Here is a 56,377-nt window from a genome sequence, read left to right on the forward strand (position 1 = left end):
TGCTCGTCCGTCATCGAGCGGTCCGGCTCGACAGGCAGTTCGTTCATGGACAGCGACTCCACGGCGGTCTCGGACATCAAGCGTCTCTTCCTTGATCATCAGATCCGCCGTTAGTTTTACAGTCCCGCGTGACCGGCTATCTGGGGTTTGTCCGAAGCCCGGGACGGGCTGGAGCGTAGGCAGCACAGTCCGTCCTCGCGTCCTCTGTGGTGGCCTTCGCAATGGAGGTGCTCAGTGGGTGGCGGGGTGTGCGTTGATGGGACTACTGGCTCTGGCTTCGGAGGCTATTGCAGGTTGGATGTTCGTGCGGGTGGGGGTGGTGAGGGCAGTGCGATGTTGCGGGTGTGGCAGTTGGGTTTGGGGGCGGCTTGGGGTGGCACGATCGTTTGTGGGTGCTGCGGTCGGGAGGGGCGGGCTTGGGGCGGGACGAGGTTCTTGGGGCGTTCGGGCGGTATCTGCGGTTTGAGCGGGATCTTTCGCCGCATACGGTGCGTGCCTATCTGAATGATGTCAGCAGCTTGCTCGATCAGCTGAGTGGTTCCATTGAGGACCTTGATATTGCGGTGTTGCGGGAGTGGCTGGCCGTACAGCATGACGCTGGGAAAGCGCGTGCGACCTTGGCGCGGCGGGCGGCCTGTGCACGGACTTTCACCGCCTACTGTCACCGGCAGGGGTGGTTGGACGCGGATCCCGGGTTGTTGTTGGGGAGTGCCAAGGCGCCACGGGACTTGCCGGCGGTGCTCGATCAGGAACAGGCGCAGGAAGTCCTGGATTCGGCCTCTGGCGTGGAGCCCAAGGAGCTTCGGGATCGGGCGATTCTTGAGCTGTTGTACGCCACCGGGGTCCGGGTGAGTGAGCTGTGCGGGCTCGACGTGGATGACGTGGATCGGGATCGCCACGTCGTTCGCGTCATGGGGAAGGGGCGTAAGGAGCGTTCAGTGCCGTTCGGGTTGCCTGCGCTCCGGGCGCTGGATAAGTGGTGCATCAACGGGCGGCCACTCTGGGTGCGGGCGGGGTCCGGGCCGGCGCTTTTTCTCGGGGTACGGGGAGGGCGCATCGACGCGGGGACGGTTCGGCGGGTGGTGCATGCGGCGTTGGCGCAGGTCGAGGGTGCTCCCGACATGGGGCCGCACGGGCTGCGGCACAGTGCGGCCACTCATCTGCTGGAGGGTGGGGCAGATCTGCGAAGTGTGCAGGAGCTCCTTGGGCATGCGTCCTTGAACAGCACACAGATTTATACCCATGTCTCCATCGAGCGGTTGCGGGCGGCGTACAAGCAGGCTCATCCCAGGGCGTGACTGACGCCATTGCGGTTGACCGGATGTTGCTGGCGGGAGCAAATCGACGGTCCGCAAGAGCCTGGTTCGGAGTCGCGGCTTTGGGATTTCAGCGGCGGACGGTGAGCGGGTGTGGCGTTGTCATGCTCTTGCCCTGCTGATTTCTGACGCGAACGGCACCGCCAGTGACGTAGATGACGCGGATGGTCGTCATGGCGCGGGCTTTACGGCGAGGGTGGGGTGAGCGGGCCTTTGCGGTGCTTGGTGCTGGCTCTGATTCCGCGGTTGCCCCAACTCCTTTTGCGATGCTGGCCGCTGTTTGGGCGGAGTTGCCGGCTGTTTGTAGTGCGGCCATGGTGGCGGCGGTGGTGCAGGCCGATGATCAGGAGAAGTGCGACGAGTATGGCGACGGGCAGTGAGATCGCAATGGGGGCGGCGGTGGTGGGTGAGGTGGACTTGCTCAGGCGGTAGTTGTTTGGCTGCGTGGTTTTGGGCGGTGGCGGGTTGGGGTGGTCGGTTTTGCTGCGTGTTCGAATTCGTGCGGGAGGGTGCGGTGGGGTGGTGCTGGGCGGCTTCTTCGTGAGAGTGATGGCTTGGGGTGGTGCGGGCCAGTAAGGGAGGAGGCGAATGGGGGCCTGGCCTAGGAGGAGAAGAGGGTTCAGGTAGCGGGAATCGCGCAGGAGGCCCCAGTGGAGGCAGGATTCCGGGCAGTGCGGGGTGGGGGTTTGGAGCAGGCCCAGTTCGGTGCCGGGGGTGACGGGCTGGCCTCGTTTCACGGTGGGGATGACCGGCAGGTACGTCGTCCGCAGGCCTCCCTCGTGGTCGATCGTCACCACGCCCTTTCCTCCCACCGGACCGGCGAAGCGGACCGTGCCGGCGCCCGCTGCCAGGACAGGCGTGGAGGGCGGTGCCGCCAGGTCGACGCCGCGATGGCCGGCCAGCCAGCGTTCTGGGGGTGGGGTGAAGCGTCGTAGGACGCGGGGGTGGCCGTCCAAGGGCCAGCGCCAGGCCGGAGGTGAGGCTCTGGCCGGGGGAGCGGTCAGGGCGATGAGGGCGGTTGCCAGGAGTGGGGCGACGAGCGCGGTGAGCAGGAGCAGGAGGAGGGGAGCGGCGGTGTGATGGAGGCGTGGAAGGCGGGTTCTGCTCGGCGTGGGAGGACGGTGGATGAGGGACGCCTGGGCGCTTGTGAAGTGAGAGTGCATGGCGGGAGTTTCCGCCAGGGCGCGGCGGGGGCGTGGCGGTGAACGGCGTTCTGTGGATGAAGGTGTCCACGGCTCGCTGTGCCTGTGGATGCGGGGCTCGTGGTTTGGTGCGCCGGCGGGCTTGAGGCTCGCTCGCGTCTGCTGCATCGGCGGGCCCGGGGTCTGTTAACGGACGCTGGGTCTGTTGGTGGAGGTGGGTCCGTGTCGGCTGCGCCTGTGGGTGCGGGGCTTGCGTGCGCGGAATTGTCGGAGGGAGGTGCTTGGATTTCTGTCGTGGCGGGCGGCGGATCTACGTTCTCGCGGCGCGGGGGTGGCCGGGTCGGTAGGGGCGGCGCCGGGGGCACACGGGTGTGAGTGGTCAGGGCCAGAGATGGCGTTTTGTGGACATGAGGTGGCGGGTCAGAGCGTTAGGGGCCGGGCTCGTGGCGGGGGCGGGTGTGAGGTGAGGGCGTTCGGGAGTGCGGGGGCGTAGGGGGGAGAGCCAGATCCAGAACGTCGTGAGGGCCATGCCGGCGGCGCAGAGCAGGATCACCGGGCGCAGGCCGATCTGGTCGGCGACGACACCGCCTGCCAGGCCGCCCAGCGCCAGGACGCCCTGGACGGCGAAGGTCATGGTGGCGTTGACGCGACCGCGCAGTTCCTGGGGGGTCTCGCGAAGGGTGATGACGCCCAGGCAGGTGGAGAAGGCGACCACAACGCCGCCCGTCATGAGACCGACGATGGTCATCGCGGTGACGTTCCACCAGAGGGGGCCGTTCAGCAGGCCGGCCGTCAGGACCTCGATGGGGAAGAAGATCACGGTGACGAGCAGGATGCGGTTCTCGCCGTAGCGTTTGGTCAGGCGGGTCGTGAGCCAGGCGCCCACCAGACCGCCAACGCCGCCCATCGCGATGAGGGCGCCGATCAGGCCCTTGGGGATGCCCAGGGTGTTGACCATGTACAGGATGTAGACGGCCACGTACGCCATCGCGAAGAAGTTGATCGTCACGCCGGCGCCGAGGAGGGCGCGCAGGGTGGGGTGGGTGAGGACGGAGCGAAGGCCCTCGGTCACGTCGCGCCACATGCCGCGGGAGGGGGCGGGCTCGTTCCGTTCTTCCGTACGGATGGAGCGGAGGAGCAGGGCGGAGGCCAGGAACGACATCGCCTCCGCGAGGACGGCCAGCGGTGCCGTGAAGAACTGGACGAGGAGACCAGCGAGGCTCGGGCCACCGACCGAGGCCACTGAGTGGCATGCCTGGAGACCGGCCATCGCCTCGACGCGCTGAGTGGTCGGGACCGTTCCGGCGATGTACGAGAAGTTCGCGGACTTGAACAGCACCGCCGTCGTGCCGATGACCAGAGCCACCACAAGGAGCCACGGGACGCTCAGCAGGCCGAGGAGCCAGGCCAGCGGGACTGACGCGGCGGCGGCGCAGGCCACGAGCTCGCAGGCGATCATCAGCGGCCGGTGGCGGACGAGACGGTCGACGATCGCGCCGGCTTGCAGGCCGAACAGGAGCGCCGGGAGCGGGGCGGCGGCGGTCAGCAGACCCATCTCGGTCGGGCTGGCGGTGAGCAGCGTGACGGCCGTCAGGGGGATGGCCAGTTTGGAAACCTCCGACCCCGTGATCGAGATCGTGCGCGAGGTCCAGAGGAGGCGGTAGTCGCGCTGCCTGCGCAGGGGCGGAGGTGCCGGTTCGGGGGAGGCAGGCGGGGTCTGAAGGGTTCGCTTCACAATTATGAAGGTATCCCTTCAGAGTTGTGAAAGCAATGTTTCAGAGTGGGGGAGTGGGCCGGGTACCTTGGGCGCATGACTGCGGACTTCGACGGGCTCAGCGACCCCAAAGCGATGAGGGCGCTGGCCCATCCCGCGCGGCTGCAGATCCTCAACCGGCTTGGAGTGGAGGAGAGCGCGACCGCCACCGAGGTGGCGGAGATCGCTGGCATCACGCCCAGCGCCGCGAGCTATCACCTGCGGATGCTGGCCAAGTACGGGTTCGTGGAGGATGCGCCGCCCAGGGGCGATGGGCGGGAGCGGCTGTGGCGAGCCGTCGGCAAGCAGTTGAGCGTGGGGCTGCTGCCCGAGGATCAGCCCGATGTGCGGGACGCCAAGGTGGCGCTGATGACGGCGTTTCGGCGGGAGGCGAACCGGGAGGCCGACCGGGCGCTGGCCAACGTCGAGACGGAGCCGGAGGAATGGCAGGACGCGACCGTGTTCCACCGGACGCGGGTGAAGGTCACCGCCGAGGAACTGGCGCGGCTCTACAAGACGATCCAGGAGTTGATCGAGCCGTATGCCGTACGGAGGCGGGAGGAGACCGGGGTGCCGGACGGGGCGAGGGTCGCCGAGGTGCAGCTCAACCTGTTCCCCGTGATCACGAGGCCGATTCCCGGGCTGCCGACCGAGGATCATGGGGTCACGCAACGCGTCGCTGCGGCGGAACGGGCGGCGGGGGAAGCAGGGGAAGCGGGGGGAGGGGGCTCGTAGGGATGAGGCGTCTCCGCGCGGGGCCGAGGGTCCCGTGCGGGGCCGGGTCCGTGCGAGGCCGGGTCCCGTGCGAGGCCGAGAGTCCTGTGCGAGGCCGGGAGTCCTGTGCGGAGCCGGGAGTCGTGTGCGAGGCCGGGAGTCCTGTGCGGAGCCGGGAGTCGTGTGCGAGGCCGGGAGTCCTGTGCGGAGCCGAGAGTCCCGTATGGAGCCCAGGTCCCGTGCGGAGCCCAGGGAGGGTTTCCGGGATGTTCAGGAAAGCCCGGGGTGGCGCAGGGGACTCGCGGGGGCAGGAGAGGGCCTGCCCGGGCTCCCCAGAAGTACGGGGAGAGGGGCTTGCTGGAAGTAGGGGGAGAGGGGTTTCTCTGGAGATGCGGGGAGAGGGGCTTCCGAGGGCGGGCGTTTGACCTCTGGCGGTCAGGCGGGGGCGGTGTGCAAGGTAGACTTTTCGGTGGCCTGTAGCCACAGGCCGACTTCGCATGCCCCATTGCGGACCGCCCCATCGGTCCGGGCCCAGTGCCCGGCTGGAGCGGGTTCGGGGCATCAGGGCGGCAGACAACGCGCTGCCGCGGCACAACCGAGAACCGCGCCCATCCGCAGGGCGCCCAGACCTGGAGGACCAGCAGATGGCCCCCGTCGTCACCATGCGACAGCTGCTCGAGAGCGGCGTTCACTTCGGTCACCAGACCCGGCGCTGGAACCCGAAGATGAAGCGCTTCATCTTCACCGAGCGCAACGGCATCTACATCATCGACCTGCAGAAGTCGCTCTCCTACATCGACCGCGCCTACGACTTCGTCAAGGAGACGGTCGCCCACGGCGGCACGATCCTGTTCATCGGCACGAAGAAGCAGGCTCAGGAGGCCATTTCCGAGCAGGCCGCCCGCGTCGGCATGCCGTACGTCAACCAGCGTTGGCTGGGCGGCATGCTCACCAACTTCTCCACCGTGCACAAGCGGCTGCAGCGTCTGAAGGAGCTCGAAGAGCTCGACTTCGACAACGTCGCCGCCTCGGGGCTCACCAAGAAGGAGCTCCTCATGCGCCGTCGCGAGAAGGACAAGCTCGAGCGCACGCTCGGCGGCATCCGTGACATGGGCCGCGTGCCCAGCGCGGTGTGGGTCGTCGACACCAAGAAGGAGCACATCGCGATCAGCGAGGCCAAGAAGCTTGGCATCCCTGTCGTCGCGATCCTCGACACCAACTGCGACCCCGACGAGGTCGACTACCCGATCCCGGGCAACGACGACGCCATCCGCGCCGTCGGCCTGCTGACCAGGGTCGTCGCCGACGGTGTCGCCGCCGGTCTCATGGCCCGCTCCGGCGCCGCTCGCGGCGACGAGAAGCCCGCTGCCGCCGAGCCGCTGGCCGAGTGGGAGCGTGAGCTCATCGAGCAGGGCACCGGCGCCGCCGAGGCTCCGGCTGCTGAGGCTCCTGCCGCCGAGGCTCCGGCTGCTGAGGCGCCCGCCGCTGAGGCTCCGGCCGCTGAGGCCGGCGCCGAGGCGAGCGCTCCGGCCGCCCCGGCTGCCGAGGGCGACGCCGAGCAGCAGGCCTGACCCGCACGTAACGTACGGGCACAGGCGCGGGCCGGCTGGCACGGGTGTGGATGGTGACGGTCGCCACCGCCGCTTCGGGGGTGGTGCGGCCGTCGCCTCTCGCTCGGGCGAAGGCTCCGGTCCGGGGTCTCGGGCGAGGGCTCGGGCTTCGGGCTCAGGCCGGGGGTGAGGGCTCGGGCTTCGGGTTCAGGCCGGGGGTGAGGGCTCGGGCTTCGGGTTCGCGAGGGCTTGGGCTTGCGGGTCCGGGCTTGAGGGCTTCCCGGTTCTGGCCGGGGTGCGGGCATGATGGCTTGGGCCAGGGGTGAAACCCGGGCCCGGGTCAGCTGACATCTGAATCACGGTGCACCACTGACTGGCGGTCCGCTGAACGGCGAGCCAGGAGCTGCTGGTCCTGCGCAGGCGGCCGGATGGTCGGCTGGGTTACGGATCGGTCGGCCACCCGGGTCGCGGGGCCGCGAGGCCGGCAGAGGTACGGGTTGTCGCCTGGCTTTCGGGCTGAGATCCCAGCGGGAGCTCACAGCCGATGGTTCTGGCCGGAGCTAGCTGCCGGAGTTTCTGGCCGAGGTCTCCGACCGGAGCTTGCAGCTAGTGATTCTGGTCGGGGTCTCCGACCGGGAGCTTGCGGCTGGTGGTTTCTGGTTGGGCTCTCGGGCCGGGGCTTGCGGCTGGTGGTTTCTGGTTGGGCTCTCCGGCCGGGGCTTGTGGCTGGTGGTTTCTGGTTGGGGTTTCGGGTTGAGGCTTCTCAGCTGGAGCTTCCGACCGGAGCTTCGCAGCCGAAGGCTCCCGGTGGGGGACTGGGCGGTACGGCGGGGCGAGGCTGGGCAGTATGGCAGCGAAGCAGCCGTGGCCAGCCCGGGCCTGGTGCCGTAAGACCCGGCGCCCACCAGCCTCGGCGGCCACCAGCCACGGTGAGTGAGACCGGAGGCTCGGACCGGACGCCGGAGCAGCCCGCCAGAACGGCGAGCCGGACCGGCGAACGGCCCGGCACACCGGACCGGCGTACCGCTCGGCACGCCGGACCAGTGCGCCGGACCAAGGACGCCGGAGCAGCGTGAAGGCTCCTGAACGGCCCGTACGGCACGCGCCCGCCGTACCGACGACAAAGGGCGGACGGACCGATCCCGGACCGTCCGACCACGATGACGACCACGATGACGACGACGAAATCCCACGAGGAAAAAGAGCAATGGCTTCCGTGAACATGGCCGACGTCAAGCGGCTTCGCGAGATCACCGCTGCCGGCATGATGGACTGCAAGAAGGCGCTCGAGGAGGCCGAGGGCGACTTCGACCGCGCCGTCGAGCTGCTGCGCCTCAAGGGCGCCAAGGACGTGGGCAAGCGTGAGGCCCGCACCGCCTCCAACGGCCTGGTCGCGCTCAAGCAGGACGGCGACTCGGTCGCCGCGCTGCTGGAGCTCAACTGCGAGACCGACTTCGTGGCCAAGGGCGAGCGCTTCCAGGACCTGGCGTCCCAGGTCGTGGCGCACATCCTGGAGACCAAGCCGGCCGACGTGGCCACGCTGCTGGAGTCCTCCTTCGGTGGCAAGCCCGTCAAGCAGCACCTGGACGAGGCCAACGCCGCGCTGGGCGAGAAGATCGAGATCCGCCGTTACCAGGTTCTCGAGGGCGGCTACATCGGCGCCTACATGCACAAGACCGACCCGGCGCTGCCGCCGGCCGTCGGCGTGCTGGTGCAGCTCGACAAGCCGAACGCCGAGGTCGCCAAGGACATCGCCCAGCACGCCGCGGCGATGGCCCCGCAGTACCTCAAGGCCGACTCCGTGCCGTCCGAGGTCGTCGAGAAGGAGCGCAAGCTCTTCGAGGAGATGACCCGCGAGGAGGGCAAGCCCGAGGCCGCGATCGGCAAGATCGTCGAGGGCCGCCTCAACGGCTGGTACCGGGACTTCACGCTGCTCCAGCAGGCGTTCGTGAAGGACAACAAGAAGAGCGTCGGCAAGTACGCCGAGGAGAACGGCGTCGAGGTCCTGGCCTTTGTCCGTTTCAAGGTCGGTCAGGCTTAGGCTTAGGCAAGCCACCATCAGGCACGCCGAGAAGCCAGGATCGATCCACCGAATGAAGGAGGCCGCCGCCGTGCAGGACCACCGGGAGTCAGCCCACGAATCCACACGGACGGCGGCCGACTCATCTCCACATCCGCCCACCAGCCATCTGAGGTGGAAGCGGGTGATGCTGAAGCTGTCGGGCGAGGCGTTCGCCGGCAGCGAGCCGCTGGGCATCGACCCGACGATCGTCGACCATCTCGCCGACTCGATCGCCGAGGCGGTCAAGGAGGGCGTGCAGGTCGCCGTCGTGGTCGGCGGCGGCAACATGTTCCGCGGCGCCACCCTGTCGCAGGGTGGCATCGACCGTGCCCGCGCCGACTACATGGGCATGCTGGGCACGGTCATCAACTGCCTGGCCCTGCAGGACTTCCTGGAGCGCAGGGGCGTCGAGACCCGCGTGCAGACCGCCATCACGATGCAGCAGGTGGCCGAGCCGTTCCTGCCGCGCCGCGCGATCCGGCACCTGGAGAAGGGCCGCGTCGTGATCTTCGGCGCCGGGCTCGGCTCGCCCTACTTCTCCACCGACACCGCCGCGTCACAGCGCGCCCTGGAGATCGGCGCCGAGGCGCTGCTGAAGGGCACGCAGGTGGACGGCATCTACGACTCCGACCCGCGCAAGAACCCGGACGCGGTCCGGTTCGACCACCTCGACTACGGCGAGGTGCTGCTGCGTGACCTCGCGGTCATGGACGCCACCGCGATCAGCCTGTGCAAGGACAACGACCTGCCGATCGTGGTCTTCGACCTGATGGGCGAGGGCAACATCCTGCGTGCGGTACGCGGTGAGAAAATCGGCACGCTGGTGAGTCCCGCGGGGAAATGACGGAGCGAGCCCGACACCGCCAGCCAGAAGACGACAGGGAGCCGCTGTGATCGACGAAACCCTCCTCGAAGCCGAGGAAAAGATGGACAAGGCCGTCTCGGTCGCGAAGGAGGACTTCGCGACCATCCGGACGGGCCGGGTCACGCCTGCGATGTTCAACAAGATCAGCGCCGAGTACTACGGCACGCCGACGCCGATCCAGCAGCTGGCGTCGTTCCATGTGCCCGAGGCGCGCATGGTGCTGATCCAGCCCTACGACAAGAGCTCGATGGGCGCGATCGAGAAGGCCATCCGTGACTCCGACCTCGGTGTCAACCCCACCGACGACGGCCAGGTCATCCGCGTGACGTTCCCCGAGCTGTCGGAGGAGCGCCGCAAGGAGTACATCAAGGTCGCCAGGAACAAGGGCGAGCACGCGAAGGTCTCCATCCGCAACATCCGCCGCACCGCCAAGGACGCCCTCGACAAGCTGGTCAAGGACGGCGAGGCGGGCGAGGACGAGGTCCGGCGCGCCGAGAAGGAGCTGGACGACCTGACGCAGAAGCACGTCGCCAAGATCGACGAGCTGCTCAAGCACAAGGAAGCCGAGCTGCTCGAAGTCTGAGCGGCGCGTCCCGGCCCGGATCGCCCCCCGGCGACCCGTACGGCGGCCGCCTCCGGGTGGTCCGCCGGGTCAGCGGGTCTTGCCCTACGGCCCTCGCCCCCCGGCGAGGGCCGTGGCCCTATGGAGAGTTGCAGTGGAAGAACGTACGGCCGGCACCAGCCCGAGCGGCGGCAGCCGTACCGGGAGGAATCTGCCCGCCGCGATCGCCGTGGGCGTGATCCTGGGGGCGCTCGTCCTCGGGACGATCTACACGATCAAGGAGCTGTTCCTCCTGGTCGTCGTCGGCGCCGTCGGCGTCGGCGTGCTGGAGCTGGTCAAGGCCTTCGCGCTGCGCGAGATCAAGGTCCCGGCCGCGCCGGTGCTGGCGGGGCTCGTGGCGATGCAGGCGGGCGCCTACTGGGGCGGGCCGGTGTGGATGCTGGCGGGCTTCGCGGTGTTCGCGTTCGTGCTGCTTACCTGGCGGATGTTCAGCGACGGCACCGACGGCTACGTACGTGACGCGACGGCGTCGGTGTTCACGCTCTTCTACCCCGCGATGCTGGCCGCGTTCGTGCCGCTGCTGCTGCGGGAGGAGGACGGCGCCCACCGGGTGCTGATCTTCATCGCGGTGACCGTGGCCAGCGACATCGGCGGCTACGCGGCGGGCGTGCTGTTCGGCCGGCACCGGATGACGGTCATCAGCCCGAAGAAGACCTGGGAGGGTTTCGCCGGGTCGCTCGTGGCGTGCACGGCGGTCGGGGGCTGGCTGGTGACCTGGCTGCTCGGCGGGGCGCTCTGGCAGGGCGCGCTGATCGGGGCCCTGGGGGCGCTGCTGGCGACGATGGGCGACCTGATCGAGTCGATGATCAAGCGGGATCTCGGCATCAAGGACCTGGGCACGATCCTGCCGGGGCACGGCGGGCTGATGGACCGGCTGGACTCGCTGGTCACGACGCTGGTGCCGGTCTGGCTGCTGCTGACGCTGTTCTTCTGATCACCTCGTCACTGGTGGGTGTCCAGGGTTTCGGCGGTGACGGGCGTCAGCCAGAGCCACCGGACCGCCTCGCCACCGAACGCGAATCCCGACATGTCAGGCATGTGCGGGGCGTCGGCCAGCATCAGCACCCCTGAATACCGAGGCCCCAGCGGGAACGTCTCCGGCTCGTGATACCACCTGGCGGTGTGGGCGTGCCCCAGCCAGGTGACCGAGTGCCATGGATACTGCGCCAGCCACACCAGCAGCAGCGCCGCGTCCCTCGGGTCGTCGCGGGTGGCCACGGCCAGCTCGATCCTGGCGTACGCGCCGGGCTTGTCGATCCACTGCTCGACCGTCGGCATGCGCTGGCAGCTCATCCCGACCGTGGACAGCACGGTGTAGCCGCGTTTGTCGTGGGGTGGCCGCTCGGTGATGCCGACCGTGGGCAGCCGCTCGCCGCTCGCGTCCCAGTAGCGTCCGGCGGGGCCGAGCACCCGGTCCAGGTGCCCCATCACGAACTGCTGGAACGACGGCCACGACCCCTCGCTGTGCCGCCAGCGCCAGTATGAGCGGGCGTTGGCGATCCGGGGTTCGAGCCCCTCCAGCGCCTCCGACAGCGCCCACGCGAACGGCGACTCGCCCACCGCGTCGCGAGCGTAGCCGGGCATGCCGCGGCTCATGTCGGCCCAGCCGGGGATGACCGCGAGCAGCTCGTCGTCCTCGTACAGCGCGACGCCGTCGCCCTCCTCGAACCACAGCGCGCTGAGCTGCCCCAGCGGGCGGCGGCCCTCCGGGCGGAGCGTGTTGGGCCGGGGCATGAGCGGCGGCAGGCCCGAGTTGATCCGGGCGAGGTCCACGACCGCCGGGGCGGGCCGGTGGTTGGCCAGCCAGACGGCGCCGTGGACGGTGCCGTCGGGCGAGCACAGGTAAGCTACCGAGGCGTCCTCGTCCCGTTCGACGACGAGCGTGCGGCTTCCGTACGGGTTGCCGACGGCGAGAACCACCTCGGCGCCACCCTCCCCGGACGCCGACCGAAAAATCGCCATACGTGTGCACTGTAGATCGGGCGGAGACCATGACGCGAGCCGTACCCTGACCAGGAATGCCACCTCCGTCCCCAACGTTGATTACCCTGGTCCTCATACCCGAAGCAAAGGCAGCAACGTGTCCCAGCCCCCAGGTCAGCTCACCTTCGTCGCGCCGCGACGGGCCAAGCCCGCCCGGCACCTGGCCGACCTGCCGATGCCCGAACGGCGGGCCGCGGTGACCGAGCTGGGCGAGAAGGCGTTCCGCGCCGACCAGCTCTCGCGCCACTACTTCGAACGGCTCACGACGGACGTCTCGGCGATGACCGACCTGCCCGCCGCCGCCCGCGAGAAGCTGTCCGCGCTGCTGCCGACCCTGCTCACCCCGGTGCGCGAGCTGGCCACCGACGGCGGCACCACCCGCAAGACGCTGTGGCGGCTGTTCGACGGGGCGCTGGTCGAGTCGGTGCTCATGCGCTATCCCGACCGGGTCACGATGTGCGTGTCCTCGCAGGCCGGCTGCGGCATGAACTGCCCGTTCTGCGCCACCGGACAGGCGGGCCTGACCCGCAACATGTCCACCGCCGAGATCGTCGAGCAGGTCGTGGCGGGCGCGCGGGCGCTGGCGGCCGGCGAGGTGCCGGGCGGTCCTGGGCGGGTCAGCAACGTCGTGTTCATGGGCATGGGCGAGCCGCTGGCCAACTACAAGCAGGTGATCGGCGCGGTCCGGCGGCTGGTCGAGCCGGCGCCGCACGGGCTCGGCATCTCGGCGCGCGGCGTCACGGTCTCCACCGTCGGCCTGGTGCCGGCCATCGGCAAGCTCGCCGACGAGGGGCTGCCGGTCACGCTGGCGCTGTCGCTGCACGCGCCCGACGACGAGCTGCGTGACACGCTGGTGCCGATCAACACCCGGTGGAAGGTGGCCGAGGTGCTGGACGCCGCGTGGGCGTACGCGGCGAAGACCAAGCGGCGCGTCTCCATCGAGTACGCCCTGATCAAGGACATCAACGACCAGGAGTGGCGGGCCGACCTGCTCGGCAAGCTGGTCAAGAACAAACTGGTGCACGTCAACCTGATCCCGCTCAACCCGACGCCGGGCTCCAAGTGGACGGCGTCGCGGCCGGAGGACGAGCGGGCGTTCGTGCGGCGGCTGGAGTTCCACGGCGTGCCGGTGACCGTGCGCGACACGCGCGGGCGGGAGATCGACGGCGCCTGCGGCCAGCTCGCCGCGGCCGAATAGCCCCGCACACCCCGGTCAGTGCCTCAGGCGGCGCCAGGCGTACAACGTCAGGGCGAGCAGGCACCACGCGAGCGAGACGGCGGCCAGCTCGGGAAAGCGGGCGACCAGGTCGCCGTCGTTGGCCGCCCGCATCCACACCACCAGCGGCACCGACAGCCACCACGCCGGCGAGGCGCTGAGCAGCAGCATCAGCAGGAACCCGAGGACCAGTCCCATGATCGACAGGGCGGGCGAGCGGACCACGGCCCGGCTGGTGAGCGCGCCCAGCGCGGTGCCGGTCAGCGCCGCGAGGGCGTGCATCGCCACGCCGGCGGTGAGCACGCCGGGCGAGGGCCGCGCGCTCGTGCCGAGCAGCAGCGCCGCGGCCAGTCCCGCGGCGGCGAGCGCCCCGCAGGTCACCAGCGCCGCCACGAGGCCCGCCACCAGCTCCCTGCCCCGCCCGCCCACCGTCACCGCCGACAGCTCCCGCTGCCGGTCGGGCTCGGTGTCCAGCAGGCTCCTGGCGGACCAGGCCAGCACGGGGACGATCAGTACGGCGGCGTCGGCCAGCACGCCCGCCTCCTCGCCGCGCGGCGCCCGGGTGCTGTGCAGGATCGCCAGCAGGGCGAGGGTCAGCAGCAGGCTCTGGAAGACGCGGTGCGAGCGGACGTAGGCGGCCAGCCGGAACACGGTGAGCGCGATCATCGGGCGGACTCCTCGATCTCGCGGGCCGGGTAGCCCTCGCCGCGCATCCGGGCGAGGAAGCGGGGCAGCTCGCCGGCGGGCACCTGTACGGCCACGGTGACCAGCTCGTCAGAAACGGGCACCGGCGAGGAGGGCTCGTGGAGCCGGCCGTCGGTGACCGTCCAGTGCCGGAGCGCCGGTAACGCGCGCAGGCCGCCTTGGTGGTCGCTGACGACGACGATGCCGCCCCGCCCGGCCACTTCCGTCGCGAGGTCCGGCAGCACCGCGCGGGTGGCGGCGTCCAGCCCGGCGAACGGCTCGTCCATGATCAGCAGCCCGGGGTCGGCCATCAGCGCCTGCGCCAGCCCCACCTTGTGCCCGCCGCCCTTCGACAGCTCGCCCAGCGGGGTGTCCAGCAGGTGCTCCATGTGCAGCCGTTCGGCCCAGGGCTCCCACCGGGCCCCGCCGCGCTTCCCAGAGCCGCGCGTCCGGGAGCCGCGCATCCGGCTGACGTGCCGCAGGTACGCCGCCACCGTGAACGGCTGCCCCGTCGGGAACCGGTCCGGCGCGAACCCGACCACCGCCGGCCGCCCGCCGATCGTCCCCTGAGTGGGCCGGTACAGCCCGGCCAGCAGCCGCAGCAGGGTGGACTTGCCCGCGCCGTTCACCCCGGTCAGCTCGACGATGTCGCCGGGCGCGAGCTCGGCGTCGGCCCCTTGGATGACGAAGGGGTCACGTCGCCGGTAGCGGAAAGAGACCTTGGACAGTCGCATGGTGGTGTAACGGTATATGTCGGGGTGCCTGACCAAGATAAAGAACAGCACAATGGAGGCACCCCCAGCACGATTCAGAGGAGCGTGAGCTTGAACCGCTTTCCGCGCGTCATGGGCATGCGTTCAGGCTATGACCCGGCCGAGGTCGACGCCCTGATCGGCCGCATCGAGGCGACCCTGGGCCGGGGTCCCCGCACGTACGAGCCGATCACCGCCGACGAGGTGCGCGCGGCCACGTTCCGCGCCAAACGCGGCGGCTACCAGGAGACGGCGGTCGACTTCGCCCTGGAGGCGTTCGTGGTGGCGCTGGAGACGCAGGCGAAGTGGCCGGTCCGGCTGGCGCTCGCCGAGCCGACCGGCGAGCTGCTGCGCGAGGAGTGGTTCGAGACGCAGGCGGCCCGGGTCGAGCGGGTGGCCTTCCGCTCGGGCCGCATGGGCACCGGCTACAACGAGGACGAGGTCGACGCCTTCCTCGACCGCATCGTGGCCACCTTACGCGGCACGACCGACTTCCCGGTGACGGCGAAGGAGGTGCGCGAGGCGCGGTTCTCGGCCGTGCTGGTGCGCTCGGGCTACCTCATGGCGGACGTCGACTCCTTCCTCGCGGGCATCGCCGACGTCCTGGAGCAGCGACAGGTCTGAACGTCAGGCGCTCTCCACAGCGGTGAGCAGCCCGCGCAGGTCGGGGAGCTCGCGCTGGACGACGCCGCCGTCGGGGGCGCGCTCGCCGAGCCGGTTGATCCAGATCCGGCGGACGCCGAGCCGGTGGGCGGGCACCAGGTCGTGAAAGTAGCTCTGCGCCACGTGCACCCACGCGGCCGGCTCGTGGACGCGCCGGAACGTGGTGAAGTGCGTCAGGGACGGCTTGTAGTCGCGGACGTCCTCGGCGGTCACCACCGCGTCGAACGGCACCGGCAGCCGCCGCAGCGTCTCCGCGATCAGGTCGCGGTCGCAGTTGGTGAGCAGCGCCAGGTTCCAGCCGGCCGCGCGCACGGCCGACAGCTCGGCGCCGACCTCGGGGAAGACCGGCCAGTACGGGATCGTGGCGGCGAGCACCGCGGCGTCGTCGTCGCCCAGCTCGACGCGCTCGTCGGCGCAGGCCCGGCGCAGCGTCTCGGCCAGCACGTGGCGGTAGCGGAGCGCCGGCGACTCGGTCTGCACCGCGTGCTCGTGCCGGTTGTACGCCTCCAGCAGCCGCTCACCCCGCCCGGGAGCGATCAGCTCGGCGCTGGTGCGCAGGCCGTGCCGCCAGTCGACGAGCGTGCCGAAACAGTCGAACGTCACCCATCTCATAGGACACATAATGGGCGACATGACCCTGTCCGTACGACCCATCGGGCCCGCCGACGTGGAGAGCGTGTCGGCGGTGCTGCGGGAGAGCTGGGGCGGCACCACGCTCGTCGCCATGGGCCGGGGCGAGCTGGTGGACGCCGCCGCCCAGCCCGGTTTCGTCGCCGAGCTCGACGGCGAGCCGGCCGGCGTCATCACCTACAGGGAGCGGGACGGCGCCGTGGAGATCCTCACGATCGACGCCCTGCTGCCCGGCAAGGGGGTGGGCCGGGCGCTGCTCGACGCGGTGCGGGCCGCGGCCGCCGAGCGGGGCGCCACCCGGCTGTGGCTGATCACCACCAACGACAACACCAGGGCCCTGCGCTTCTACCAGCGGTACGGCTTCGACCTCGTGGCCCTGCACCGCGACGGCGTGGAGCGGGCGAGGAGGCTGAAGCCCTCCATCCCGCGCGAGGCCGACGGCATCCCCATCAGACACGAGCTGGAGCTGGAGCTCCTGCTCTAGGCGCCCTGCGGAGGGGCATGAGCGGGAGGACCGGGAGGAGCCGGCGGGGCCGGTGGCTCGTCGGTGTGCTCCTCGTGGCGGTGCACCAGCGCCACGATCACCGAGGTGACCGGCGCGGCGAGGAACGCCCCGACGATCCCGGCGACCACGCTGCCCACCGCGATCGCCACCAGGATGACCGCGCCGGGCAGTTCGAGCGCCTTGCCGTAGATCTGCGGCGCGAGCACGTGCCCTTCGAGCTGCTGCACCGCGATGGTCACCGCGACCACGATGAGCGCCACCAGCCAGCCCTTGGCCACCAGCGCCACCACGGCCGCGAGCAGCCCGGCCAGGAACGCCCCCACCACCGGCAGGAACGCCCCGATGAACGTCAGCACCGCGAGCGGCAGCGCCATCGGCACGCCGAGGATCCACAGCGCGATGCCGATGAAGAACCCGTCCACCGCGCCCACGATCGCGATGCCGCGGACGTAGCGGCCGATCACCGAGAAGATCAGCCGGCCGCCCCACATCAGCCGCCCCCTGGTCCTGGCGGGGGCGAGGTTCACCAGCCAGCGGAACAGGTGGTCGCCGCTGTGCACGAAGTACACCGACAGGATCACCGCCAGCACCGCGCCGACCACGATCTCGCCGGCCGTCCTGACCCCGGCCAGCGCGCCGGTGGTGATCGTCTTGCTCTGGCCGGACAGCCAGTCGGTGGCCTGCATGAGGAGCCGCTGGTCGTTGATGCCGAACCCGGCGAGAAAGGTGTGCAGGTCGTTGAGCACCTTGCCGACGCTGGCCTGCATCTCCGACACGCTCTCCGCCGTGGGCGGCACGAGCAGCGCGATGAACGCCGCCGCCATCACCAGCGCCGTGAGGAAGACGACCGTGGTGGCGAGGGCCCGGTTGAAGCCGTGCCGCCAGAGCCGGCGGGCGGCCGGCGCGAGCAGCGCCGTCAGGAACACGCCGATCACGACCGAGATCGCGACCGTCGCCACCTTGGTGAGGCAGAAGCCGGCCACGGCGATCACGCCGGCCCATCCCAGCAAGCGCCACGGCCTCATCCACTGCTCCCTGATCTGGCCCCCTCAACAGCCCGGAGAGGGGGCCTACCCGGCACGGTGCCGGGCAATCATCGGGGAATCAGGAAGGGCCGAGGTGGAGGTGCTGCCCGCGCTTGGCAGCGGCGTACTCGTCCCGGATCTCCTCGGGCGGGCCGACCTGCGCCACGGGCACGTCCCACCACGCCTCCGACGAGGGCACGTCGTCGGCCAGCCGGTCGGTCCGTACGTAGATCACCGTCGTCGTCTCGCCCGCCCGCGCCGCGTCGAGCGCCTTGCGCAGGTCGGCGACCGTCTCGGCGCGGATCACGGACGCGCCCAGGCTGGCCGCGTTGGCGGCGAGGTCGACCGGGAGCGGGCCGCCGTCGCGGGCGGTGTAGGCGGTGCCGAGCCGCCGCGCGCCGACGCTCTCCGACAGCCGCCCGATGGAGGCGAAGCCGGAGTTGTCCACGAGCACCACGGTCAGCTTGACGCCCTCGGCCACGGCGGTGACCAGCTCCTGCGCCATCATCAGGTACGACCCGTCGCCGACCAGCACGAACACCTCGCGCTCCGGCGCCGCCAGCTTCACGCCGAGCCCGCCGGCGATCTCGTACCCCATGCACGAGTAGCCGTACTCGACGTGGTAGCTGCCTGGACCGCTCGGCCGCCAGAGCTTGTGCAGGTCGCCCGGCATCGAACCGGCCGCGCACACCACCACGCCGTCCTCGCCCGCGGCGGCGTTGACCGCGCCGATCACCGCGGCCTGCGACGGCGGCGTGCCCTCCAGCGCGTACGCCGCGTCCACGGCCGCGTCCCACGCCCGGATCAGCTCGCCCGCCCGCTCGCCGAGCGCGGCCGGGGCGCGCCAGCTCCCCAGCGCGCCGGCCAGGTCCGCCAGGCCCTCGCGGGCGTCGGCGACGAGCTGGAGTCCCGACAGCTTGGCCGCGTCGAAGCCGGTGACGTTGACGTTGACGAAGGCCGCGTCCGGGGCGAAGAGGGTGCGCGAGGCGGTGGTGAAGTCGCTGTAGCGGGTGCCGACGCCGATGATCACGTCGGCCTCGCGGGCCAGCGCGTTGGCCGCCGTGGTGCCGGTCGCGCCGACCGCGCCGAGGGCGAGCGGGTGCCCGTGCGGGAGCGCTCCCTTGCCGGCCTGCGTCTCGGCCACCGGGACGCCGAACCGCTCGGCGAAGGCCCGCAGCTCGTCCGCGGCCTCGCTGTGGAGCACGCCGCCGCCCGCCACGATCAGCGGCCGCTCGGCCGCGCGCAGGCGTTCGGCGGCCCGCGCCAGGGTGGCCCGCTCGGGGCGGGGGCGCGGCACGTGCCAGACCCGGCGGGCGAACAGCTCGTCGGGCCAGTCGTACGCCTCGGCCTGCACGTCCTGGGGCAGCGCGAGCGTCACCGCGCCGGTCTCGGCCGGGTCGGTGAGCACCCGCATGGCCGCGAGCAGCGCGGACGGGAGCTGTTCCGGCCGGTTGACCCGGTCCCAGTAGCGGGAGACCGGCCTGAGGCAGTCGTTGACCGACACGTCGTAGGAGCGCTGGTCCTCCAGCTCCTGCAGCAGGGGGCTCGCCACCCGGGTGGAGAAGATGTCGCCGGGCAGCAGCAGCACCGGGAGCCGGTTGATGGTGGCGCCCGCCGCGCCGGTGACCATGTTGGTCGCGCCGGGCCCGATCGAGGTGGTGCAGGCCAGCGTGGCCAGCCGGTTGCTCGCGCGGGCGTAGCCGGCCGCCGTGTGCACCATGGCCTGCTCGTTGCGGCTCAGGAGGTAGGGCAACTCGTGATCGTCCGCGAGTGCCTGGCCGATCCCCGCCACGTTGCCGTGGCCGAAGATGCCGACGCAGCCGGCGAAGAAGCGGCGCTCCACGCCGTCACGCTCGCTCCACTGCCGCGCCAGGAACCGCACGACGGCCTGCGCGACGGTCAACCGGGTCATGACGTCCTCCCGAAGGGCAGTCTGGGGTCGATGCGCTGCCCCTCCCACGAGGAGCGGATCCAGGCGTGGCGCGGGTCGTCGCAGAACGCCATCGAACGCTCCTCGTCCGGCCCGGCCAGCACGTTCAGGTAGTAGAGGTCGTAGCCGGGCGCGGCCATGGACGGGCCGTGGTAGCCGTGGGGGACCAGGACGACGTCGCCGGAGGACACCTCGGCGAGGGTGTCGATCCGCCCTCCTTCCGAGGAGTAGACCCGCTGGTAGCCGAGGCCCTGGTCGGCGACCTCGAAGTAGTAGATCTCCTCCAGCACGGCCTCGCCGGGGTTGGGGGTGTCGTGCTTGTGCGGCGGGTACGACGACCAGTTGCCCGACGGCGTCAGCACCTCCACCGCCATGAGCTTGTGGCAGTCGAAGACGCCGGGCGCGCAGAAGTTGTTGACCTGGCGGCTGGCCTGGCCCGCGCCGCGCAGCTCGACCGGCACCTCGGCCGCCGCGACGTACCGGGCGGGAAAGGCCTCGGTGGCGCGGGCGGAGGGCAGCGCGATCCGCCCCGCCCCCTCGATGGTGACCTCCGTGCCGATCGGCACGTACGCGAAGTCGGACGGCCCGTCGAAGACCGACGGCCGTCCCGCCAGCTCGAACCTGTCGCCGGGCAGGCGCACCGAGCACGAGCCCGCCAGCGGGAGGACCAGCAGCTCCTCCTCGCCGGTGGAGAACGTCACCGGGGCGTCGGTCAGGTCGAGGATCCGCAGCCCGGAGTAGGTCCAGCCGGCCTGGGACGGAGTCACCTCCACCGACCAGGGGCCGTTCGCGGTCTTGCCGTACGGAAGATGGGTCATGCGCGTGCCTCTCGCACCAGGGCCGCGGCGCCGTCCACGGCGGCGGCCACGTCGTCGTCCGGAGGGTAGAGCAGGGCCCGGCCGACCACGAGCCCGCGCACGCCGGGCAGGCGCAGCGCGCGGTCCCAGTCGGCGAGGGCGGCGTCGATGTCCGGGGGATCGCCGCCGAGCAGCAGGGCGGGCAGCGTGGTGGCGGCCATCACCCGCTCCATCTCGGCGATCGCGGGGATCTTCAGCCAGGTGTAGGCCGAGGTCGTGCCGAGGGCCTGGGCGATGCTGATCGACTTGATCACCGCCTCGGGGGACAGGTCGTTGCGCAGGGCTCCCGACTCGGTGCGCACCGACCAGAACGGCTCCACCATGGCCACCAGCCGCCGCCTGGCCAGCTCGCTCACCGCGCGGGCGCAGGACTCCAGGGTGTTGACGGTGCCGTGGTCGGCCGGGTCGATGCGGCAGAGCATCTTGCCGCCGTCCAGCCGCATGGCGTCGATGGAGCCGGCGTCGAAGCCGGTGAAGCGGTCGTCCAGCTCGAACACCGAGCCCTGGAGGCCGCCCCGGTTCATCGAGCCGAAGGCCAGCTTGCCTTCGAGCGCGCCCAGCAGCAGCAGGTCCTCCAGCACGTCGGGGGCGGCCAGGATGCCGTCCACGCCGGGCCGCGACAGCGCGGTGCGCAGCCGGTCGAGCAGGTCGGCGCGGCTCGCCATGGCCAGCGGGCGGTCGCGGACGGCCAGCGCGCCGCGGGCCGGATGGTCGGCGGCGATGATGAGCAGGCGCTCGTCGTCGCCGGGCAGCCCGCGCCGCTGCCTGCGGGCCGCGGCCTCGGCGATCTCCTCGGGGCGGGTGGCGCGGATGCGGGTGAGCTGCTCGTACCCGGTGACGGGGGGCCCGTTGAAAGCGGATAGCGTGATGTCGCTCACGAGGTCACCCCGTTCAGCAGTTCCTCCACCTCGGCGGTCGTGGGCATGGCGTCGGCGCAGGCCAGCCGGGCGGCCACGAAGGCGCCCGCGGCGTTGGCGAAGCGGATGACGCGCTCCAGCGGCCAGCCGTTCAGCAGTCCGAGGCAGAGCGCGCCGCCGAAGGCGTCTCCCGCGCCGATGCCGTTGACCACGCTCACCTCGACCGGCTTGACCAGGCAGCTCTCCTCGCGGGTGCGGGCGTAGACCCCTTCGGGGCCGAGCTTCACGATCGCGACCCGCGCCCCGGCGGCCAGCAGCGCCTCGGCCGCGGCCTCGGGCTCGCGCACGCCGACCGCGGTCTCGACCTCCTCCAGGTTGCCGACGGCGACGTTCGCATGCGGCAGCATGCGCGCCGCCATGGCGCGGGCGGCCTCCTGGGAAGGCCACAGCGAGGCCCGGTAGTCGAGGTCGAACACCGTCCAGCCGTCGTTGCGGGCGGCCAGCGCGGCGGCGTGCGCCTCGGCGCTCGGCTCCTTGCTGAGCCCGGTCAGCGAGAACCAGAACATCCGGGCCGCGCCGATCGCCTCCAGGTCGAGGGAGCCGGCGGTGAGGCGCAGGTCGGGTGGATGCTCGCCGCGGTAGAAGTAGATGGGGAAGTGGTCGGGCGGGAAGATCTCGCAGAACGTGACCGGCGTCGGCGCCTCGGGGTAGGTGGCCACATACCTGTCGTCCACGCCGAACCCGCGGATCGCCCGCCGTACGTACTCACCGAAGGGATCGTCGCCCACACCGGTGATCACCGCGGAGCGCAGCCCGTGGCGGGCGGCCGCGACGGCCACGTTGGTCGGGCTGCCGCCGAGGAACTTGCCGAAGGTCTCGACGTCGGCCAGCCCGACGCCGGTCTGCAGCGGGTAGACGTCGACGCCGCAGCGGCCGATCGTGATCAGGTCGTACAACGCACCTCCTGAAGGGGAGCTTACCTTCGACACTATGGCATATTGTCAGGACATACAGATGTCCGCCACGTTACTAGCCCTGCTTCCGGATGCAAGGGTAGGAAGGCCGACATATCTCTGAAACATGGCAAGAGCTTTACGTCATCTGCATGTCATGACATATTGGCTTTCGGCCCACCTCCTCAAGGAACGTGTCGGAGGGTTTGCATGGCAATGCGGAAGTTCGCTGTGGTCATAGCCGCGGCCGGCCTCGGGCTCGCCGCCTGCGGCCAGTCCTCGGGTGGCGGCAGCGGCGACACCATAGAGTTGACGATCGCCCAGAACGCCATCGCCGGCGGCAAGAACGCGGCGGCGGCGAAGTTCGTGGCCGACTGGGTGATCCCCAAGTTCGAGGCCGCCCAGAAGGCCAAGGGGAAGGACGTCAAGGTCAAGTTCGTCCCCAGCGGCGTCGACGACGAGCAGTACAAGACCAAGCTCTCCCTCGACCTCAAGTCGGGCAAGGGCGCGGACGTGATCGACATCGACGGCATCTGGGCCGGCGAGTTCGCCCAGGCCGGCTACATCAAGCCGCTGGCCGACGTGGTGGGCCCCGAGGCCGAGAGCTGGGACGGCTGGGCGCAGATCCCCGAGTCGGTGCAGGGGCTGGCTACGTACGAGGGCAAGAAGTACGCCCTCCCGGTCGGCACTGACGGCCGCGTCCTCTACTTCAACAAGACGCTGTTCCAGAAGGCGGGCCTGCCCGCCGACTGGCAGCCGAAGAGCTGGCAGGAGATCCTCGACGCCGGCACCAAGCTCAAGTCCTCCGGCGTGCCGGTGCCGATCCAGATCAACGCCGGCACCGCGATGGGCGAGGCCACCTCGATGCAGGGCGTGCTGCCGCTGCTCGCCGGCGCGGGCGGCCAGGTCGAGCAGGACGGCAAGTGGACCGGCGCCGCGCAGCCGCTCAAGGACGCGCTCGGCCTCTACCAGAAGATCTACGGCGGCGGCCTCGGCGACCCCAAGCTCCAGCAGGAGGCCAAGGGCCGCGACAAGTCGTTCCAGCAGTTCGCCGAGGGCAAGGTCGGCATCCTCATGGAGGGCGACTACTTCTGGCGCGGGGTGGTCAACCCCGCCACCGGCGTCGCTCCCATGAAGGACCGCGACCAGAACGTCGGCTACGCGCTGATCCCCGCCATCGAGCCCGGCAAGGGCATCCGCGGCCAGGACTTCGTCAGCATGTCCGGCGGCGCGCTGCGCACGGTCAACCCCAACAGCAAGCACCCGAAGGAAGCCTTCGAACTGCTGGCCTTCACGCTCTCCCCTGAGGCGCTGAAGGAGGAGACCAAGGACGGCAACGTGCGCATCACCCCGCGCACCGACGTCAACAAGGAGATCCTGGCCGGGCAGCCGCTGCTGACGTTCATCTCGGAGAAGGTGCTTCCGCTGACGGCCTACCGGCCGCCGGTCGCGGTCTACCCGCAGGTGTCGGTCGCGCTCCAGGAGGCCACCGCCGCGGTCGTCGGCGGCACCACGCCCGACCAGGCGGCGGCCGACTACCAGAAGAAGCTCGAAGGAATCGTCGGTGGCGCAGGCAATATCGCCTCCTGAGGTCATCGAGGGCGACCCGTCAGGCCGCCGCGGCGGATACAGCTCCGACGCGGCGGGCCTCGGCCGGCTCCGCGCGGGGGCCTTCGTGGCCCCCGCACTCCTGCTGATCGCGGCGTTCCTCGTCTTCCCCGCGCTCTGGGTGCTCTACCTGGGGCTGACCAACTACCGCCTGACCGGCGCCGCGGCGGCCGAGCCGCAGTTCGTGGGGCTGGACAACTTCCTGGACGCGGTCGCCAACCCGACGTTCTGGAACTCCACCTGGCTCACCGTGCAGTTCGTGCTCGGCTCGGCCGTCATCGGCCAGGTCGTGCTCGGCTTCACCATCGCCTGGGCGCTGCGCGACCGGCGCGGGCCGCTCAAGCGGCTGGTCGAGGGCCTGGTCATCCTGGCCTGGATCCTGCCCAGCGCCGTGGTGTCGTTCCTGTGGGTGGCGCTGCTCGACCGCGACGGCGGCACGCTCAACGCGCTGCTCGGCATCCCCGGATTCGCCTGGCTGCTCGACCACCCGATGTTGTCGATCATCATCTTCAACACCTGGCGCGGCACGGCGTTCTCGATGATGTTGTACGGCGCAGCCCTCGGCAACGTCCCGCCCTCGCACCTGGAGAGCGCCCGCCTCGCCGGGGCCTCCGGCTGGCAGCAGCTCCGCGACGTGGTCTTCCCGCACATCCGCGGCCACATCCTGACGAACCTGCTGCTGATCAGCCTGTGGACGTTCAACGACTTCAGCCCGTTCCTGCTCACGGCGGGCGGACCCGACGGCCGGTCCGAGGTGCTGGCCGTGCACGTCTACAAGGTCGCGCTGCAGAGCGGCGAGCTGGGCTACGGGGCCGCGGTCTCCACGATCATCCTGCTCATCAACCTGGTCGTGGCGGTGTTCTACCTGCGGCTGCTGAGGAGCAAGAAATGACGCCCCGCTTCGTCCTCGGCCGGATCGGCTTCTACACGCTGATCGCGGTGCTGCTGGCGTTCTTCACGATCCCGCTGCTGTGGCTGGTGACCGCGCCGTTCACCTCCGACCCCACCTACGAGGTGCGGATGCCGGACTTCACCTGGGAGAACTTCCAGGCGGTCCTGGAGCATCCGTACGCGCTGCCGTCGCTGTGGAACTCGCTGGTGCTGTCGGTGGGGACGGCGCTGCTGGTCGTGGTGATGGCGGCGCTGGCGGCGTACGCGCTGAGCCGGGTGCGGCTGCCGGGGCGCGACGCGCTGCTGTACGCGCTGCTGCTGCTGTCGTCGATCATCACCGGGACCGCGGCCATGGTGCCGCTGTTCCAGCTCGCCGTGGAGCTCAACCTCATCGACTCGCAGCTCGGGCTGATCCTCATCCTGACCGGCGGGCTGCTGCCGGCGGCGATCTTCATGCTCAAGGACTTCATGGACTCCACGCCGAAGTCGTACGAGGAGTCCGCCCGGGTCTTCGGGGCCTCGCCGCTGCAGATCGTGCGGCACGTGGTCGTCCCCTTGGTACGGCCGGGGCTGGCGACCATCGCCGTGTGGTCGATCGCCAACGTGTGGGGGAACTTCCTCATGCCGTACCTGCTGCTGAGTGACGTGGAGAAGCAGCCGGCGGCGGTGATCACGTACACGCTGTACACCGAGGGCGGGCAGGCCAACCTGCGCATGCTGTCCACGTTCGGGCTGCTCTACTCGGTCCCCGTGGTGCTCATGTACCTGTTCGTCAGCAAGAAATACGGCTTCCGCTTCCACGGAGGGATCAAGCGCTAATGGCCGCCATCGAACTACGCGGGCTGACGAAGGTCTACCCGGGCGGAGTGAAAGCGCTCGACGCGCTCGACCTGGTCATCCCCGACGGTGAGTTCTTCGCGCTGCTCGGGCCCTCCGGTTGCGGCAAGACCACGCTGCTGCGCACGATCGCCGGGCTGGAGGCCGCCTCCGGCGGGTCCGTCCTGATCGGCGAGCGCGACGTCACCGGCACCCAGCCGGGCGGGCGCGACGTGGCCATGGTCTTCCAGGACTACGCGCTGTTCCCGCACATGGACGTCACCGACAACATCGCCTACCCGCTGCGGATCAAGAAGGTCGACAAGGCCACGCGCCGCGACAAGGCCGCCGAGGTCGGGGCGCGGCTCGGGCTGGAGCACCTGATGGACCGGCGGCCTGGCCAGCTCTCCGGCGGCCAGCAGCAGCGCGTCGCGCTGGCGCGGGTCATGGCCACGCAGGCGCAGGCGTTCCTGTTCGACGAGCCGCTGTCCAACCTGGACGCCCGGCTGCGGCTGGAGGCGCGTACGTTCCTGAAGAAGCTGCAGCGCGAGCTCGGCGTCACCACCGTCTTCGTCACCCACGACCAGGCCGAGGCGCTCGCCATGGCCGACCGGATGGCCGTCATGGAAGCGGGGCACATCCGGCAGATCGGCACGCCGGCCGAGGTGTTCCGGCGGCCGGCCAACACGTTCGTGGCCGGTTTCATCGGCTCCACTCCGATGAACCTGCTCGACGGGCTGGTCCGAGGTGACACGCTGGAGGTGGCAGGCTGCAAGGTGGCCGTCCCCGCCCTGGCGGAGGGCCGGCTGAGCGACGGAGAGAAGATCGTGTACGGCGTCCGCCCCGAGTACATGACCTACTCGGACGAGCCCGCGGAGGGCGGAATGGGCGGGAAGGTGGCCATCGTGGAGAACCTCGGCGCCTCCCACCTGGTGACGCTCGACGTCAACGACGTGATCGTGCAGGCCGTCGTGCCCGAGGGCAGCGAGCCCGCCGTCGGCGACGACGGCTACGCCGTGCCCCGGCGCGACCGCGCGCTGGTCTACCGGGACGGGGAGCTGGTGTCATGAGAGGCCACTGGAGTCTGGACGATCGGCTGGAGCGGATCCTGCGCGAGGTGCCCTTCGAGGTCCCGCCCGGCACCGCGGCCGTCACCGTCCGGCTGTCGTACGACCGCGCGCAGGGCGTGCTCGACCTGGGCTGCGGCGCCCCCGGCGGCTTCCGTGGCTGGTCGGGCGGCGCGCGCGACACGTACACGATCACCCCCTCGTGGGCCACCCCCGGCTACCTGCCCGGCGAGCCCGAGCCGGGCACCTGGCACGTGTGGCTGCGGCTGCACCGCATCCCGCCGCAGGGCCTCGACTTCACCCTGGAGATCGAGACCTCCGGCACGGTCCCGCCCGAGCCGGCCGCCGAGGAGCCGCCGCACGGCGAGCGCCCGCCGCGGCGCGACATCCCCGCCGTGGACGGCCTGCGGTGGCACGCCGGCGACTTCCACGCCCACACCGTGCACAGCGACGGCGCGCTCAGCATCGCCGAGCTGGCCGAGCTGGCCCACGGGCGCGGGCTCGACTTCCTGGCCGTCACCGACCACAACACCGTGAGCCACCACCCCTGGCTGGCCAAGGCCGGCCGCGGCATCACGCTCATCCCCGGCCAGGAGGTCACCACCGACCGCGGCCACGCCAACGTCTTCGGCGACGTCGGCTGGGTCGACTTCCGCGAGCCCGCCGACTCCTGGGCCGAGCACGCCGAACGGGCCGGCGGCATCATGTCGGTCAACCACCCGCTCGGCGGCGACTGCGCCTGGCTGCTGCCGCTCGACCGGCGCACCCGGCACGCCGAGGTGTGGCACTCGGGCTGGTGGGACCGCCGCTGGGGCGCCCCGATCGCCTGGGCGCAGTCCTGGCGCGACGACGTGATCGCCATCGGCGGCAGCGACTTCCACCGCCCCGGCTCCGACGGGCTGCCCGGCGAGCCCACGACCTGGGTGCTGGCCGAGGACCCCGGCACCGTGCTCGACGGGGTGCGTGCCGGGCGCGTGGCGATCTCCGCGGGTCCTGACGGGCCGCTGCTGCTGCGGCTGGGCGACGAACTGCTGGCGCTGGACGCCGACGGGCTGGTCCTGGTCCGGCCCTCCGGCGAGCGTCAGGTGATCCGCGGTGACCGGGTGCTGGTGCGCGGCATGGACGGGCCGCACCGGCTGGAGACGTACGAGAACGAGGTGATGGGGCTGTGTCACTAGTCAAGGTCGCGAACGCGCCGGTGAGCTTCGGGGTGTTCGAGCTGAGCGACGCGCCGCCGCCGCTCGGGCCGGACACCATGGTCCAGGCGCTGGCCGAGGCCGGGTACGAAGGCATCGACTCGGGCCCGATCGGCTACCTGGGCACCGGCTCCGAGCTGGCCGACCGGCTCGCCGGCAACGGGATGCTGCTCGCGGGCGGCTGGGTCGACCTGCGTTACGGCGACGCCGAGGCGTACGCGCGGCAACTGCCCGCGCTGGAGGCCGCGCTGGACGTCTTCGCCGCCGCGCCCCCCGCGCCCGACGGCTTCGCGCCCCGGCCCACGCTGGCCTGCTCGGGCTCGGCGGAGCGGTTCGCGCGGCCCGGCGGGAGCGTTCCAGGGCTCGCGGCGGGGCAGTGGCCGGCCTACGCCGCCCGCGTCCAGGAGGCCACCGACCGCTGCCGCGAGCGCGGCCTCGAACCCGTCTTCCACCACCACCTCGGCACCTACGTCGAGACGCCCGACGACGTCGAGCGGCTGCTGGAGCTGACCGACGTCCAGCTCTGCCTGGACACCGGCCACCTGCTGCTGGCCGGCGGCGACCCCGTGACCGCGCTGCGCGCCTGGGCCGGCCGGGTCGGTCACGTGCACATCAAGGACGGCGACACCAAGATCCTGGCCGCCGCCCTCGCCGACGGCGTCGACCTGCGCGAGCTCATGGGCCGCGGCGGCTTCGCGCCGCTCGGCGAGGGCGAGCTCGACCTGCCCGGCGTCGTGCGCACGCTGACCGAGATCGGCTACTCGGGCTGGGTCGTCATCGAGCAGGACACCCTGCCGGGCCGGCGCACCGTCGAGCAGAACATCGCCGACCAGGCCGCCAACCGCCGCAAGCTGAAGGAACTGGGACTGTGAGAATCGCGCTCATCGGATGCGGCGCCGTCACGCAGGCGGTGTACGTGCCGCTGCTGTCCAGGCGCCGCGACCTGTTCGAGGTGACCGCCGTCTGCGACCTGTCGCGCACGCTGGCCGACGCCGTCGGCGACCGGCTCGGCGCCCCCGGCCGCCACACCGCGCTGGAGGACATGCTCGACGCCGGCGGCTTCGAGGCCGTGCTCGTGCTCGCCTCGGGCTCCCACGGCGAGACCGTGCGCCGCGCGCTCGCCGCCGGCTACGCCGTGCTGTGCGAGAAGCCGCTCGCGCTCACCCGCGCCGAGGTGGCCGCGCTGCCCGAGGGGCGGCTCATGGTCGGCTACATGAAGCAGTACGACCCCGCCGTGCGCCGGGCCGAGGAACTGCTGGCCGAGCTGGGCGGCCCCGCGGCGATCCGCGCCGTCGAGGTGACCGTGCTGCACCCGAGCGGGGAGTCGCAGCTCGCCTTCGCCAACCTCACCCAGGCCCGCGACGTGGACGCCGGGCTCCTCGACTCGCTGCGGGCCGCCGAGCGCGAGCTGACGATCCGCGCGGTGGGCGAGTCCGAGCCGGTGCGCAGCCTGTACGGCATCTCCCTCGGCTCGATCTGCCACGACCTGTCGCTGCTGCGCAGGTTCACCGGCTCGCCGGCCGAGATCTCGCACGTCGAGACCTGGGGGCCCGCGCCCGGCTCGGTGGAGATCTCCGGCGCGCTGCCCGTACGGGGGCGTTTCTCCATCCGCTGGCACTACCTGGAGGACTACCCCGCCTACCGGGAGACGGTGGCCATCCACCACGACACCGGCACGCTGGAGCTGGTCTTCCCCGCGCCCTACCTGATGAACGCCCCCACCACGCTCACCGTCGTGTCGGGGGCCGAGAGCCGCAACGAGTACCGCGACGTCACCGAGGCGTTCGAGGTGCAGCTCGCCGCCTTCCACGCCTTCGTCAGCGATGGCAAGCCGCCGCTCACCGACGCCGGCGGCGCGCTGGAGGACATCGTCACCGCGCAGCGCATCGCCGCGCGTTACGCCGAGCAGCATGGTCTGCCGATCGGAGGAGAGGCCGCGTGAGCGCGGAGATCGTGCCTACGGAGATCGTCGTCGTCCCGCACACCCACTGGGATCGCGAGTGGTACGAGCCGTTCCAGCGTTTCCGGCTGCGCCTGGTGGCGCTGCTGGACGAGGTGCTCGACACGATGGAGCGCGAGCCCGGCTACCACTTCACCCTCGACGGCCAGCTCGCCTGCGTGGACGACTACCTGGAGGTGCGGCCGGAGAACCGCGACAGGATCGCCGCCCTCGTCGAGTCGGGACGGCTGGCGATCGGGCCGTGGCAGATCCTGCTGGACGAGTTCCTGTGCTCGGGCGAGAACATCGTCCGCAACCTCGAACTCGGCATGGACCGGGCCGACAAGCTGGGCGGCGCGATGCCGGTGGGCTACCTGCCCGACATGTTCGGGCACACCGCCCAGATGCCGCAGATCCTGCGTAAGGCCGGGCTGCTGCACGCGTGCGTCTACCGGGGCGTGCCGTCCGCCGTCACCACCGACGCCTTCGCCTGGGTCGCCCCCGACGGCACCGCCATCCGCACCCAGTACCTCCCGGCCGGCGGCTACGGCAACGGCGCCCACCTGTTCCACGACCCCGACGGGCTGGCCGAGCGGGCGGCGACGTTCGTCACCACCATGCGGCGCTGGCACGGGCCCGAGGGGTCGCTGCTGGCGATGTACGGCACCGACCACTCTGCGCCGGTGCGCGGCCTGCCCGAGATGGTGGCCGCGATCGGGGCCCGCATGGACACCCTGTCCGGCTATGTCGGGGCGTACTCCGGCGACGTGACGGGCCTGCCCGCCGTGCCCGGCGAGCTCCGCTCCCACGCCCGCGCCAACATCCTGCCCGGCGTCATCTCCATCCGCCCCCACATCAAGCAGGCCATGGGCCGCGCCGAGCGCATGGTCGAGCGCTACGCCGAGCCGTTCGCCGCGCTCTGGGGCGGCGAGTGGCCCGGCCGCTTCCTCGACATGGCCTGGTGGCGGCTCGTGGACGCCAGCGGCCACGACTCGGTGACCGGCTGCGGCGTGGACGAGACCGCCCAGCAGGTGGCCGCCCGCATCGCCGAGGCCGAACACCTCGGCCAGGCCGTACGCGACATGGTGACCGCCCGCCTCGCCGCCACCGTGCCGGCGGAGGGCATCCTCGTGGTCAACCCCACCCCCGCCGCCCGCACCGGCGTCGTGCTCCTGGACGTCGCCGGCCTCGACCCCCTGGTGGACCCCTCCGGCGCGGTCGTCCCGGTCCAGCCCCTGGAGTACGCCCCCACGCTGCTGCTCGACGAGGAGATGGACCCCGCCACGGCCCTCACCTTCGTCCACGGCACCGAGCTGTACGGCCAGCACATCACCGGCTGGTCCGTCGAGGACGGCGTGCTCACCTTCACCGTGGCCCGCACCACCACGCTCGCCTTCGACGTCGCCGAGCTGCGCGACGCCCTCGACGGCGTCACCCGCGTCCGCATCGTCGCCGAGACCCGCCGCACGGTCGCCGCCCAGGTCCAGGTCCCGCCGCTCGGCCACACCAGCGTGCGCACGGTGCCGCACGCCCAGCTGTTCACCGCGCCCGCTCCCACGGAGGACGACGAGACCGCCACCCACGACCCGGCGTGCTGGCTCGCCTCCGACGTCAGCCCCCTCCCGGCGCGCGCCGACGAGGACTTCCTCGACAACGGGCTGGTCCGCGTCACCTTCGCCGCCGACGGCACGCTCACGCTCGTCGGCGCGGACGGCACCACCATCACGGGCGCGGGCCGCATCGTGGACGGCGGCGACGTCGGCGACACCTACAACTACGCGCCGCCCGCCCACGACCTGCTCGTCTCCGAGCCGGTCGCGGTCGAGACCGAGCTCATCCACTCGGGGCCGCTGGTGGCGGTGGTGGAGGTGCGGAGGACGTACGAGTGGCCGGCCGCCGGCGACGGCATCGCCGAGACCCCCGAGCTCCCGGCCAGGTCGCGGACCACCCGCACGGAGCGGACCGTCGTCACCACCCGGGTCGAGCTCCGCTCCGGCGAGCCCTTCGTCCGGCTCCGGCTCGACTTCGACAACCGCTGCGACGACCACCGCGTCCGCTTCCACGTGCCCCTGCCGGAGCCGGCCACGGAGTCCCACGCCGAGGGCCAGTTCGCGGTCGTCACCCGCGGCCTGACCGCCGAGGCCGGCTGCGGCGAGACCCCGCTGCCCACCTTCCCCGCCTCCTCCTGGGTGGCCGCGGGCGGCGCCGCCGTGCTGCTGGAGCACGTCACCGAGTACGAGCTGACCGGCGACGGCGAGCTCGCCCTGACCCTGCTCCGCTCGGTCGGCTACCTCTCGCGCAACCGCAACGCCCTCCGCCCCGAGCCCGCAGGCCCCCAGCTCCCGACCCCGGCCGCGCAGTCGCGCGGGCTGCGCTCGGTCAACCTCGCCCTGATGCCGTGCGCGTCCTGGCGGCAGGCGCCGCCCGCCGCCGAGGTCTTCCGCCACGACCTGGTCACCGTCGCGGGCGCCGGCGACCCGTCACTGCCGCTGCCTGCGGCGGCGTACGGGCTGTCGGTGACGGGCGAAGGCGTGACCATGACGTCGCTGCGGATGCGCGACGACTGGCACGAGCTGCGCGTCGTCGCCCTCACCCCGGACGCCACCGAGGCGGTCGTCGCGGGCGGCCTCACCGAGGCCCGCCACGCCGACCTCCGCGGCCGCCCCGGAGGCTCCCTGCCGGTGACCGGCGGCGAGCTCCGCCTCCCCCTGAAGCCCTGGGAGATCGCCACCATCCAGTTCCGCAAACTCTGAGTAATGAATCGAACGCGCGTAGTAATGTTCGCGGCATGGTCACGTCGCAACACGAAGGTCTGACCAAGGTCGCGACCTTCGATCCGGATCACACCCGACATATGCTGCTCGCGCTGTTCGACCTGCCCATCCCGAAGTCGGGCGAGGGCCGCCTCGCCTCGCCCGACCTCTCGGAGGCCGACCCGGCGGTGTGCCGCGCCGACGGCGCCCTGCTCTACGGAGACGGGGAGGACAAGTTCGGCATCATCGTCGAGACGCAGCGCGCCCCCGACAAGGAGAAGCCCTACTCCTGGCTGGAGTACATCGCGAACTTCCGCTCCCGCGAGAAATGCCCGGTGTGCTTAATCGTCATCTGCCCCAAGCGCAACGTCGCGCGATGGGCGCTGCGGGTCATCGAGACCGGGCATCCCGGCCTCGAACTGACGCCCCTGGTCGTCCACTCGGGCAACACGCCCATCATCACGGACGTCGAGCGCGCCAGGGAGAACATCGGGCTGGCGGTCATGTCCGCCGTCATCCAGAGCGAGGATCCCCGCTTCAACGCCGTCATCTCCGCAGTCGAGAAGGCACTGGACGACCTCGATCCGAAAATCGCCGAGCGGTACGCTCGCTACATCACTGTGTCACTGGAAGGTGACGCACAGAAAGAGTGGGAAAAAAGGATGAAGGCGATGACGTATCCGTACATGGGCGAGTACGCCGAGAGCCTGTTCGCCAGGGGGAAGCTCGAGGGGAAGGCCGAGGGGAAGGTCGAGGGGAAGGCCGAGGGCGAGGCGAATGCCATCATCCTGATTCTTCAGGGACGCGGAATTCCGGTGCCCGACAAGATGCGGGGGCAGATCCTCGCCTGCACCGACGAGGACACCCTCGACGCCTGGGTGCTGCGGGCGCTCACCATCGAGTCAGCGGAGGACCTCTTTGACTGACCCGCGTGTCCTAGCCGAAGAGGCCGAGTTGGCGGGCGGCGCGGAGGGCGAGCCAGACCTCGGCGAAGGCGCCGCTTGACGAGAGGTCGCGGCCGGTGAGCGCGGCGAAGCGGCGCAGCCGGTAGGACAGCGTGTTGGGGTGGATGTGCAGGGCCGCGGCGGCGTCGTCCGTGTGCCGGTTGTGCTCCATCCACACCCGTACGGTCGCCAGCAGCCGCGAGTCGTGGGCGGCGTCGTAGGCCACCACCTCGCTGAGCACGTGGTCCACCAGGGCGCGCAGGGTCGCCGGGTCGTCGGGGAGCCAGCGCCCCGTGGTGTCCTCGCCGTAGTGGACCAGGGGCTTGCCGGATTCGGCGGCGTGCGAGGCGGCCCAGACGGCCTCGCGGTGCGGCAGGCGCAGTGACGCGCCGGCCGGGAACGGGCGGCTCGCCCCGGCGCGGGCGTCCGGGACGGTGGCGACGGCGGGGCCGGCCGCGGGCGGCCCCAGCACATAGTGGTCCTCGCCCCGGCGCAGCATCAGATGGGGCAGCTCGTCCAGGGCGCGGCGCAGTGCGTCGTCGGGTGCGTCGCGGACGACCAGCAGGACCAGGTCGGCGTCGAGGCCGAGGCGGGTCAGGCGGCGGCGGGCGGCCGGCGGGTCCAGCACGTCCTGGAGCAGCTCGGCCAGCGTCTCGGCGCCCTCGCGGCGGAGCGTCTCGCGTTCGTTGCGGGCCATCGCCACCTGCAGCGCCGCCACCGTGGCGATGTGCTGGACGACGGCGAGCCCGGCCGGGCGGGCGCCCTCGCGTTCGAAGGCGACGAGGAAACCGGCGGGTCCGCCCGGGGCGGAGACCGGCAGGGCGAAGCCGCCGGGGATGGTGGGCGGCGCGTCAGGCTCGGCGGGCAGGACGTCCAGGCTGGGCGGCACCGGCACCCCCTTGAGCAGCGGCCGGCCCTGCGGCGTGCACAGGTGGACGTCGTAGCCGGACAACCGTTCGAGGCGTTTGAAGAGGGTCGCGGTGTCGAGGTCCTCGGCGGCGAGCCAGCGCAAAGCGCCGAAGACCTGGAGCTGCGCGCCCAGGCGGTGGTTCGCGTCCTCCTGCAGCGCCGCCGCCACCTCCTGCGAGATCGCGATGAACGGCACCGCCAGCGGCACCTCCAGCACCGGGATGCCCCGCTCCTCGGCCGCCTCGAAGAAGGCCGGATGCAGCGGCGGCACGTGGAGCCCGGCGGACAGAGCAAGGGCGGAGACGCCGGCGTCGTCGAGGCGGCGCAGGTAGGCGCGCTGCCGGGCGGCCGAGCGGGGCAGGCCGAGCCCGGTCGTCAGGATGACCTCGGCGCCGAGCAGCCAGGGCGTCGGGTCGTCGAGCTCGCTGACGTGTGCCCAGGACACCGACCGGGACAGCCCCGCCTCGCCGGCCAGCAGCCGGAGCTGCAGGGCGGGCGAGCGGAGGAGGTCCTCGACGGTGATCTTGTGGTCCGGACGTTCCGGGACCGGGCGTTTGTGTTCCGGCACAACACACACCGTATTACTTCGTGCCCACTACAATTGCCGCAGGTCAGAGGCATGACGAACACTGTCGGCATGACTATCGGCCCCGTCGACTCCTCCCGGGTCCCGCGATTCGCCGGGCCCGCCACCTTCGCCCGCCTGCCCCGCCTCGACCAGGTGGAGCGGGCCGACGTCGCGGTCGTGGGCGTGCCGTTCGACAGCGGCGTGTCCTACCGGCCGGGGGCCAGGTTCGGTCCCGCCGCCGTCCGGGAGGCGTCCCGGCTGCTGCGGCCGTACCACCCGGGGCTCGACGTGTCGCCGTTCGAGCGGGTGCAGGTGGCCGACGCCGGTGACATCGCGGCGAACCCGTTCGACATCGGCGCGGCCATCGAGGCGATCGAGGAGGCGGCGGGCTCGATCGACGCCCGGCTCGTCACCATCGGCGGCGACCACACCATCGCGCTGCCGCTGCTGCGGGCCGCCGCGCGGAAGCACGGCCCGCTCGCGGTGCTGCACTTCGACGCGCACCTCGACACCTGGGACACCTACTTCGGGGCGGAGTACACGCACGGCACGCCGTTCCGGCGGGCGGTGGAGGAGGGGCTGGTCGACACCGAGGCGCTGAGCCACGTCGGCACCCGCGGCCCCCTGTACGGCAAGAAGGACCTGGAGGACGACCGGCGGCTCGGGTTCGGCATCCTGACCGCCGCCGACGTGCTGCGGCGCGGCCTGGACGAGGTGATCGACGTGCTGCGGCAGCGCATCGGCGGGCGCCCGCTGTACGTCTCGGTCGACATCGACGTGCTCGACCCCGCCCACGCCCCCGGCACCGGCACCCCGGAGGCCGGCGGGCTCACCAGCCGCGAGCTGCTGGAGATCCTGCGCGGACTCGCCGGTTGCGACCTGATCGGGGCCGACGTCGTCGAGGTGGCCCCGGCCTACGACCACGCGGAGATCACTTCGGTCGCCGCCTCCCACGTGGCCTACGACCTCGTCAGCTTGCTGGCGTTGCGGCAGGAGAAGCAGACATGAGCAACACCCTCACCGAGATCGAGACCTACGGGGTCGAGCGCATCCCGGACGCCGACCGGACGGCGCGCCCGCTCGACCTGTTCCGGGTGGCCTTCGGCGGCGCGAACACGTTCGCGACCTGCGTGCTCGGGGCCTTCCCCATCCTGTTCGGCCTGTCGTTCTGGCAGGGGCTGGCCGCGACCGTGCTCGGGCTGGTGGTGGGGTCGATGATCCTGGCGCCGCTGTCGCTGTTCGGGCCGCTCAACGGCACCAACAACGCCGTGTCGTCCTCGGCCCACCTGGGCGTGCACGGGCGGGTCGTGGGCTCGTTCCTGTCGCTGCTGACCGCGATCGCGTTCTTCTCGATCTCGGTGTGGTCGTCGGGGGACGCGCTCGTGGGCGGCGCGCACCGGCTGGTCGGGCTGCCGGACGTGGACGTGTCGTACGCGGTCGCGTACGGCATCTTCGCCGCCCTCGTCCTGGTCGTCTGCGTGTACGGCTTCCGCTTCATGCTGTTCGTCAACAAGATCGCGGTGGCGGCGGCGTCGCTGCTGTTCGTGCTGGGGATCTTCGCCTTCGCCGGCGACTTCGACCCGTCCTACCCGGGCACGCTCGCGGCCGGTGACCCGCTGTTCTGGCCGTCGTTCATCGGCGCGGCGCTCATCGTGCTGTCGAACCCGGTCTCCTTCGGCGCCTTCCTCGGCGACTGGTCGCGGTACATCCCGGCGGACACGCCGCGCAAGAAGGTGATGACGGCGGCGTTCATGTCGCAGATCGCCACGATCCTGCCGTTCTTCTTCGGCCTGTCCACCGCCTCGATCATCGCGTCCAAGGCGGCGCAGTACGTGGACCCGGCCGCACCCAACTACGTCGGCGGCCTGCTGGCGATCTCGCCCGCCTGGTACTTCGTCCCGGTCTGCCTGATCGCGCTCATCGGCGGCATGTCCACGGGCAGCACCTCCCTCTACGGCACCGGCCTGGACTTCTCCAGCGTGTTCCCGCGGTTCAGCCGCGTGCAGGCCACGGTCTTCATCGGTACGCTGTCGATCGTGTTCATCTTCGTCGGCCGCTTCGCCGCGAACCTGACGCAGAGCATCTCGACGTTCGCCACGCTCATCATCACCTGCACCGCCCCGTGGATGGTGATCATGATGCTCGGCTACGTCACGCGGCGCGGCTGGTACGACGCCGACGCCCTGCAGGTCTTCAACCGCCGTCAGCGCGGCGGCCGCTACTGGTTCACCCACGGCTGGAACTGGCGGGGCATGTCCGCCTGGCTGGCCTCGGCGGCGCTGGCGCTGTCGTTCGTCAACCTGCCGGGGCAGTTCGTCGGCCCGCTCGGCGAGCTGGCCGGCGGCGTGGACATCTCGCTGCCCGTCGGGCTGGCCGTCGCCGCGCTGCTCTACCTGGCGCTGCTGACCGCCTTCCCCGAGCCGCGCGAGGTCTACGGGCCGCGTGGCCCGCGTCTGGTCCGCTCGGCCGACACCCCGGTGCCGCCGATCATCGACGCGCGGCCGGCGGCGACGGAGCCGGTTGCCCCATGACGGAACTCGTCGACCTGTCGGTGCCGGTCGAGACCGGGATGCCCGTCTATCCGGGCGACCCCGAGGTCTCGATCGGCCCGGCGCTCACCATGGCCCGCGACGGCGTCAACGTGCTGTCCGTCCACATGGGCTCCCAGTCCGGCACCCACGTGGACGCGCCGTACCACTTCGGCGACGGGCTCCCCAGGCTGGACGACCTGCCGCTCGACCGGTTCGCCGGCCCGGCGACGGTGGTGGACGCCCGGGGCCTCGCGCCCCGGTCGGGCATCGGCGCGGCGGCCTTCCGAGAGGTGCGCGCGGGCACGGTCGTGCTGGTCGCCACCGGCTGGTCGGCGCACTGGGGGAGCGCCGCCTACCTGGAGCACCCCTACCTGTCGGAGGAGGCGGCGGAGCTGCTGGTGGAGCGGGGCGTCCGTACGGTCGGGATCGACGCGCTGAGCGTGGACCCCACGCCGGCCGCCGACTTCGCCGCCCACCGGGTGCTGTGCGGCGCGCACGCGGTCATCGCCGAGAACCTGACCGGCCTCGACAGCCTGCTCCAGGCGCAGGAGAGCGGCCGGTCGATCGAGGTGTCACTGTTCCCGATCAGGCTGGCCGGCGCGGACGGCGCTCCCGTCCGCGCGGTGGCCCGCCTGGGTCAGCGCGTGCCCCAGGAGTAGGACTGCTTGCGCAGCTTCAGGTACACGAACGACTCCGTGGCCCGCACGGCGGGGATGGCGCGGATCTTGCTGAGGATCTCCAGCAGGTGACCGTCGCCCTCGCACACCACCTCGACGATGACGTCGAACGAGCCCGCGGTGAGCACGACGTAGTCGATCTCCTCGATCGCGGCCAGCTCGTCGGCGACCGAGTCCAGGTCGCCCTCACAGTTGACCCCGATCATCGCCTGCCGGGGGAAGCCCAGGGTGAGGGGGTCGGTCACCGCGACGATCTGCATGACGCCGGCCTCCTGTAACCGCTGCACGCGCTGGCGCACGGCGGCCTCGGAGAGCCCGACTGCCTTGCCGATCGCCGCGTACGGCATCCGCCCGTCCGCCTGGAGCTGCTCGATGATCTGCTTGGACAGCTCGTCGAGCACGACGGGACCCTGGGCCGGATTGCTGCGGCGGACGCGGGGCGGCGACGTCATCGAAGGGAATCCTCCTAGCGGTCCGGCGTTACGGGGGCGTTCCCGCTTGATTGCCGTCCTGGTGCGACATGTTGTCAGTTCCTGGCGGTCTGTCAAGCGAATTCGTAGCAATTTGGTATCTTCACCACGAAATCCCTTGTCCGGATGCTTCCACTCTGTAAGAGTCGCGGCATCTTCAGCCACCTCACGAGGAGGTCACCTTGACCACCCGTCTGCAGAACTTCGTCAACGGGGAGTTCGTGGACGCCAAGAGCGACCGATTCTCCGACATCATCGATCCCTGCACGGGCGAGGCGTACGTCCAGGCCCCGATCTCGGGCATCGAGGACGTCGACGCCGCCTACGCCGCCGCGGCCGCCGCGTTCGACTCGTGGGGCAGGACCACACCGGGCGAGCGGGCCAACCTGCTGCTGAAGGTCGCCGACGCCATCGAGGCGCGGGCCGACGAGATCAACGAGGCCGAGTGCCGCAACACCGGCAAGCCGCGCGCCCGCATGGCCGAGGACGAGACCCCGGTCGCCGCCGACCACTTCCGCTTCTTCGCGGGCGCGGCCCGCACGCTGGAGGGCCCGACGGCCGGCGAGTTCCTCGCCGAGCACACGAGCGTCATCCGGCACGAGCCGATCGGCGTCATCGGCCAGGTCACGCCCTGGAACTACCCGATGATGATGGCGGTATGGAAGATCGCCCCGGCGCTCGCGGCGGGCAACACGATCGTGCTCAAGCCGTCCGACACCACCCCGGTCTCCACGCTCAAGCTCGCCGAGATCCTCGGCGAGGTGCTGCCGGCCGGCGTCTTCAACGTCGTCACCGGCGACCGTGAGACCGGCGCGCTCGTCGTCGGCCACCCGACCGCGTCCATGGTCGCGATCACGGGCTCGGTCGGCGCGGGCATGTCGGTCGCCAAGAGCGCCGCCGACGACCTCAAGCGGGTGCACCTGGAGCTGGGCGGCAAGGCCCCGGTCGTGGTCTTCGAGGACGTCAAGGACCTCGCCAAGGCCGCCGCCGACATCGCCACGGCCGGCCTCTACAACGCCGGCCAGGACTGCACGGCCGCCTGCCGGGTGCTCGTGCAGGAGAGCGTGCACGACGAGTTCGTGGCCGCGCTGAGCGAGGCCGCGGCCGCCACCGTCACCGGCGACCTGTCGAACGAGGACGCGCTCTACGGCCCGCTCAACAACGAGAACCAGCTCGCCCGCGTCCAGGGCTTCATCGACCGGGTCCCGGCGCACGCCAAGGTCCTCACCGGCGGCCACCGCGTCGGCGACCGGGGCTACTTCTTCGCCCCCACCGTCGTGGACGGCCTCAAGCAGGACGACGAGATGGTGCAGAACGAGGTCTTCGGCCCGGTCATCACCGTCCAGACCTTCACCGACGAGGCCGACGCGCTGGCCAAGGCCAACGACGTCCGCTATGGCCTGAGCGGCTCGGTCTGGACCTCCGACCACGGCCGCGCGATGCGGATGTCCAACCGCCTCGACTTCGGCGTCGTCTGGGTCAACACGCACATCCCGTTCGTCTCCGAGATGCCGCACGGCGGCTTCAAGCACTCCGGCTACGGCAAGGACCTGTCGGTCTTCGGCCTGCACGACTACACGAGGGTCAAGCACGTCATGCACTACATCGGTGAATAGCGCTGATGACCAGCGCCATCGAGCTTGAGGACGTCGTCAAGGAATATCACGCGCACGGCGAGCTCGTCCGTGCCGTCAAGGGCGTCTCGCTGGACATCGAGGAGGGGGAGTTCTTCTCCCTCCTCGGCCCGTCCGGCTGCGGCAAGACCACGACCATGCGGATGATCGCCGGCTTCGAGGCGCCCTCCAAGGGGCTGGTCAAGCTGCACGGCCAGGACGTCACGAACGTCCCGCCCAACAAGCGCGACGTCAACATGGTCTTCCAGTCCTACGCGCTCTTCCCGCACATGAGCGTCTGGGACAACGTGGCCTTCGGGCTGAAGCAGCGCAAGACCCCGCAGGAGGAGATCAGGCGGCGGGTCGGCGACATCCTGGAGATCGTCGACCTGGTCGGCAGGGAGAAGCGCCGGCCGCGCGAGATGTCCGGCGGCCAGCAGCAGCGGGTGGCGCTGGCCAGGGCGCTGGTCAACCGGCCGCGGGCGCTGCTGCTCGACGAGCCGCTCGGCGCGCTCGACCTCAAACTGCGCCAGGCCATGCAGATCGAGCTCAAGCGCATCCAGCGTGAGGTCGGCATCACGTTCGTGTACGTGACGCACGACCAGAACGAGGCGCTGACCATGAGCGACCGCATCGCGGTCATGAACGACGGCCTGGTCGAGCAGCTCGGCGGGCCGCGGGAGATCTACGAGCGGCCGGCGACGCCCTTCGTGGCCGGCTTCATCGGGACCTCCAACCTGCTCACCGGGACCGCCAGCGCGGGCGAGCTGCGGATCGGCGACGGCCGCGTGCTGGTGCCCGGCCAGGACGGCGAGGTGACGGTCACCGTACGCCCCGAGAAGATCACCATCGGCACGGACGCGCCGGAGGCGGGACTCAGCGCGCTGGCCGGCACCGTCTCCGAGGTGGTCTACCTCGGCACCTACAACAGCTATGCCGTGCGTCTCGCCGACGGGGCCGAGATGACGGTGTTCCAGCAGAACGCCCATGACGCGACGGCCACGGCGGAGCGGGGCGACTCCGTGTGGCTGTCCTGGCAGGCGCAGCACTCGTACGTGATTGGAAGTTGATAGCAGGCCATGAACCCCCGTCTCCCCCTCCCTCGCCACGGACTGCCGCGCCGTGAGGCGTTCCGGCTCGCGGGCCTGTCGGCCGCCGGCCTCGCGCTCGCCGCCTGCGGCGTGCAGGGCCAGAAGGCCGCGCCGCCCAAGGCCGACGAGGTCCAGGACTTCTGGTCCAAGCAGACCAAGAACGGCAAGGTGGTCTTCGCCAACTGGCCGGAGTACATGCCCGAGGACAAGGGCCCTCTGGAGAAGTTCGCCAAGGACACCGGCATCTCCTACGAGTACAAGGAAGTCATCCAGGAGAACGCGGACTTCTTCGGCAAGGCCGACCCCGTGCTCCGCGCCGGCCAGCCGCTGGGCTACGACATCGTCGTCATGACCAACGGCATCCAGCTCCAGCACATGATCGAGCTGGGCTACTGCGTGCCGCTCGACCACTCCAAGCTGCCGAACTTCGCGGCCAACGCCGGCCAGAAGTACAAGGAACGCGCCTACGACCCCGGCAACAAGTACACCGTGCCCTACACCTCGGGCGTGACCGGGATCGCGTACAACACGAAGTACGTCAAGGACGACATCACCAGCATCCAGGCGCTGTTCGACCCGAAGTACAAGGGCCGGATCGGCATGATGGCCGACGCGCAGGAGATCGGCAACTTCGGGATGTTCGCCCTCGGCATCGACCCGGAGAAGTCGACCGAGGCCGACTGGAAGAAGGCCGGCGACAAGCTCAAGGAGCAGCGCGACAACGGCCTGGTGCGCAAGTACTACGACCAGAGCTACATCGACGCCGTGGCCAAGGGCGACATCTGGATCACCATGGCCTGGTCGGGCGACGTCTTCCAGCGCCAGCTCGCGGGCGAGCCGGTCAAGTTCGTGGTGCCCGAGGAGGGCGGCACGATCTGGACCGACAACATGCTCATCCCCAAGGGCGCCGCCAACCCGCTGGACGCGCTGATGCTGATGGACTACCTCTACCAGCCGGCCGTGGCCGCCGAGCTGGATGAGTTCATCCAGTTCGTCACCCCGGTCCCGGCGGTGCAGGACCTGCTGCGGGAGAAGGCGAAGACCGCCCAGGGCGAGGACAAGAAGGCGCTGGAGCAGATGGCCGACAGCCCGCTCATGTTCCCGACCGAGGCCGACTACGCCCGGCTGCGCGGCTACACGCCGCTCGACAACAAGCAGCAGCAGGTCTTCAACCCGATCTTCCAGTCCGTCACCCAGGCCTAGACGATGCGGCGGCTCACCCCCTACCTGCTGGCGCTGCCGGGCTGGATGTGGCTGGCGATCTTCCTGGTCGTGCCCATGGCGGCCATGGCGTCGGTGTCGCTGCAGACCGGCAACGCCATCGACGGCTACGCGATGACGTTCGCCGTCTCCAACTACACCGACGCCCTCGGCCGCTACGGCACCCAGTTCGTCCGGTCCCTGCTGTACGGCGGGATGGCGACGGTGGCGATGCTGGTCATCGGCTACCCGGTGGCGTACTGGATCGCCTTCAAGGGCGGTCGGCGCAAGTCGGTCTACCTGTTCCTGCTCCTGCTGCCGTTCTTCGTGTCGTTCGTGCTGCGGACGATCTCGTGGAACTTCCTGCTGGCGGACAACGGCATCCTGTTCGGGACGCTGAAGGGCTGGGGGCTCCTGCCCGCCGACTTCCACGTGCTGGCCACCACGTTCGCCGTGGTGGGCGGCCTGACCTACAACTGGCTGCCGTTCATGATCCTGCCGATCTACGTGGCGCTGGAGCGCGTGGACCCGCGGGTGGTGGAGGCGGCCCAGGACCTCTACGCGACCCGCGCCGCGGCCTTCCGCCGGGTGGTGCTGCCGCTGTCGCTGCCCGGGGTGTTCGCCGGGGTGCTGATGACGTTCGTGCCCGCCACGGCGGACCCGGTCAACGCGGCCATCCTCGGCGGCACCGCCAACACCATGATCGGCAACATCATCCAGACCGAGTACCTCACCAACCTCGACTACCCGACGGCCTCGGCGCTGTCGTTCACGTTGATGGGGGTGCTGCTCGTGGGCATCTTCGTCTACGCCCGCGTGCTCGGCACGGAGAACGTCCTCGAGGCGGCGGCCCGATGAGGGGCATCCGGCTGGGCGACCGGCTGCTGCACGTCTGGACCTGGCTCGTCATCGTGTGGCTGTCGTCGCCGATCGCGGTGATGGTCCTGTTCGGCTTCAACGACAAGCAGAGCAAGTCCAACACGACCTGGCAGGGGTTCACCCTCCGCTGGTACGGCGAGCTGTTCGAGATCGCCGACCTGACCACGGCGCTGAGGAACACGCTGGTCATCGCGGTGGCCAGCACGGCCGTCACGGTCGTGATCGGCACCATGCTGGGCCTCGCGCTCGGCCGGCACCGCTTCCGCGGTCTCGGCGCGACGAACTTCCTGGTCTTCGCCGCGATCTCCACGCCCGAGCTGGTCATGGGCGCCTCGCTGCTGTCGCTGTTCGTCTCGGGGAACGTGCCGCGCGACTCCGTCACGATCATCGTCGCGCACGTGCTGTTCTCGCTGTCCTTCGTGGTCGTCACCGTACGGGCACGGGTCGTCGGGCTCGACCCGTCGCTGGAGGAGGCCGCGCGGGATCTCGGGGCGACGGCGTGGGGCACGTTCCGGCAGGTCACGCTGCCGTCGATCATGCCGGGCGTGGCGGCGGGGGCGATGCTGTCGTTCGCGCTGTCGATCGACGACTACGTGGTCACCAGCTTCGTCAACGGCTCGACCGTGACGTTCCCGCTGTGGATCGTGGGTGCGGTGAAGACGGGAATCCCGCCCCAGGTGAACGTCATGGGTACGCTGATCTTCGGCATAGGGGTGCTGGTCGCGATCGGCAACGCGATCGCGGCGCGGCGCCGCAACTGAGACACCTGACCTTCGTAGGGAAGTGGGATTTGTGGATCCGCTGAAGGCGCTTGCTGACGCGGAGCGCAAGCCGTACTGGCTGGACAGCCCGGCCAGACCCGAGCCGCGACCGCGGCTCACCGATCACACCACCGCCGACCTGGCCGTCGTCGGCGGCGGTTTCTCCGGTCTGTGGACCGCGCTGATGGCCAAGGAACGCGACCCATCACTGGACGTCGTCCTGCTGGAAGGCCGCCGGATCGGCTGGGCGGCCACCGGCCGCAACGGCGGGTTCTGCATGGCGACCCTCACCCACGGCCTGGCCAACGGCCTGGAGCGGTGGCCGGACGACATCGGGCGCCTGGAGCGCATGGGCGTGGCGAACCTCGACGAGATCGAGGCCACGCTGGAGCGCTACGGCGTCGACTGCTCCTTCGAACGCACCGGCGAGCTGCACGTGGCCACCGAGCCCTGGCAGCTCGACGCCCTGGGCGAGCACCTGGACCTCATCTCGGACCTGGGGCTCGACTACGTGCCCCTGGACCAGGAGCAGGTGCGGGCGGAGGTGAACTCGCCCACCTACCTCGGCGGGCTCTGGGAGCGCAGCGGCTGCGCGATGCTCGACCCGGCGCGGCTGGCGTGGGGGCTGCGCGAGGCGTGCCTGCGGGTCGGGGTGCGGGTGCACGAGCGCTCCCCGGTGCGCTCGCTGCGCGACGACGGCGTACGCATCGAGCTGCGCACCCCGTACGGCGGGGTCAGCGCGGCCAAGGTGGCGCTCGGCACCGGCGTCTTCCCGCCGCTGCTGCGCCGGCTCAAGCACTTCGTGGTCCCCGTCTACGACTACGCGCTGATGACCGAGCCGCTGACCGGCGACCAGCTCGCCGCGGTCGGCTGGCGCAACCGGCAGGGCGTGGGCGACTCGGGCAACCGCTTCCACTACTACCGCCTCACCGACGACAACCGCATCCTGTGGGGCGGCTACGACGCCGTCTACTACAACGGCGGCCTGGTCAAGCCCGAGTACGACCAGCGCGACGAGACGTTCGTGACCCTCGCCCAGCACTTCTACGACACCTTCCCGCAGCTCGACGAGGTGCGCTTCACCCACCGGTGGGGCGGCGTGATCGACACCTGCAGCCGCTTCAGCGCCTTCTACGGCCAGGCCCACGGCGGGCGGCTGGCCTACGGCGTCGGCTACACGGGCATGGGCGTGGGCGCCACCCGCTTCGGCGCGAACGTCATGCTCGACCTGCTGTCGGGTGAGCCGACCGAGCGGACCGAGCTGCGCATGGTGAAGGAGAAGCCGGTCCCGTTCCCGCCGGAGCCGGTGCGCTCGGGCGTCATCCAGGTCACCCGCTGGTCGATCGCCCAGGCCGACCAGCACCAGGGCAGGCGCAACCTGTGGCTGCGCACGCTCGACAGGATGGGGCTGGGGTTCGACTCCTGATCTCTCGGGCATGATGCCTGGCGACCCCCAACACCACCGAAGTGGGGGTCGCGAGGTGCGCGCGAGGCTGGTCGCCGGTGTCGGCGTGCTGCTGCTGGCCGGTGGCTGCGGGAGCCGGCAGGGCCAGGTCCTGCCCGCCGCGCCGCCGGCCGTCAAGGTCGCCCGCTGCGTCATGAGCTTTCCCGACGTACGGGGCGCGCGCCTGGCCAGGGCCCGGCTCGCCGACGACATCGCCCGCTACCTCGCGCGCCGCCCCGGCCGGATCGTCTACGCGGTCCACGACCTGGTCAGCGGGGTCACGCTGGGATACGGCCGGCATCGCGACGAGCTGATCACGGCCAGCGGCGCCAAGGTGGACATCGTCATGGCGCTGCTGGCCCGCCGCGCGGGCAGGCTCGACGAGGACGAGCGCGACCTGGCCGTACGCATGATCACGGAAAGCGACAACCGCGCCGCCGACGTCATGTGGGCGCGGATCGGCGGGAGCGGCGCGATGAGCGCGTTCTACCGGCGGATCGGGCTGCGCCACACCACGCCGGGGCGGGGCATCTACTGGGGCGGCACCACCAGCAGCCCGTCCGACCGCATCCGGCTGCTGAAGGTGCTGGTCAAGGGCGGCCGCGGACTGAGCGCCGCGGACCGGCACCTGGTGCTCGGCCTGATGGGACGCGTCCAGGAGGACCAGACGTGGGGCGTCAGCGCGGCGGCGCGGCGCGGCGACCGGGTGGCGCTCAAGAACGGCTGGGCGCCCCGCCCGTTCGTCCACGGCACCTGGGCCGTCAGCAGCTACGGCAGGATCGCCGGGCCGGGACGGGACCTGCTGCTGTCGGTGCAGACCGACCTGCAGCCGGGGGACGGGGCGGGCATCGAGACCGTCGAGGGCGTGGCCCGCATGATCGGCACCCGCTGGGACGGCCTCACCCCGACCGTCCGCCGCCCCTGCCCGACCAACCCCCTCCCGTGACCCCGCGGCTCAGGCGCGGGCGGTCAGCACCTCCTCCGGGATCTCCTTCGGCACGCCGCGCAGGCCCACCAGCGCCAGCACCGCGACCGCGGCCAGCAGCACGCCGGTGACCAGCGACGTCACGTGCACACCGGCGAGGAACGCCTCCCGCGCCGCCCGCATGAGCGCCCCGGCCTGCTCGGCGGGCAGCGTCGCGGCCACGCGGGCGGCCCCCGCGATCGACTCCCCGGCCTCCTCCCCGGCGACCCCGGCGGGCAGCTCCAGGCTGGCCCGGTAGGTGCTGGTGAGCACGGTGCCGAGGATGGCGATGCCGAGCGCCGCCCCCAGCTCGAACGCGGTCTCCGACACCGCGGCCGCCGCCCCGGCGCGCTCCCTGGGCGCGGTGGCCAGCACGTTGTCGTTGTTCACGGTGAAGGCGAAACCGACGCCCACGCCGCCGATCACCATCGCGGGCAGCAGCGTCACGTAGGTCAGCTCCAGGCCGAGCGTCGTGTAGTAGAGGAACGCACCCGCCTGCATGGCCAGGCCCAGCGCGACCACACCGCCCCGGCCGAGACGCCGGATCAGCCCGGCCGCGAGCACGCCGCCGGCCGCGCCGGCCAGCCCGCCAGGGAGCTGCGCCAGCCCCGCCTGCAGCGGCGACCAGCCCAGCACGAGCTGCAGATACCAGGCGAACATCAGCATCATGGCCGACATGGCGAAGATCGCCAGCAGGTTCGTCACGATCGACGCGCTGAACGCCCGCCGGGCGAAGAGCCGCACGTCGATCAGCGGCTCGGGCAGCCGCGCCTGCCGCCAGGCGAACAGGCCCAGCAACGCCACCCCGCCCACGCCCGCGACCAGCACGTTCTCGTGCCCCAGGCCCTGGTGCCCGGCCTCCTTGACCGCGTAGACGACCGCGATCACCCCGGCCGTGGACAGGGCCGCGCTGAGGAGGTCGAGCCGGCCCGCCGCCGGGTTGCGCGACTCGGGCAGCACGAGCACGCCGCCGACCAGCACGAGCAGCATGATCGGCACGTTCATCAGGAACACCGAGCCCCACCAGAAGTGGTCCAGCAGCAGCCCGCCCACGACCGGGCCGACGGCGAAGCCCGCCGCACTCATCCCGCTCCAGACGCCGACGGCCGCGGTGCGCTCGCCCGGCTCGGTGAAGACGTTCCTGACGATCGACAGCGTCGACGGCATGATCGTCGCACCGGCCACGCCGAGCAGCGCGCGGGCCGCGATCAGCAGCTCCGGGCTCGTCGCGTACGCGGTGAGCGCCGAGGCCGCGCCGAACGCCGCGGCGCCGATCAACAGCAGCCGCTTGCGGCCGATGCGGTCGCCGAGGTTGCCCATGGTGACCAGCAGGCCGGCGAGGGCGAAGCCGTACACGTCGCCGATCCAGAGGAGCTGGGTGGAGCTCGCGCCGAGATCGGCGGTCAGCCGGGGGAGCGCCAGGTGCAGGACCGTCAGGTCCAGCGAGAGCAGCAGAGTGGCCAGGCAGGCGACGGCCAGGCACCACCATTTGTTCGTCATGCGGGCCAGCGTGACGGGAGCCCCTGACCGCGGGCCTACCGGTCGCTGACCGCCCCGCTGACCTGACCGTCGAGCTCGGTCAGCGCCGCCGCGATGCGGGCGCGGGTGTCGGCCGTGCTGTACCAGTCGTCCGGGCACTCCGCGCGGGCCCGCAGCAGCAGGCTACGCGCCTCCTCGGTGGCGCCGCCGCGCAGCGCCACCTCGGCGAGCCCGAGCAGCGCCCAGGCCAGGATCTCGACCGAGCCGTTGCGACCGGCCAGCTCGGCGGCCGGCAGGTAGTCGGCCCGCGCCTCCTCCGGCCGGCCCAGGCACTGCAGGGCGTCGCCGCGCCGGCACAGCGACTCGGCGATCTCCGTCGTCGCCTTCAGCTCGCGGGCGATCGCCAGCGACTCGTCCGCCAGCGCGTACGCCGTCGCGTAGTCCCCCTGCTCCTGGTGGAGCGTGCCGAGCCCGGACAGCACCAGCACCGTGCCCCAGCGCTCGCCGATCGCCTTGAACCTGGCCAGGCTCTCGTGGAAGTGGCCCGCGGCCTCCTCCACCCGGCCGAGCACCTGCAGCACGAAGGCCGCCCCCGCGTACGCCAGCGCCCGCGGCCAGGGCGTGAGCCCGGCCATGGTGCGCTGGACGTCGAGATAGGCCTGCTCGAAGTCGCCGCGCGGCCCGTTGTACATCGACAGCAGCATCATCAGGAACTCCACCCGGCGCGGCAGGTGGTTCCACGGCAGCAGCGTGCGCGAGTGGGCGATCAGGTCGCGCACCTCGTCGCCGACCTCGCCCCGCCAGGCGGTGACGACCGCGCAGGTCACGTACTCCTCCTCCAGCCCTTCGGGGACGGCCGCGCCGAGCCTGAGCAGCAGCGTGGCCGCGAGGTCGGCGCTGGTGACGCGGTGACCGCGCATCCACCAGTAGCAGGCGCAGTGCGCGAGCAGCCGCAGCGCCGTCTCGACCTGGCCGGTCTCGGTGGCCCAGCGCAGGGCGGCGTTGACGTCGTCGCTCTCCTCGTCGAGCCGGGCCAGCCACTCCAGCTGCTCGCGGGTGCGCAGCCGCTCGTCGGCGGCGAGCACGAGGTCCAGGCAGCAGGCGGCGTGGGCGTCGCGGGCCGCCGCCACCTCGCCCGACTCGGCCAGCCGCTCCGCGCAGAACGCCTGGATCGTCGCCAGCATCCGGTAGCGCCCGTCCACCCGCTCCACCAGCGACTTCTCCGCCAGCGAGAACAGCACCTCCTCCGGCAGCCCGCACACCCGCTCGGCCGTCTCGGGGCGCGCCCCGCCCACGAACACGCTGAAGCGCCGGGCCATGCGCTGCTCGTCGGCGTCCAGCAGGTCCCAGCTCCAGGCCACGACCGCGCGCAGCGTCTGGTGGCGCGGCAGCGCCGTACGGCTGCCGCGGGCCAGCAGCCGGAACCGGTCGTCCAGCCGCGCCGCCACGTCGGCCACCGACATCGTCCGCAGCCGCGCCGCGGCCAGCTCGATCGCCAGCGGCAGCCCGTCGAGCGCCCGGCAGATCCGTACGACGTGCGCCGCGTTCACCGCGTTCACCGCGAAACCGGGGGACACCGCGCCGGCCCGGTCGGCGAACAGCCGCACGGCCGGATAGTCCAGCGGCTCGACGGCCTCGGCCGGCGGCAGCCGCAGCGGCGCGACCGGGAGGATCGACTCGCCGGTGATGCCCAGCGCCTCCCGCCCGGTGACCAGCACCCGCAGGCCGGGGCAGGAGGCCAGCAGCAGATCGGTCAGCTCGGCGGTCGCCTCGACCAGGTGCTCGCAGTTGTCCAGCACGAGCAGCAGCTCGCGCCCGGCGAGCGCGGTCGCGAGGCGGGTGAGCGGATTCACCGGCCGGTCGGCGGCGGGGCGCAGGGCGTCGCGGACGTCGAGCGCGGCCAGCACCGCGGCGGCCACGTCCGCGCCTTCGGTGACCGGGGCCAGCGGGACGAAGCAGACATCCTGTGGCTCCTGTCCGGCCGCCTCGACCGCGAGCCGCGTCTTGCCCGCCCCGCCGGGGCCGATCAGCGTGACCAGCCGGTCTGCCCGCAGCCGCGCGCTCACCTGGGCCAGCTCCCGGTCCCGGCCGACGAAGCTGGTGAGCTGCGCGGGCAGCCCCTGCCGCTGCGGGGCGGCCGGAGCGGGCGCGCCGAGCGCGGGGTCGGCCCGCAGCACGGCCAGGTGCGCGGCGGCCAGCTCGGGGCCGGGCGCGACGCCCAGCTCCTCGTCGAGCAACCTCCTGGCCTCGTCGTAGACGGTCAGCGCCTCCGCCTGGCGGCCGCTGCCGTAGAGCGCCCGCATGAGCTGGGCGCGCGGCCGCTCGCGCAGCGGATGGGCGGCGACGAGGCCGCGCAGCTCGGCGGCGAGCTCCCGGTGCCGCCCGAGGTCCAGGTCGGCCTGCACCCGGTCCTCCGTCGCGGCGAGGCGCAGCTCCTCCAGCGCGCTCGCCGCGTCCTCCGCGTGCGGGGCGTCGGCCAGCGGCGCGCCCCGCCACAGCTCCAGCGCCTCGCGCAGCAGCCCGGCGGCACGGCCGGGATCGCCGGCCGCGAGGGCCCGGCGACCGGCCGCCGCCAGCCGCTCGAAGCGGTGGGCGTCCACGTCGGACGGCTCGACGGCCAGCCAGTAGCCCGCCGGATGGAACTCGACCAGATCCCTGCCGAGCGCCCGGCGCAGCCGGGACACCTGGGACTGCAGCGCGTTGGCCACGCCCTCGGGCGGCTCGGGGCCGTACAGGCCGGCGGCGAGCCGGTCCGCCCCGACGACGCGGCCGGCGTGCAGGGCCAGCAGGGTGAGCAGCGCCCGCACCCGGGGGCCGCCGAGCGCGACGGGCTCGCCGTCGTCGCCCAGCACCGTGGTGGGCCCCAGGATCTGGAAGCGCATGCCTCGATTATCCAGTTCTCGGCAGCAGCGCGGCCGTCTCCTCATAGGTCGGGACGCGGGGCGCGGGCCTGCCCTCGGCGGCGAGCGCCGCCGCCAGCGCCCCCTGGAGCGCGGCCCGGTAGAGCAGCGAGCCCGTGCTCACCCGGGCCACCCCGGCCGCGCCGAGCTCGGCCATCGTGGGGCCGTCCGGCTGGAGGAGCACGTTGAGCGGCAGCGGCGTGGCCGCCGCCACCTCGGCGATCGCGTCCAGTCCGGTCAGGCCGGGCACGAAGACGCCGTCGGCGTGCGCGTACGCCCGCACCCGCTCCAGCGTGTCGCCCGTCCGCAGCCAGCAGGTGTCGGTACGGGCGTTGACGAACACGCCGTGCCCCTTGGCCGCCTCGATGATCTCCTGGTGCAGCCCGATCGGGCGCAGGGTGCCGTCCGGCCGGCCGTCCTCGAGGTTCACCCCCGCCACGCCCAGCGCGGCCAGGCTCGCCACCAGCTCCGACACCTCGGCCGGGTCGTCGCTGAAGCCGCCCTCGATGTCCACGGTGACGAGCACGCCGAGGTCCTTGATGGTCTCGGCCAGCTCGACGGTCTCGGCGCGGGTGACGCCGGCCGCGTCCGGCCGGCCGTGCACGGCCGCCACGCCGAGGCTCGTGGTGCCGATCGCCGGGAAGCCCAGCGCGGCCAGGGCGGCGGCCGAGCCGTAGTCCCAGGCGTTCGGCAGCAGGAACGGCTGGCCGGGGCGGTGCAGGTCGCGGAAGCTCACGGGCGCTCACCCTCCCGCAGCCCCTCCAGCACGCCGGCGGCCAGCGCGAGCGCGTACGCGGGCGCCGGACAGGGCCGCACCCCGGCGCCGAACGTCAGATGCGGCGTCTCGCCGCGCGCCGGGTCGAACCGGCCGGGATCGGGGAAGACGTCAGGGTCGCGGTTGGCGGCCACCAGGTCGAGGGTCACCTCCTCGCCGCTGTGGAGGTCCAGCCTGCGGGTGACCTTGAGCGGCGGATCGTGCCGGAGCGTCTCGCGCAGCACCGCCTCCACGTCGTCGTGCTCGGCGAGCCGCGGCAGGGCGCCCGCGATCAGCGCCTCGGTGGCGGCGTGCCCCTGGAGCAGCAGGGTGACGGCCGGCAGGTCGGTCTGGTCCAGGAGGGCGGCGACGGCGGCGTCCGCCTGCGGGCTCTCCTCGCCCGACAGGTAACCGGCCGCCGCGGCGGCGACCGGCGTGGTGTCGGCGACGCCGAGCGCGGCCCCGAGCACCCGCGTGGGCACGGCACGCCACTCGCCGGGCCGCTCCAGGGTCGCGGCCTTGGCGGCGGCGCGCAGGCGTACGGGGTCCAGGGCGGCCAGCCGCTCGACGACGCGGCGGCGGCGTTCGGCGTGCTCCGCGCCGGAGCTGAACCGCGAGACGTGGGCGCGCAGCCAGGCCAGCGTCCCCTCGGGGGCGTCCTGGCGCACGGGCGGCGGCACGTACCGGGGGTCGGCGAGCACCGCCAGGGCTTCGGCGTGACGGGTGATGTGCATGCGGTCCACGCTAGGAGCGAGATCCTTCGGCGGCGGCCGAAACGTGCCCGCGCTCAGGCGGCCAGCTCGGACGCACCCTCGGCGGACGCGTCGCCGACGGTCGCGGATCCGGCGGGTGCGGATCCGGCGGGTGCGGATCCGGCGGGCGCGGACCCGGCGGGCGCGGGACTGGCGGGCGCGGAATGCGCGGGCGCGCTCTCGGCGTGCGCGGAGACCCGGCGGCCGGCCGCGGCCGCCACCGCCATCGTCACGAGAAGCACCATCTCGGCCAGCACCACGGCCCGCTCCAGCGGCCCGTAGTAGGCGACCCCGTTGATCAGCGGTGAGGTGACGGTGGCCGGATGCGCGGCCAGGTACGCCGCCAGCGTCAGCCCCGCGGTCACGCTCATCGCCCGCACCGCGTTCCAGCGGGCGGCCCCCGCCCGTCCCCTGGCGAACGTCCACCCGGCGACCGGCAGCGCGGTGAACACCACGGCGGCCGCCCAGCGGTGGATCTCCCCGGCGAGCGTACCGATCTGGGAGGAGCCGGGATCGGTGGGGAAGACCGCGCTCAGCATCAGCCCGGCGGCCCCGGCCAGCAGCAGCACCCGGGTGGCCGCGGTGCGCGCCGGGTCGGCCACGACCAGCCCGTACGCCAGGCTGAGGCACGCCCCCGCCAGCGCCAGCATCCCGACGAGCACCGGCACCAGCCCGCCGGCGACCAGCGCGTAGTCGCTGATCAGCGGCTGGGCGGGCAGGGTGAGCTCGGTCCAGGCGAGCGCCGCCGCCGAGGCGGCCGTGCCACCGGCCGTGGCCCACAGGCTCCACCGAGGGATCATCGCGCGACCTCGTCGTAGATCGCCTCGAACCGGGCCAGCGACGCCTGGTCGTCGTGGGTGAGGGCGAGCTCCCTGCTGGCCTTGCCGTACCTGGCGCGCAGCTCGTCGTCGCCGAGCACGCGGGTCAGGTGGCGGGCCAGCTCGACCACGTCGCCCGGCTGGAACAGGTGGCCGTTGCAGACCACCAGGTGCGGCAGCGCCATCGCGTCGGCCGCCACCACGGGCAGGCCGCTCGCCATGGCCTCCAGCGTCGCGATGCTCTGCAGCTCGGCGACGCCGGGCATGGCGAAGACGTCGGCGGCGGCGTACGCCTGCGGCATGTTCTCGTCGGGCACGAAGCCGAGGAAGAACACCCGGTCGCCGACCCCGATCCTGGCGGCCAGCCGCTCCAGCTCGGCCCGCTGGTTGCCCTTGCCGACCAGCGCCACCTGGGCGTCGGTCTCGTTGAGCACCAGCGGCAGCGCCCGGACCAGCTCGTCGATCCGCTTCTCCTCGTCGAGGCGGCCGACGAACAGCACGGTCGGCCGGTCGGGCAGGCCGAACAGCTTGCGCGCCCACGCCTTCGGCTCGGCGTGCGGGTGGAACCTGCTGAGGTCGATGCCGCAGGACACCGGCTCCACCTCCCGCGCGAACCCCTGGTCGGCGAGGAGCCGCGCGGCCAGCGGGGTGGGCGTGGTGACGTGGTCGGCCCGGTTGAAGACGCGGCTGAAGTCGCGCCAGGCCAGCCGGCCCGCCTTCACGCGCAGCCGGTCGGGGATGTGGGCGAACTGGAAGAGGTTGTCGGGCATGAAGTGGTTGGTGGCCACGACGGGGACGCCGGCGCGCCGGGCGGCGGCGATGGCGGCCCGGCCGACCACGAAGTGGCCCTGCGTGTGCAGCACGTCCGGGTTGATGTCGGCGACCAGCCGGTCCAGCCGGGTCGGCACGGTGACACGCATGGTCGGATGCACCAGCAGCGGCGCCGAGCGCAGCCGGTGCACGATGACGCCGTCCACGACGTCGGCGCTGGCCGGGCCGTGCTCCGACTGGCAGACCACGTGCACCTCGTTGCCGCGCGCGGCGAGGCCGGTGGCCAGGCGGTGGGTGAAGTAGGCGGCGCCGTTCACGTCGGGAGGGTAGGTGTCGGTCGAGATCAGCACCCGGCGCGGGCGCTCGGGGGCGGGGGCGAGCCGGGCGCGGTCGGTGACGCTGTGCAGGGGCATGGCCATGACGGTGACTCCACAATCGCAAGGGAACCCGGCCCGGGGAGGGCCGGAGGGGGAACAGGGGACGACGAGCCGGGAACGGGGTCGGGGTCAGGCGAGATCGTTGCGCGCCTCCAGCGGACTGGTACGCGCCAGCGCGACGGTGCCGGCGGCGGTCAGCAGGGCGGCCGCGACCGGGACGACCCCGGTGGGCAGCGGCTCGCCGAGCAGCAGCGCGCCGAACGCCACCGCCGTCAGCGGATCGGCGACCTGCAGCGAGGCGAACGACACGCCGAAGTGGCCGACGGCGTAGGCCCGCTGCAGCATCATCAGCGCGAGCAGCGTGGGCACCGGCAGGGCCAGCAGGTACCACCAGTTCCAGCCGCCGTCGACGAGCACCCGCATGAGGGTGGCGGTGGCGCCGTACAGGACGCCGGAGCTGGTGGCCAGCAGTGCCGCCCGCCAGGCCGGCGAGGCCGCCTTCGCGCCCGCCCACAGCAGCACCGCCGCGATCCCGGCCACGCCGAGCAGGAGGAGGACGCCGTCCGGGTCGAGCCGGGTCGGCCCCTCGGACTCGGGGACCATCAGCACGAGCCCGACCAGCCCGGCCGCGACGACCGCCGCCGCGCCCAGCTCCTTGCGGGTGGGCCGGCGGCCGTGCAGCGTGGCGGCGAGCGGCAGGGCGAACAGCAGGCTCGCCACGCCCATCGGCTGCACCACGGTGAGCGGGCCGAGCCCGAGCGCGACGATGTGCAGGCCGCCACCCGCCAGGATGGACGCGCCGCCGATCAGCCAGCGCGGCCGGCGCAGCAGGGCGAGGAGCCCCGGCTTCGCCGAGCCGGCGGCCTCGAACTGCTGAAGGGCGGCGCCGAGGGCGAAGAACAGCGACCCGACCAGGGCGATCGCCGCGGCCAGCACAGTCATGCGCACTCCTCTCGAATCGGATGGTCGCCCGGCAGGGTCAAACGGACGTGTCCACGGGAAGGACTTCCGGGGAAGGCTGGGTGGCGCGGCGCTTCCGCGCCCACCGCACGAGCTCGACCACCGCCGTGACGGACACCGCGATGCCGAGGCCCAGCAGCAGACCCTTGATCGGGTCGTTCTCGAACGCCATCCCGCCGAAGAACCCGATCAGCCCGGAGTAGACCGCCCACGAGCTCGCCGCGATCGCGTCGAAGAAGGTGAACGAGCGCAGCGGGTGGCGTACCGCGCCCATGGTGAGCGTGGTCGCCGTCCGGCCGCCGGGGATGTACCTGGCCACGACCAGCACCAGCCCGCCCCGCTCCTCCAGCGCGCCGCGCGCCCAGACGAACGCCTTCTTGTCCCGCAGCCGCCCGCCGGACATGCGCCCGATCAGGTACGACACGTGGTCGCCCACGAACGCGCCGAGCGCCGCGACCACCATCACCAGGGCGAGGTTCGTCTCCCCGGAAGCGGCGAACACCGCCGCCGTGATCACCGACGTCTCGGCCGGGACGATGGGGAAGAACCCGTCGAGCACGGCCAGGGCGAACAGGGCCGCGTACAGCCAGGGGGATGACATGACCTGCTGGACCAGGTCGAGGATGGCATGTGACATGGGGCGTTGACTCCGATCTTCACGGCACACGGACAGCGTCTCGGTACGCGGGGTCCCGGGGCATCGGGGATGCCCCCGGTCGAACGCGGACCCGTCCCCTAATCGGGTCAGGGCCGTAGCTCATGAAGCTAGAAACTCCGCTGGTCATGGCACATCGGCCGATCGGCAGCGGGTGCCCCCGACTTTCGTCGGGGGCGGTGCCGCCTGCCCCGGCCGACACCTTCGATCCAACCCGTTCGCGCAGGCCGGCGCAGGAGTGGAGGTAGGCGAATCGGGGGTGGGGCTAGCACTACCAGGACGGTGCCACGCGCCCTACCCTGACTTTCGTCAGGGTCGTCTCCTGCCTGAGGACGAGGGCGGGCCTCCGCCCGGCCCCCATAGGCTCGACGACGTGAGAATCCCGCCGTCGATCCGCAGGCAGAGCCGCCGTGAGGTGGTCGTCGACCTGCTGCTCTGGATGTTGCTGTGCGCCTTCGTCGCCGCCGCGGGGCCCGACCCCCTCCGGGACCCGGCCGCGTTCGGGATGGTG

The 56,377-nt window shown here is 71.8% G+C and carries 51 protein-coding genes and 1 pseudogene (1 of these 52 cut by a window edge); 31 read left to right on the forward strand and 21 right to left on the reverse strand.

Annotated elements, in window-relative coordinates:
• Positions 1-416 precede the first annotated feature (416 nt).
• Together ACBR40_RS44555 and ACBR40_RS44560 are read left to right on the forward strand one after the other, a co-directional pair.
• A complete protein-coding gene (locus ACBR40_RS44555) occupies positions 417-1,298 on the forward strand; it encodes a tyrosine recombinase XerC (protein ID WP_371252628.1) in 882 nt (293 codons plus the stop codon).
• A gap of 173 nt (positions 1,299-1,471) precedes the next feature.
• Positions 1,472-1,696 carry a hypothetical protein gene (locus ACBR40_RS44560; RefSeq protein ID WP_371252668.1) on the forward strand — a complete coding sequence of 75 codons (225 nt, stop codon included), beginning with the start codon at positions 1,472-1,474 and terminating at the stop codon, positions 1,694-1,696.
• Between the two features lie 246 nt (positions 1,697-1,942).
• Here ACBR40_RS44560 and ACBR40_RS44565 read toward each other — a convergent pair.
• Positions 1,943-2,626: pseudogene (locus ACBR40_RS44565) on the reverse strand (M23 family metallopeptidase); the annotation flags it as partial.
• 211 nt (positions 2,627-2,837) lie between these two features.
• Positions 2,838-4,193 carry an MFS transporter gene (locus tag ACBR40_RS44570; protein ID WP_371252629.1) on the reverse strand — a complete coding sequence of 452 codons (1,356 nt, stop codon included), beginning with the start codon at positions 4,191-4,193 and terminating at the stop codon, positions 2,838-2,840.
• Positions 4,194-4,268: 75 nt separating this feature from the next.
• On the opposite strand from ACBR40_RS44570, the gene ACBR40_RS44575 reads away from it, so the two are divergent.
• From ACBR40_RS44575 to ACBR40_RS44600, 6 genes are all read left to right on the forward strand, one after another.
• Complete coding sequence (locus ACBR40_RS44575) at positions 4,269-4,946, forward strand: ArsR/SmtB family transcription factor (protein ID WP_371252630.1); 678 nt, start codon at positions 4,269-4,271, stop codon at positions 4,944-4,946.
• 623 nt (positions 4,947-5,569) lie between these two features.
• Positions 5,570-6,496: a 30S ribosomal protein S2 gene (rpsB, locus tag ACBR40_RS44580; RefSeq protein ID WP_371252631.1), complete on the forward strand. Its 927-nt coding sequence runs from the start codon at positions 5,570-5,572 to the stop codon at positions 6,494-6,496.
• Between the two features lie 1,186 nt (positions 6,497-7,682).
• A complete protein-coding gene (gene tsf, locus ACBR40_RS44585; protein WP_344219929.1) occupies positions 7,683-8,516 on the forward strand; it encodes a translation elongation factor Ts in 834 nt (277 codons plus the stop codon).
• Between the two features lie 166 nt (positions 8,517-8,682).
• A complete protein-coding gene (pyrH, locus tag ACBR40_RS44590; RefSeq protein ID WP_020545359.1) occupies positions 8,683-9,381 on the forward strand; it encodes a UMP kinase in 699 nt (232 codons plus the stop codon).
• A gap of 46 nt (positions 9,382-9,427) precedes the next feature.
• Positions 9,428-9,985, forward strand: coding sequence for a ribosome recycling factor (frr, locus tag ACBR40_RS44595; protein ID WP_329583778.1), 558 nt, complete (start codon positions 9,428-9,430; stop codon positions 9,983-9,985).
• A gap of 133 nt (positions 9,986-10,118) precedes the next feature.
• Positions 10,119-10,958 (forward strand): phosphatidate cytidylyltransferase, encoded by an 840-nt coding sequence (locus ACBR40_RS44600; protein ID WP_371252632.1) that lies wholly within the window; start codon positions 10,119-10,121, stop codon positions 10,956-10,958.
• An 8-nt stretch (positions 10,959-10,966) separates the two neighbouring features.
• Here the strand turns inward: ACBR40_RS44600 and ACBR40_RS44605 are convergent, their stop codons facing one another.
• A complete protein-coding gene (locus ACBR40_RS44605; protein ID WP_344219934.1) occupies positions 10,967-11,986 on the reverse strand; it encodes a suppressor of fused domain protein in 1,020 nt (339 codons plus the stop codon).
• A 118-nt stretch (positions 11,987-12,104) separates the two neighbouring features.
• Between ACBR40_RS44605 and rlmN the strand changes: the two genes are divergently transcribed.
• Positions 12,105-13,205: a 23S rRNA (adenine(2503)-C(2))-methyltransferase RlmN gene (gene rlmN / locus ACBR40_RS44610; RefSeq protein WP_344219936.1), complete on the forward strand. Its 1,101-nt coding sequence runs from the start codon at positions 12,105-12,107 to the stop codon at positions 13,203-13,205.
• A 15-nt stretch (positions 13,206-13,220) separates the two neighbouring features.
• On the opposite strand, the gene ACBR40_RS44615 is transcribed toward rlmN, so the two are convergent.
• Both ACBR40_RS44615 and ACBR40_RS44620 read right to left on the reverse strand, forming a co-directional pair.
• Positions 13,221-13,889, reverse strand: coding sequence for a hypothetical protein (locus tag ACBR40_RS44615; RefSeq protein ID WP_371252633.1), 669 nt, complete (start codon positions 13,887-13,889; stop codon positions 13,221-13,223).
• Positions 13,886-14,641 (reverse strand): ATP-binding cassette domain-containing protein, encoded by a 756-nt coding sequence (locus ACBR40_RS44620; protein WP_371252634.1) that lies wholly within the window; start codon positions 14,639-14,641, stop codon positions 13,886-13,888. Before ACBR40_RS44620 ends, ACBR40_RS44615 begins: the two co-directional genes overlap by 4 nt.
• An 84-nt stretch (positions 14,642-14,725) precedes the next feature.
• Between ACBR40_RS44620 and ACBR40_RS44625 the strand changes: the two genes are divergently transcribed.
• A complete protein-coding gene (locus ACBR40_RS44625; protein WP_371252635.1) occupies positions 14,726-15,283 on the forward strand; it encodes a DivIVA domain-containing protein in 558 nt (185 codons plus the stop codon).
• A gap of 3 nt (positions 15,284-15,286) precedes the next feature.
• On the opposite strand, the gene ACBR40_RS44630 is transcribed toward ACBR40_RS44625, so the two are convergent.
• A complete protein-coding gene (locus tag ACBR40_RS44630) occupies positions 15,287-15,934 on the reverse strand; it encodes an HAD family hydrolase (RefSeq protein ID WP_371252636.1) in 648 nt (215 codons plus the stop codon).
• Between the two features lie 10 nt (positions 15,935-15,944).
• On the opposite strand from ACBR40_RS44630, the gene ACBR40_RS44635 reads away from it, so the two are divergent.
• Positions 15,945-16,436, forward strand: coding sequence for an N-acetyltransferase family protein (locus ACBR40_RS44635; RefSeq protein ID WP_371252637.1), 492 nt, complete (start codon positions 15,945-15,947; stop codon positions 16,434-16,436).
• Here the strand turns inward: ACBR40_RS44635 and ACBR40_RS44640 are convergent.
• The 5 genes from ACBR40_RS44640 to iolC all read right to left on the reverse strand — a co-directional run bounded on the left by ACBR40_RS44640 (position 16,433) and on the right by iolC (position 22,082).
• Complete coding sequence (locus ACBR40_RS44640; protein WP_371252638.1) at positions 16,433-17,482, reverse strand: AI-2E family transporter; 1,050 nt, start codon at positions 17,480-17,482, stop codon at positions 16,433-16,435. The two genes, ACBR40_RS44635 and ACBR40_RS44640, sit on opposite strands and share 4 nt — an antisense overlap.
• A 79-nt stretch (positions 17,483-17,561) precedes the next feature.
• Positions 17,562-19,394, reverse strand: a complete 1,833-nt coding sequence (gene iolD / locus ACBR40_RS44645; protein WP_371252639.1) for a 3D-(3,5/4)-trihydroxycyclohexane-1,2-dione acylhydrolase (decyclizing) — start codon at positions 19,392-19,394, stop codon at positions 17,562-17,564.
• A complete protein-coding gene (iolB, locus tag ACBR40_RS44650) occupies positions 19,391-20,230 on the reverse strand; it encodes a 5-deoxy-glucuronate isomerase (RefSeq protein WP_344219952.1) in 840 nt (279 codons plus the stop codon). The genes iolD and iolB overlap by 4 nt, the downstream gene beginning before the upstream one ends.
• Entirely contained in the window at positions 20,227-21,147 is a 921-nt protein-coding gene (locus ACBR40_RS44655) for a deoxyribose-phosphate aldolase (RefSeq protein ID WP_344219954.1), read from the reverse strand. Before ACBR40_RS44655 ends, iolB begins: the two co-directional genes overlap by 4 nt.
• Entirely contained in the window at positions 21,144-22,082 is a 939-nt protein-coding gene (gene iolC, locus ACBR40_RS44660) for a 5-dehydro-2-deoxygluconokinase (RefSeq protein WP_371252640.1), read from the reverse strand. Before iolC ends, ACBR40_RS44655 begins: the two co-directional genes overlap by 4 nt.
• 213 nt (positions 22,083-22,295) lie before the next feature.
• Between iolC and ACBR40_RS44665 the strand changes: the two genes are divergently transcribed.
• Genes ACBR40_RS44665 through ACBR40_RS44705 form a run of 9 tightly spaced genes read left to right on the forward strand, consistent with a single transcriptional unit; the run spans position 22,296 to position 33,275 of the window.
• Positions 22,296-23,669 (forward strand): extracellular solute-binding protein, encoded by a 1,374-nt coding sequence (locus ACBR40_RS44665; protein WP_344219958.1) that lies wholly within the window; start codon positions 22,296-22,298, stop codon positions 23,667-23,669.
• Positions 23,644-24,579, forward strand: a complete 936-nt coding sequence (locus ACBR40_RS44670; RefSeq protein ID WP_371252641.1) for a carbohydrate ABC transporter permease — start codon at positions 23,644-23,646, stop codon at positions 24,577-24,579. Before ACBR40_RS44665 ends, ACBR40_RS44670 begins: the two co-directional genes overlap by 26 nt.
• Positions 24,576-25,397 (forward strand): carbohydrate ABC transporter permease, encoded by an 822-nt coding sequence (locus ACBR40_RS44675; protein ID WP_091093518.1) that lies wholly within the window; start codon positions 24,576-24,578, stop codon positions 25,395-25,397. The genes ACBR40_RS44670 and ACBR40_RS44675 overlap by 4 nt, the downstream gene beginning before the upstream one ends.
• Positions 25,397-26,464 carry an ABC transporter ATP-binding protein gene (locus ACBR40_RS44680; RefSeq protein WP_344219963.1) on the forward strand — a complete coding sequence of 356 codons (1,068 nt, stop codon included), beginning with the start codon at positions 25,397-25,399 and terminating at the stop codon, positions 26,462-26,464. Before ACBR40_RS44675 ends, ACBR40_RS44680 begins: the two co-directional genes overlap by 1 nt.
• A complete protein-coding gene (locus tag ACBR40_RS44685) occupies positions 26,461-27,639 on the forward strand; it encodes a CehA/McbA family metallohydrolase (protein WP_344219965.1) in 1,179 nt (392 codons plus the stop codon). Before ACBR40_RS44680 ends, ACBR40_RS44685 begins: the two co-directional genes overlap by 4 nt.
• On the forward strand, positions 27,630-28,529 hold the full coding sequence (locus ACBR40_RS44690) for a TIM barrel protein (protein WP_371252642.1): 900 nt from the start codon (positions 27,630-27,632) through the stop codon (positions 28,527-28,529). The genes ACBR40_RS44685 and ACBR40_RS44690 overlap by 10 nt, the downstream gene beginning before the upstream one ends.
• A complete protein-coding gene (locus ACBR40_RS44695; RefSeq protein ID WP_344219969.1) occupies positions 28,526-29,599 on the forward strand; it encodes a Gfo/Idh/MocA family oxidoreductase in 1,074 nt (357 codons plus the stop codon). Before ACBR40_RS44690 ends, ACBR40_RS44695 begins: the two co-directional genes overlap by 4 nt.
• A complete protein-coding gene (locus ACBR40_RS44700; protein WP_371252643.1) occupies positions 29,596-32,349 on the forward strand; it encodes a glycoside hydrolase family 38 C-terminal domain-containing protein in 2,754 nt (917 codons plus the stop codon). The genes ACBR40_RS44695 and ACBR40_RS44700 overlap by 4 nt, the downstream gene beginning before the upstream one ends.
• Before the next feature lie 35 nt (positions 32,350-32,384).
• Positions 32,385-33,275, forward strand: a complete 891-nt coding sequence (locus tag ACBR40_RS44705) for a hypothetical protein (RefSeq protein ID WP_371252644.1) — start codon at positions 32,385-32,387, stop codon at positions 33,273-33,275.
• 10 nt (positions 33,276-33,285) lie between these two features.
• On the opposite strand, the gene ACBR40_RS44710 is transcribed toward ACBR40_RS44705, so the two are convergent.
• A complete protein-coding gene (locus ACBR40_RS44710) occupies positions 33,286-34,770 on the reverse strand; it encodes a PucR family transcriptional regulator (protein ID WP_371252645.1) in 1,485 nt (494 codons plus the stop codon).
• Between the two features lie 69 nt (positions 34,771-34,839).
• Between ACBR40_RS44710 and speB the strand changes: the two genes are divergently transcribed.
• From speB to ACBR40_RS44725, 3 genes are read left to right on the forward strand one after another with little or no spacing between them, the layout of a single operon-like run.
• On the forward strand, positions 34,840-35,778 hold the full coding sequence (gene speB, locus ACBR40_RS44715; protein WP_344219978.1) for an agmatinase: 939 nt from the start codon (positions 34,840-34,842) through the stop codon (positions 35,776-35,778).
• Positions 35,775-37,301, forward strand: coding sequence for a cytosine permease (locus tag ACBR40_RS44720; protein WP_371252646.1), 1,527 nt, complete (start codon positions 35,775-35,777; stop codon positions 37,299-37,301). The genes speB and ACBR40_RS44720 overlap by 4 nt, the downstream gene beginning before the upstream one ends.
• Positions 37,298-37,960 (forward strand): cyclase family protein, encoded by a 663-nt coding sequence (locus tag ACBR40_RS44725; protein ID WP_371252647.1) that lies wholly within the window; start codon positions 37,298-37,300, stop codon positions 37,958-37,960. Before ACBR40_RS44720 ends, ACBR40_RS44725 begins: the two co-directional genes overlap by 4 nt.
• On the opposite strand, the gene ACBR40_RS44730 is transcribed toward ACBR40_RS44725, so the two are convergent.
• Entirely contained in the window at positions 37,939-38,430 is a 492-nt protein-coding gene (locus tag ACBR40_RS44730) for an Lrp/AsnC family transcriptional regulator (RefSeq protein ID WP_344219984.1), read from the reverse strand. The two genes, ACBR40_RS44725 and ACBR40_RS44730, sit on opposite strands and share 22 nt — an antisense overlap.
• 200 nt (positions 38,431-38,630) lie before the next feature.
• On the opposite strand from ACBR40_RS44730, the gene ACBR40_RS44735 reads away from it, so the two are divergent.
• The 7 genes from ACBR40_RS44735 to ACBR40_RS44765 are packed head-to-tail and all read left to right on the forward strand — an operon-like array spanning position 38,631 to position 46,382.
• Positions 38,631-40,064 (forward strand): gamma-aminobutyraldehyde dehydrogenase, encoded by a 1,434-nt coding sequence (locus ACBR40_RS44735; protein WP_371252648.1) that lies wholly within the window; start codon positions 38,631-38,633, stop codon positions 40,062-40,064.
• 5 nt (positions 40,065-40,069) lie between these two features.
• Complete coding sequence (locus ACBR40_RS44740; protein WP_344219988.1) at positions 40,070-41,131, forward strand: ABC transporter ATP-binding protein; 1,062 nt, start codon at positions 40,070-40,072, stop codon at positions 41,129-41,131.
• Between the two features lie 9 nt (positions 41,132-41,140).
• Positions 41,141-42,355: a spermidine/putrescine ABC transporter substrate-binding protein gene (locus tag ACBR40_RS44745; protein WP_344219990.1), complete on the forward strand. Its 1,215-nt coding sequence runs from the start codon at positions 41,141-41,143 to the stop codon at positions 42,353-42,355.
• A gap of 3 nt (positions 42,356-42,358) precedes the next feature.
• A complete protein-coding gene (locus ACBR40_RS44750; protein WP_344219992.1) occupies positions 42,359-43,210 on the forward strand; it encodes an ABC transporter permease in 852 nt (283 codons plus the stop codon).
• A complete protein-coding gene (locus ACBR40_RS44755) occupies positions 43,207-43,992 on the forward strand; it encodes an ABC transporter permease (protein WP_371252649.1) in 786 nt (261 codons plus the stop codon). Before ACBR40_RS44750 ends, ACBR40_RS44755 begins: the two co-directional genes overlap by 4 nt.
• Positions 43,993-44,023: 31 nt before the next feature.
• Entirely contained in the window at positions 44,024-45,418 is a 1,395-nt protein-coding gene (locus tag ACBR40_RS44760) for an FAD-dependent oxidoreductase (protein ID WP_364448529.1), read from the forward strand.
• Positions 45,419-45,473: 55 nt separating this feature from the next.
• Complete coding sequence (locus tag ACBR40_RS44765) at positions 45,474-46,382, forward strand: serine hydrolase (protein WP_371252650.1); 909 nt, start codon at positions 45,474-45,476, stop codon at positions 46,380-46,382.
• A 9-nt stretch (positions 46,383-46,391) separates the two neighbouring features.
• On the opposite strand, the gene ACBR40_RS44770 is transcribed toward ACBR40_RS44765, so the two are convergent.
• From ACBR40_RS44770 to ACBR40_RS44805, 8 genes are all read right to left on the reverse strand, one after another.
• Complete coding sequence (locus ACBR40_RS44770) at positions 46,392-47,900, reverse strand: MFS transporter (RefSeq protein WP_371252651.1); 1,509 nt, start codon at positions 47,898-47,900, stop codon at positions 46,392-46,394.
• A 35-nt stretch (positions 47,901-47,935) separates the two neighbouring features.
• Positions 47,936-50,761 (reverse strand): BTAD domain-containing putative transcriptional regulator, encoded by a 2,826-nt coding sequence (locus tag ACBR40_RS44775; protein WP_371252652.1) that lies wholly within the window; start codon positions 50,759-50,761, stop codon positions 47,936-47,938.
• A 7-nt stretch (positions 50,762-50,768) separates the two neighbouring features.
• Positions 50,769-51,515 carry an isocitrate lyase/phosphoenolpyruvate mutase family protein gene (locus ACBR40_RS44780; protein WP_371252653.1) on the reverse strand — a complete coding sequence of 249 codons (747 nt, stop codon included), beginning with the start codon at positions 51,513-51,515 and terminating at the stop codon, positions 50,769-50,771.
• Positions 51,512-52,267 (reverse strand): cytochrome P450, encoded by a 756-nt coding sequence (locus ACBR40_RS44785; protein ID WP_371252654.1) that lies wholly within the window; start codon positions 52,265-52,267, stop codon positions 51,512-51,514. Before ACBR40_RS44785 ends, ACBR40_RS44780 begins: the two co-directional genes overlap by 4 nt.
• A 53-nt stretch (positions 52,268-52,320) precedes the next feature.
• Positions 52,321-53,085, reverse strand: a complete 765-nt coding sequence (locus ACBR40_RS44790) for a DUF998 domain-containing protein (protein ID WP_371252655.1) — start codon at positions 53,083-53,085, stop codon at positions 52,321-52,323.
• Positions 53,082-54,293, reverse strand: a complete 1,212-nt coding sequence (locus tag ACBR40_RS44795) for a glycosyltransferase (protein ID WP_371252656.1) — start codon at positions 54,291-54,293, stop codon at positions 53,082-53,084. The genes ACBR40_RS44790 and ACBR40_RS44795 overlap by 4 nt, the downstream gene beginning before the upstream one ends.
• 87 nt (positions 54,294-54,380) lie before the next feature.
• Entirely contained in the window at positions 54,381-55,193 is an 813-nt protein-coding gene (locus ACBR40_RS44800) for a DMT family transporter (protein WP_344220008.1), read from the reverse strand.
• 37 nt (positions 55,194-55,230) lie between these two features.
• Entirely contained in the window at positions 55,231-55,848 is a 618-nt protein-coding gene (locus tag ACBR40_RS44805) for a DedA family protein (protein ID WP_344220010.1), read from the reverse strand.
• Between the two features lie 391 nt (positions 55,849-56,239).
• Here ACBR40_RS44805 and ACBR40_RS44810 point away from each other — a divergent pair, with 391 nt between their 5' ends.
• Positions 56,240-56,377: the 5' end (the start) of a sensor histidine kinase gene (locus ACBR40_RS44810; protein ID WP_371252657.1), read on the forward strand. The gene runs 999 nt beyond the window's last position; only the first 138 of its 1,137 coding nucleotides appear in the window; its start codon is at positions 56,240-56,242; the stop codon falls past the right edge of the window.

The sequence above is a fragment of the Nonomuraea sp. AD125B genome (assembly GCF_041402765.1).
Classification (GTDB): Bacteria; Actinomycetota; Actinomycetes; order Streptosporangiales; family Streptosporangiaceae; genus Nonomuraea; species Nonomuraea bangladeshensis.

What these genes read in the sequence shown, in the direction of transcription:
- ACBR40_RS44630 (WP_371252636.1), bottom strand. Translation starts at nt 15,934, where the DNA reads ATGAGATGGGTGACGTTCGACTGTTTCGGCACGCTCGTCGACTGGCGG.
- ACBR40_RS44665 (WP_344219958.1), top strand. Translation starts at nt 22,296, where the DNA reads ATGCGGAAGTTCGCTGTGGTCATAGCCGCGGCCGGCCTCGGGCTCGCC.
- ACBR40_RS44745 (WP_344219990.1), top strand. Translation starts at nt 41,141, where the DNA reads ATGAACCCCCGTCTCCCCCTCCCTCGCCACGGACTGCCGCGCCGTGAG.
- ACBR40_RS44560 (WP_371252668.1), top strand. Translation starts at nt 1,472, where the DNA reads ATGACGCGGATGGTCGTCATGGCGCGGGCTTTACGGCGAGGGTGGGGT.
- ACBR40_RS44615 (WP_371252633.1), bottom strand. Translation starts at nt 13,889, where the DNA reads ATGATCGCGCTCACCGTGTTCCGGCTGGCCGCCTACGTCCGCTCGCAC.
- ACBR40_RS44605 (WP_344219934.1), bottom strand. Translation starts at nt 11,986, where the DNA reads ATGGCGATTTTTCGGTCGGCGTCCGGGGAGGGTGGCGCCGAGGTGGTT.
- ACBR40_RS44795 (WP_371252656.1), bottom strand. Translation starts at nt 54,293, where the DNA reads ATGGCCATGCCCCTGCACAGCGTCACCGACCGCGCCCGGCTCGCCCCC.
- ACBR40_RS44755 (WP_371252649.1), top strand. Translation starts at nt 43,207, where the DNA reads ATGAGGGGCATCCGGCTGGGCGACCGGCTGCTGCACGTCTGGACCTGG.
- pyrH (WP_020545359.1), top strand. Translation starts at nt 8,683, where the DNA reads ATGCTGAAGCTGTCGGGCGAGGCGTTCGCCGGCAGCGAGCCGCTGGGC.
- speB (WP_344219978.1), top strand. Translation starts at nt 34,840, where the DNA reads ATGACTATCGGCCCCGTCGACTCCTCCCGGGTCCCGCGATTCGCCGGG.
- iolD (WP_371252639.1), bottom strand. Translation starts at nt 19,394, where the DNA reads ATGACCCGGTTGACCGTCGCGCAGGCCGTCGTGCGGTTCCTGGCGCGG.
- ACBR40_RS44770 (WP_371252651.1), bottom strand. Translation starts at nt 47,900, where the DNA reads ATGACGAACAAATGGTGGTGCCTGGCCGTCGCCTGCCTGGCCACTCTG.
- rpsB (WP_371252631.1), top strand. Translation starts at nt 5,570, where the DNA reads ATGGCCCCCGTCGTCACCATGCGACAGCTGCTCGAGAGCGGCGTTCAC.
- ACBR40_RS44720 (WP_371252646.1), top strand. Translation starts at nt 35,775, where the DNA reads ATGAGCAACACCCTCACCGAGATCGAGACCTACGGGGTCGAGCGCATC.
- ACBR40_RS44575 (WP_371252630.1), top strand. Translation starts at nt 4,269, where the DNA reads ATGACTGCGGACTTCGACGGGCTCAGCGACCCCAAAGCGATGAGGGCG.
- iolB (WP_344219952.1), bottom strand. Translation starts at nt 20,230, where the DNA reads ATGACCCATCTTCCGTACGGCAAGACCGCGAACGGCCCCTGGTCGGTG.
- ACBR40_RS44790 (WP_371252655.1), bottom strand. Translation starts at nt 53,085, where the DNA reads ATGATCCCTCGGTGGAGCCTGTGGGCCACGGCCGGTGGCACGGCCGCC.
- ACBR40_RS44750 (WP_344219992.1), top strand. Translation starts at nt 42,359, where the DNA reads ATGCGGCGGCTCACCCCCTACCTGCTGGCGCTGCCGGGCTGGATGTGG.
- ACBR40_RS44635 (WP_371252637.1), top strand. Translation starts at nt 15,945, where the DNA reads ATGGGCGACATGACCCTGTCCGTACGACCCATCGGGCCCGCCGACGTG.
- ACBR40_RS44685 (WP_344219965.1), top strand. Translation starts at nt 26,461, where the DNA reads ATGAGAGGCCACTGGAGTCTGGACGATCGGCTGGAGCGGATCCTGCGC.
- ACBR40_RS44725 (WP_371252647.1), top strand. Translation starts at nt 37,298, where the DNA reads ATGACGGAACTCGTCGACCTGTCGGTGCCGGTCGAGACCGGGATGCCC.
- ACBR40_RS44785 (WP_371252654.1), bottom strand. Translation starts at nt 52,267, where the DNA reads ATGCACATCACCCGTCACGCCGAAGCCCTGGCGGTGCTCGCCGACCCC.
- ACBR40_RS44640 (WP_371252638.1), bottom strand. Translation starts at nt 17,482, where the DNA reads ATGAGGCCGTGGCGCTTGCTGGGATGGGCCGGCGTGATCGCCGTGGCC.
- ACBR40_RS44805 (WP_344220010.1), bottom strand. Translation starts at nt 55,848, where the DNA reads ATGTCACATGCCATCCTCGACCTGGTCCAGCAGGTCATGTCATCCCCC.
- tsf (WP_344219929.1), top strand. Translation starts at nt 7,683, where the DNA reads ATGGCTTCCGTGAACATGGCCGACGTCAAGCGGCTTCGCGAGATCACC.
- ACBR40_RS44730 (WP_344219984.1), bottom strand. Translation starts at nt 38,430, where the DNA reads ATGACGTCGCCGCCCCGCGTCCGCCGCAGCAATCCGGCCCAGGGTCCC.
- ACBR40_RS44800 (WP_344220008.1), bottom strand. Translation starts at nt 55,193, where the DNA reads ATGACTGTGCTGGCCGCGGCGATCGCCCTGGTCGGGTCGCTGTTCTTC.
- ACBR40_RS44675 (WP_091093518.1), top strand. Translation starts at nt 24,576, where the DNA reads ATGACGCCCCGCTTCGTCCTCGGCCGGATCGGCTTCTACACGCTGATC.
- ACBR40_RS44705 (WP_371252644.1), top strand. Translation starts at nt 32,385, where the DNA reads ATGGTCACGTCGCAACACGAAGGTCTGACCAAGGTCGCGACCTTCGAT.
- ACBR40_RS44680 (WP_344219963.1), top strand. Translation starts at nt 25,397, where the DNA reads ATGGCCGCCATCGAACTACGCGGGCTGACGAAGGTCTACCCGGGCGGA.
- ACBR40_RS44740 (WP_344219988.1), top strand. Translation starts at nt 40,070, where the DNA reads ATGACCAGCGCCATCGAGCTTGAGGACGTCGTCAAGGAATATCACGCG.
- ACBR40_RS44775 (WP_371252652.1), bottom strand. Translation starts at nt 50,761, where the DNA reads ATGCGCTTCCAGATCCTGGGGCCCACCACGGTGCTGGGCGACGACGGC.
- ACBR40_RS44620 (WP_371252634.1), bottom strand. Translation starts at nt 14,641, where the DNA reads ATGCGACTGTCCAAGGTCTCTTTCCGCTACCGGCGACGTGACCCCTTC.